Raw genomic sequence first — 40,850 nt, forward strand, 5'->3', positions numbered from 1 at the left:
GCGCCGTGCGGCGCCGCCCCCCACGGCCGTCACATGTCCGGCTTCCCGGCCGTTTCGGCCGGGCCCGGTCCGCCGGTCGAGGCGGTGTGAGCGGCGCGGCGGCGGAGGGCGTCCTCGTCCGTCAGCGCGTCGTAGGTGAGCAGTCTCGGCAGCGCGACGGCGAGCAGACCCACCGAGGCCACGCAGGCGAGACCGCCGGTCCAGAAGGCGGGACGGGTGCCGGTCCAGCCGGCCATCGCGCCCGCCCTGACCTGTCCCAGCTGCGGGCCGACGCTGTACGACAGCACCTCGATGCCCGCGAGCCGGCCGCGCAGTTCGTCGGGGATGGTCTGGTTCCAGATGGTCGAGCGGCCCAGCCCGCTCAGCATGTCGCCGGCCCCGGCCACTGCCAGACAGCCCAGCACCAGCCAGATGTTCGACAACCAGCCTGCCGCCGCGATGGCCAGGCCCCAGCCGGTCGCGCCGCACACCACCAGGAGACCGTGCCGCCGCACCCGGGACACCCAGCCGCTGGTCAGGCTCACCACCACCGAGCCGACGGAACCCGCCGCGTACATCAGCCCCAGCGACCAGTCGGCGTCCAGTTCGTCGGCGAGGAACGGGAAGATCGTGTTCGGGAAGGCGAAGAACATCGCCGCCATGTCCACCGCGTACGTGCCCAGGAGCACCGGCCGTGACCAGGCGTACCGTGCTCCCTCGGCGATGCCCCGCAGCGACGGCTTCCCGGCGTTCTCGGCCGCCGGCATGGGCGCGAGCCGCAGGCACAACAGCAGCGAGACGGCGAAGCCGGCCGCCGTCGTCGCGTAGGCCGGGGCGTTGCCCGCGTACGCCACGACCAGGCCGGCCAGGGCGGGTCCGGCGATCGCGCCGATCTGCCAGCGCAGCGCGTTCAGGGCGGCCGCCGCCGGGAGTTGGTCGTGCGGCACGATCCGGGCCATCAGCGAGTCCAGCGCGGGCCGTTGGAGCCCCACCAGGGCCGCCACCCCGGCCGCGACCACGTACAGCGGCCACAGCATCGGTTGCGGCAGCGTCGCGTTGACCAGGAGGACGACCGCGAGCACGCCCAGACCCGCCTCGGTGAGCAGGATGACCCTGCGCCGGTCCACGGCGTCGGCGAGTGCGCCGCCGTACAGCCCGAAGACCACCAGGGGCACCAGTTCGACCGCGCCCATGGCGCCCACGGCGAGGGGTGATCCGGTCAGCTCCTTGATCTGCAGCGGCAGGGCGACCAGGGCCATGAAGCTGCCGAAGGTCGTGACCAGCCCCTGCACCCACAGGAGCCGGAAGTCGCGGGAGGACCGCCAGGGCGAGAGGTCGGGCAGGACGGCGGAGAGTGCGGAGGTCACCTCTCGCTCCGTGCCACCGGCTCGTAGGAGGACACGGCGGCCGCGGTGAGCAGGCGCCGGCGGGTTGGGTGCATGGTCGGACTCCACGGTCGCGGATGACGGAGGCGCCGGTCCACCCACGCCCGGGGCCCGGATGCCGTCATGGAGTGTGTGCACCGCACCAGAAGCAGGACTTAGGTAAGCCTTGTCTTGCGTCCAGCACGGTAAGCGTACGACCTCGGTGGTCGCAAACGATCGCCGGGGACACCGGTACGGCGGTCCTCGAGGGCGCCACCGCCCCTGGCACTGCCCGCCGTCCCGCCGATGGTTCGGACGCGCATACCGGCCGCCGGCGCCGTGAACGCCGACCAGGCATGGCGGGAAGCGGAGACTTCCGGGGCATGGCCATCGGTACGGGCTACGTTCACGTCGACGTACAGACGGGGAGATCCCGCCTTCCGGGAGCAGTCGAGTCCGCCGAGCCCGACCTGTTCCGACCTGACCGGGCCCTGTGCGCCGCCGTAGGGGCGCCCTGCGCACCGTCCCTGCTCATGGCCTTGTCAGTGTCCCGGACACGGATGTATAACGTTGTAAAATCAAGACCGGCGGCTCGGCGCCCGGCTCACGCCGACGGCGTCCGTATCTGCACCGGTTCCCGGTCCGGGCCGCTCACGAAGGGATTGTCGTGCGGGTCAGCCTCAAGGACGTCGCCGCGCACGCGGGGGTCTCCATCAAGACCGTCTCCAACGTGGTGAACAACTACCAGCACGTCACCCCCGCCATGCGCGAGCGCGTCCAGAGGTCCATCGACGCTCTGGGCTACCGGCCCAACCTGGCCGCCCGGCACCTGCGCAAGGGGCGTACGGGCATCATCGCGCTCGCGCTGCCCGAACTGGGCAACCCCTACTTCGCCGAACTCGCCGCCGCCGTCATCGACACCGCGGCCGAGCACGACTACATCGTGCTCCTCGACCACACCGGGGGCCGGCGCGAGCAGGAGATGCTGGTCAGCCAGGGGTTCCGGGCCAGGGTCATCGACGGACTCATCCTCAGCCCGCTCGAGCTGGAGGCCAAGGACCTGCGCGACCGCGCGGAGCACGTGCCGCTGGTCCTGCTCGGCGAACGGGACTACGACCTGCCGTACGACCACATCGCCATCGACAATGTGGCCGCCGCCCGTGCCGCCGTCCGGCACCTGGTCTCCCTGGGCCGCCGGAAGGTGGCGTTCATCGGAGCGCGGCGGGGACACAGTCAGCCCGCCCAGCTGCGTGTGCGGGGCTGGCGCGAGGAACTCACCGCCGCCGGACTCCCGGCCGACGGGAGGCTGGTCGCCGCCGTCGACGGCTGGGGACACGCCGACGGCGCTGCGGCGATGGCCCACATCCTGGACAGCGGAGGGCGCCCCGACGCGGTGTTCGCCTACAACGACCCGATGGCCATCGGGGCGATGCGGGTCCTCCACGAGCGGGGCCTGCGGGTCCCCGGGGACATCGCGGTCGTCGGGTTCGACGACGTGCTCGAAGGGCGCTTCAGCGCGGTGACGCTCACCTCCGTGTCACCGGACAAGGCCGCCATCGGCCGGCTCGCGGTCGAGTCGGTGCTCGCCCGGCTCCACGACGCGGCTCCCGAGCCGCGCCGTGTCTGGGCGGACTACCGGCTGGTCGAACGGGAGAGCACGCTGGGCCGGGCCTCGGGCGTCGACGGCACGGGCACCTGATTCCCGCTCACCCGCCCCCTCCTTCCCCCGCATTCCTCCCGTCCCGCCTTGTGCGCAAGGGGTTTACAGCATTCTTCCAACGATGTCGGACCTGATGGCGGCGAACCGGACGCCGCCTCGCACACAGGGAGCACCACCAGTTCCGCGCGCCCTACAGCTCCCCAGTTCCCTTTCAGCGTCACCTGGATCGGGGTCACCATGCAGCGCACCACTCACCGCTCTCAGCTCCTCGCCCGTCCTGTGATCACGGCCATGGCCGCCATGGTGGCCCTCACCGCCACCTCCTGCGCGAAGTCGGAGGACGACGCGTCGGACAGCAAGAAGTCCCCGGCCGCCGCGGCCGACGCCGGCCAGAAGGTCGCCTCGCCGAAGCCGGGCAGCAAGACCTGCGCCATCGACGCGTACGGCGGCGAGAAACTCGACCTCAAGGGCGCGACCGTCGGCTTCTCCCAGTCGGAGAAGGAGGCCAACCCGTTCCGCATCGCCGAGACGCAGTCCATCAAGGACGAGGCGGCCGAGCGGGGTGTCGAGCTGTTGACGGCCAACGCGCAGTCTCAGTTCTCCAAGCAGATCAGCGACGTCCAGGACCTGCTCGCCAAGGGCGCCGACCTGCTGGTCATCGCGCCGCTCAACTCCGACGGCTGGGACCCGGTGCTGCAGGCCGCCGCCGCCAGGAGGGTCCCGATCGTCACGATCGACCGCAAGATCAACGCGACGGCCTGCAAGGACTATGTCTCCTTCATCGCCTCGGACTTCGTCGAGCAGGGCCGGCGGGCCGCCGACCGGACGATCGAGGCGACGGGCGGCAGGGGCGAGGTCGCGATCCTGCTGGGCGCGGCCGGGAACAATGTCACCACCGAACGCACCAAGGGCTTCAAGGACCGCGTGGCCGAGAAGGCCCCGGACCTGGAGGTCGTCTTCGAGCAGACCGGCGACTTCGCCCGGGAGAAGGGCCAGCAGGTCACCGAGCAGCTCATCCAGTCCAAGCCCGGTATCAAGGGCATCTACGCGGAGAACGACGAGATGGGCCTGGGCGCGGTGGCCGCGCTCAAGGGTGCGGGCAAGAAGGCCGGCGACGTCGAGATCGTCACGGTCGACGGCACGCGCAACGCCGTGCAGGGCATCGTCGACGGCTGGATCACCGGCGTGATCGAGTCCAACCCGCGGTTCGGCCCGCTGGCGTTCGAGACGCTGGACACCTTCACGCAGGGCAAGGAAGTGGCCCAGGACATCATCATCGAGGACGGCGCCTACGACACCTCGAACGCCGAGCAGGACCTCGGCAAGGCCTACTGATCCCCTGCGGGGCCCGGCCTGTCCGGCGGGCCCCGCCGACCGTGTGGGTCAACGACCGGCAGGCCGGCGCACCGCACAGCGGCGGCTTCGACGCGTTCTCCCACGACATCACCGACCTTCTCGGCAGTGGCACCAACACCGTCGTCGTCTCCGTGTGGGACCCCACCCAGACCGGCGGCCAGGCCGTCGGCAAGCAGCGGATCAACGACGTGACACCGCATCCGGGCGGCGGCATCTTCTACACCGCCGCGTCCGGCATCTGGCAGACGGTGTGGCTCGAACCCACGGCGCCCGCCCACATCACCCGCCTGGACATGGTTCCCGACCCGGCGAACAACCGGCTCGAGGTCACGGTGCGGGGCACCGGGGCGAACGGCCACCGGGCCAGGGTCACGGTCTCCGTCGGCGGTAGCCCGGTGGGCACCGCCGCCGGCCCCGTCGGCGGCGAGTTCACCGTGCAGGTGCCCTCCGCACGACGGTGGACCCGGACGATCCCTTCCTCTACGACGTAGGGGCGGATCTGCTCTCCGGCGGCACGACGGCCGACTCCGTCGGCAGCTACACCGGGATGCGCTCCGTCGGCGTCGCCCGCGTCGGCGGGGTCCTGCGCCCCGTCCTCAACGGCGAGTTCGTCTTCCAGACCGGCACCCTGGACCAGGGCTACTGGCCGGACGGCATCTACACGGCGCCCAGCGACGCCGCCCTCCGGTACGACCTGCAGAAGCACAAGGACCTCGGCTTCAACATGGTCCGCAAGCACATCAAGGTGGAGCCGCAGCGATGGTTCTACCATGCGGACCGGCTCGGTCTGCTGGTGTGGCAGGACATGCCGTCCATGGACCTGCGCACACCGGACGCGGCCGCCCGCACCCAGGGGGAGGCCGAGTACGACCGCGTCATCGACCAGCACCGCAGCTCGCCCTCGGTGGTGATGTGGGTCAACCAGAACGAGGGCTGGGGCCAGTACGACCAGGCCCGCATCGCGAACGAGGTCAAGGCGTACGACCCGTCCCGTCCGGTGAACAACATGAGCGGTGTCAACTGCTGCGGCTCCGTCGACGGCGGCAACGGGGACGTCGTGGACCACCATGTCTACGTGGGGCCCGGCACCACGGTGCCCGACGCCACCCGGGCGGCCGTCCTCGGCGAGTACGGCGGCCTGGGCCTGAAGGTGTCCGGTCACGAGTGGTATCCCGGCGGCGGATTCAGCTACGAGGACCAGCCGGACGCGGCCCACCTCGACGACCGGTTCGTCGGCCTGCTGGACGCGATCCGCGAGGTGCGGCCGGGGCGGGGCCTGTCCGGCGCGGTCCACACCGAGATCACCGACGTGGAGAACGAGGCCAACGGCCTGCTCACCTACGACCGTCAGGTCGTGAAGGTGGACGAGGCGCGGATCAGGGCCGCCAACCGGGCCCTGATCGAGGCGTCCCGCTCGCCGGCGGCACCCGTCACCCTGCCGGCCGGTCGGTACCGGTCTCTCGGCGTGACGACACCGGGGCTGACGGACCGGTATGTGCGGCACCAGGACGGCGCGGTGTTCACCGAGGCCGTGGACGGCGGCAGCAGCGCGCTTCTGAAGAACGACGCCACCTGGAGGATCGTCACCGGCCTCGCCGACGGCTCCTGCTGCTCCTTCGAGTCGCGGAACCATCCCGGCGAGTATCTGCGCCACCGCGATTACCGCGTGTACAAGGAGTCCGGCAGCGGCGGCCTCTTCCGGGCGGACGCCACCTTCTGTCCGGTGCGCGGCGCGAACGGGGCGGTGCGGCTGTCCGCCTGCAACTTCCCCGAACAGTATCTGCGCCACTACGAGGCCCAGTTGTGGCTGGCCACTCCGGGCGGTACGCACACCTGGGACAGTCCCGCCCTGTTCGCGCAGGACACCACCTGGACCGTGGCGGCGCCCTGGGCACCGTGAGCGGTGTGCGGCACCCGGGGGTGACGGACGGTGGCGGTCCTCGGGCCGCCGCCGGCAGGCACGGTGTCCGTGCCTGCCGGCGGGCCGGTTACGGCTTCTGCCCGTCGTGCAGGGCGCTCACCTCCTCGGCGGTGAGCGCCCTGTCGTACGCGTGGACCTCGTCCACTGCGCCGTCCCAGAAGTCGGTGTCCGCGCCGTTCCACTGGGCACGCCCCACGGCGAGCGGTCCGGAGCCGACGTAGGCGGGGCCGGCGGTGGTGGTCTCCGCCAGTTCGCCGTCGACGTAGAGGTCGATCTCGCCCCGGGCGTCGTCACGGACACCGACGAGGTGGTACCAGCGGCCGGTCTCCGGCCGCGTCTCCAGCCGTGCGCGCCGGCCGTCGGGAGTACTGAAGGCGAAGGCGCCCTGCCCGTACTGGAGGTAGAAGGGGCTGGCCTGGCGTCGCCCGTCCTGGCTGATCGCGGTGGCGTAGTTGCCGGGGAGCGAGTCGAGCCTGACCCAGCCGGCGATCGAGTAGCTGCCGGTGGTGTCGAGCACGGGTCCGGCGGTCTCGGCGTGCTGTCCCTGTCCGTCGAACTCGAGCGCGCTGCCGCTGACGCCGGGGGTCCAGCTGGCGCCCCCGGTGAGTGTCAGGGGCCTGCTGTTGGGGCCGTCGTCCTTCGCGGTCGTGCCGGTGCCCTCGTCGAGGCTCCAGTGCCCGCCGCCCTTGAGCTGTTCCCGGTCGCCCGCGGCGGCGCCGGCCGCGATGACCTCCCGGTTGATCTCGCGCACCTGGGCCGGGTCGACCTTGGTCTCCCGCCGGTCGTAGGTGTAGAGGCCGTTCAGCTCGTTCTCCAGGTCGGTGATCTGTGTGTACACCGAACCGGAGAGTTCTGCGGCGGCCTGGTCGAGGTAGAACTGCTCGGTGTTCTCCACGTACTTGCGGGTCAGCGCCTCCTTGTCGGCGACCCCGCTGTAGATCACCGTCGGCGTGCCGGGCCACATGTGGCCCGGGGTGCGCAGGGTGAAGCCGCCGTGCTCGCCGTCCATGGCCGCCCGGTGGTCGGGGAACGGCGGGTCCTCGTTGGTGTAGTCGTGGTGGTCGATGATGTCGCCCTTGCCCGAGTCACCCTTGGAGTTGCAGCAGTTGACACCGCTGTGGGCGTTGACGACGCGGGAGGGGTCGGCGGCCTTCACCGATTCGGCGATGCGGCCGCTCTCCTCGCGGTTCCACTCTCCCCAGCCCTCGTTGAAGACGATCCAGCCGATGGTCGAGGGCGAGTTGTGGTGCTGGCGCATCATCTCGCGGCCCTGGTCGACGAAGGCCTTCTGTCCGGTCTCGTTGGTGATGTTCCCGGAGACGAAGTCCTGCCAGACCAGCAGGCCGAGCTTGTCCGCGTGGTAGAACCAGCGTGCCGGCTCCACCTTGATGTGCTTGCGGACGGCGTTGAAGCCGAGCTTCTTGTGCGCCTCGAGGTCGAAGGCGAGCGCCTTGTCGCTGGGGGCGGTGTAGAGGCCGTCGGGCCAGAAGCCCTGGTCGAGGGTGGCGAGGGAGAAGACGGGCTTTCCGTTGAGGACCAGCTTCTGGTAGCCGCCGACCTCCTCGATCCCGATCTCGCGCATACCGAAGTAGCTGGTGACCCTGTCGGCGGACCGGCCGTCGGTCAGCCTGACGTCGAGGTCGTAGAGGTAGGGGTCGTCGGGGCTCCACAGGTGCTGCTTCGCCACGGGGAGCCGGAGCTCACGGCCCGCCGGGCCGCTGACCCTGCCGACGATCTTGCCGCGGGCGTCGCGTGCGACGGCCTGAACGCGCGCCTTCGAGGAGGCGCCCTCGGACTCGACGGTCACCGCCAGGCTGCTGGTGTCGATGTCCGGCGTGGTGACGACGTTGTCAATGGCCGTGTCGGCGACGGGTTCCATCCAGACCGTCTGCCAGATGCCGGACGACTGGGTGTAGAAGATCCCGCTGGGGGCCGTGTGCTGCTTTCCCGTGGGCTGGTCGGCGCCGCCGGTGTCGGTGACCGCGACCACGACCTCCTGCGCTCCCCTGCCCTTGAGCGCGTCGGTGATGTCGGCGCCGAAGGCGGTGTAGCCGCCGGTGTGTTCGGCGACCTTCCTGCCGTTGACCCACACGCGGGCCTGGTAGTCCACGGCGCCGAAGTTGAGCTTCAGCCGCTTGCCCTTGCCGACCTCCCAGTCCTTCGGCACCTCGACGAGCTTGCGGTAGAACATGTGGTCCTCGTGCCGCTCGAGCCCGGACAGCTGGGACTCGACGGGGAACGGCACGGTGATCCTCTCGTCCAGGTTCTTGCCGAAGACCGGCTGCTCGCCCGCCTCGGCACCGCTGAACTGCCAGGTTCCGTTGAGGTTCTTCCACTGGGACCGCACCTGCTGCGGACGGGGGTACTCCGGCAGCGGGTTCTTCTTGTCCAGCTTGTCACCCCACTCCGTGGTGAGACGGTGAGTGGAGGCGTTCGCCGCGTAGCGGACGATCCGGGGCACGGTCTCGTCGCCGGCCGTCAGGCCGCCCTCGCCGTCGTAGGTGAACCGGACCTGCTGGCTCTTCTGGATCGGCTTCGCGAGCGTGACGAGGAGGGAACTGTGGTCGCCGGGGGCCGCCTTCACCGAGGTGACCGGCATGGCAGTCGTGTCGGCCTCGATCTTCAGGTGCTCGGCGACCTCGTCGAGGTCGCCGAGCCGGTCCTCGAAGCGGGCGCGCAGCCGCTTCCCGTCCTCGGCGACCGACAGGTCCACCGGAAAGACCTCGAAGCCGGCGGGCGGCGTGAACGCCGACTCGGGGACGAGTTGCTTGGACATCGTCGGGCTCGACCAGCGCAGGAACATGTTCGACCCGCCGAGGTCCTGGAACATCTCCAGCCGGAAGGTGTGCTGCTCACCGGCGGCCAGCCTGATCGGCTCGCTGGTCTGTTCCCTGTCCCAGTCCGGCTCCCAGTGGTCGATGACCGGCTTGTCGTCGATGAAGAGGCGGAATCCGTTGTCGCCGACGGCGTGGAACGTGTAGTCGCCGGTCGCCGGCGCCTCGATCTGCCCCGTCCATCGGGCGGTCGTGTGCTCCGTCCTCCCGGTCAGTTCCTCGAACGTGCCGGTCAGGCCCGAGAAGTTGATCTGCGGTTCCAGGAGGGTGCCGCCGAGCTCGGCGAAGTCCCGGGCTCCCGGCGCCGACATGCTGAAGTACTCGCCCTTCAGGCCGTGCTGCTCGATGGCGGCATCGGCTGCCGCGCCGGCGGTACGCGCGGGCGTGCTGCTGCTCGCGGGGTGCGCGGCCGCCGCGGCGGGAACCGCGGCGCCGGTGGGCAGGATCAGGGCCGCGGCGGTCAGCAGAGCCCACCATCGGGCTCTCGGGCGGGTGTGTTGTCTTGTCATCGAACCTTTCCTCGCGCAGGGGGCATGGAGACAGGACGAAACAGAACTGCGTCAGGTGAACGGCCTTGCCGACGGGGCGTGTTCACCGGTGGCCGACGCGGGACCGCCGGTACGGCACGGCACCGGCGCTGCGATGGCCAGAAACTCTTTCAACGTTGGAAATTCACCGTGCAGCGGAATGACAACACGTCACCGAACGGCTGTCCAGACTTCGCGCACAGCTGGTTGACCGTCAGGAGACCCCGCCGCCGGGGCGGGCCGGCGGTCTTCGCGGGCGCGCGACGGGGCATCCCACGGGGGATGCCCAGGGCGGGCTGCTCTGCCGCACCGGCCCGGACGGGGCGAAAGAGGGCGAGGCAGGCGGGGTGCCGCGGCCGGGCCACGGAGGACCGTGGCGGGCCGAGGTGGCACGGACCTCAGGGAACGCGGGCGACTCCGACGTACAACGGGATCCGCTCACTTTGGCTGTGCTGCTCCCCGGACTTCGGGTGCCAGCGCTCCCACAGCGAAGTTGTGCACCGTGCAAAGTGACGGGTTGCCAGAGCACGGACCGGGCACTCATAGTGACGGGGTGACCAGGTCGATCCGGGCCCGACGGCAGGCTCGGGCCACGCGTGGCCACGTGGACACCTGTCATGACCGCCCCCACAGCGCACGGCATCCGGTGCTCCCCCACGTCAGGAATCGTTCGTGGCCTTGACCGACGCCACCCCCACGGCCGGTGGCACCCCTCCCCCCGACCTCGGCTGCGCCGCCTGCCGGGCCGCCTACTTCCTGCCCGCCGACCGCAGAACCGTCGGCAGGGCCCGTCGCCTCGTGACGGAGCAGCTCGGATCCTGGGGCGTGGACCCGGACGGGTGCGACACGGCGGCTCTCGTGGTGAGTGAGCTCCTCACCAACGCCGTGCTCCACACGAGCAGCCGGCGGATCTCCTGCACCGTGGAGGCCACGCCGGAACTGGTACTGATCCAGGTCACGGACGACGGCAGCGGGCCGTCCGTGCCCCGGCCGCGACGGGCCGGTTACCGGGACGAGGTCGGACGCGGGCTGCTGCCGGTCAAGACCGTCTCGGAGCGCTGGGGAGTGAGCTGCGCCGAGTACGGGGACGGCCGGACCGTCTGGGCGGCGCTGCGCACGACCCGGTCCTGAGCCCGTCGCCGGTCCGTCCGGCCGGCTGTCGCCGCCGGACCCCCGCTCTGACATCATGGACCAAACGGAACTCCGCTCCGGAACGAGGGTACGGAACCATGTTCCGTACGACAGGTCCGGCAGCGCAGGGAGCGGTGTGGTGAGCGGCAGCGGCAGCGGCAGCGGCAGCGGCAGCGGCAGCGGCAGCGGCAGCAAGGATGCGGGGCGCGCGGGCCGGCCCAAACGGACGGATGCCCGGCGCAACGAGAAGACCCTGCTCGACGCGGCGGCCACCGTCTTCGTCAGGTCGGGCGTGGACGCGCCGGTGCGCGACATCGCGACCGAGGCCGGTGTCGGGGTGGGCACGATCTACCGCCACTTCCCGACCCGGGCGGATCTCATCATCGCCGTCTACCGGCACCAGGTCGAGGCCTGCGCCGAGGCCGGTCCGGTCCTGCTGGAGAGCAGTGCGACGCCGCACGCGGCACTGCGGGAGTGGATCGGTCTCTTCGTCGACTTCCTCGTCACCAAGCACGGACTCGCCGGTGTCCTGCAGTCCGACAACACCGGCTTCGATACGCTGCACGCCTACTTCCTCGACCGGCTCGTGCCCGTGTGCGCCGAACTCCTCGCCGCGGCGGCCGCGTCCGGTGAGATCCGCAGCGACGTGGAGGCCTACGCGCTCATGCGCGGCGTCGGGAACCTCTGCATCGGCGCGGACAGCGATCCCCGCTACGACGCACGCCTGCTGGCCGGCCTCCTCGTCACCGGACTGCGTCAGCCGCGCTGAGGCCTTCGGGCACCCCCTCTCACCGCTGCGTGCCGGATGGGTCCGTGCCGTGCGCGTGTCGGCCGGGCTCGGACACAGACCGCTGGCCGCGGCCTCCCCCCGTCGCGGGAGACTGCCGGGATGATCGACCGAGTCGGCGGGAGGGGACCGGGACAAGGACACCCTGGAGGCCGCCCTGCGCTGTACCCCGTACGAGGACGACGAGGAACCGGCCGGCGAGCCGGACGGCGCTGCGGCCCGCGCGGTGCTGGAAGGGTTCCGTCCGGCGCTGCGGCGTGCCCGGGATCGGCGGGACGCCGCGGCCGACTGGAACGACGGGTACGGCGGCTACGAACCGGCGCCGCTGGAGGGCTACGCGGTCCTGTGCAGAGACGTGTTCGATCCGTCCCACGTGCGCGGCCGCGACAGCAAGGCCGGCCTCCGCGAGGCCGAGCGCGTCATGGCCGCGGGTGATGCCGAGGGCCGCCGGGCCGATTGTGCCGAAATCGTCATCGATCCGGAGCGGGGCGGCAATGCACTGTTCTTCCCCGTCGCGGCGGAGGAGAGGGAGGGGTACGAGGCGACCGAGCCGGACGGGACCGTGGTGCGCCTCGCCTTCGCCGCCCACGACTTCGACCAGGTCCTGTCGTCACCTTCCCGTCACAGCGCGCCGTGACAGCACCCGTCGGACTTCGCGGCCCGCCGGGGCCGGTCAGCGGCTGTCGGCCTCCCTTGCCGCCTGCTCCAGCCGGCGGCGGTGGGCCTCCCACCAGGCCGCGTCACCGGACGGCAGGCCGCTCGCCCCCTTCCCACAGCCGACGGTCCCGTCGATGAGCTCCCGCACGATGTCCGCCTGGCCGGCGTGCCGGTGGGTGTCGGCGATCACGCGCACCAGGAGGTGGTGCAGTGTGGTCGCCCTCCGCTCCGCCGGCCACCACGGAACGTGGCCGACGGTGTCGAGCGAGAGTGCGGCGAACGTCCTGTCGGCGTGCTCCCACGCCCGGTGGTAGAGCATGACGATCTCCTCGCGCGACTCGTCCGCGGTGGCCCACATGTCCGCGTTGGGTTCGGCATCCTCCGTGTACCACCAGGACGGCGGATCCTCCCGGAAGAAGGGCCGGCCGAACACGTCGCCGAAGTACCCCAGTTCCACTCCGGCGGCGTGCTTGACCAGCCCCAGCAGGTTGGTGCCGGTGGGTGTCAGCGGGCGGCGGACGTCGTACTCCGAGAGCCCTTCGAGCTTCCACACCAGGGCTTCCCTGGCATCCTGCAGATAGCGGGTCAGGTCCGTTTCGGGATTCGGGTCGGTCATGCCGCGCAGTCTCGCATTGGGCACTGACAGCCGGATGTCACCGTCCGAGGACGGAGGAGAACGCGTTGCGGATGTCGGACTTCGAGGAAGTGACCTACTTGTTCGAGGGGATGTCACCGTAGGTGAAGAAGAGCGACGGGCAGGTGGAGCCGCTGATCCGGACCGTGCGGCCGGCCACGCGCTCGCCGGTCCGCAGGGCGTACACCTGCACCGGGAGCGAGACCTTGCGGAACGTGACGTTGCTGATCTGCCCGCTGGTCTCGCTCCGGTAGGGGCAGGCGCGCACGGCACCTCCGAAGCCCTGCCGGCCCGCGCACACCACCAGTGCCGCCTTTGCCACGTCGGTGGTCCGCCACGCGCCGGGAAGTTCGCCCGAGTGCTCGCTGTCTCCCACGAACAGGGCCCGGCCGGAACCTGCGCGGCGCGCGGGAGCCCTCTCGTACTTCGCCGGCGCCCCGCAGTAGCGGTTCTCGCGCACCACCTGCTGGATCTCGTCCAGTTGCAGGGCCGGCACGGCCTTCCTGATCGCCTTGCGGGCCCGGCCCCCATGGCGGTCGCCGGGGTAGTCGTCCAGCAGCCGCTGGTAGCGGGACTCCGCCCGCGACCACTCCTGAGTACCCGTCGGAGCGTCGCCGCAGCCCATCAGCGCGGCCGGAGCGAGCCGGCCGGCGGTCGGTTCCCGGCGGGGCAGTGCCACGGTCATTGCTCTTTGGGCCAGCCGGTGTAGGCCTCGGCGAGGTAGGTCGAGCCCGCGGTCGAGCCGGTCACCGCGGCCAGTTCGCCCTCCTGGCGCCGTACGTCGAACGGGGTGGCCTCCGGCAGGGTGTGCAGCATGGTGGTCATCCAGTACGAGAAGTGCTGGGCCTTCCAGACCCGGGCGAGCGCGCGCTCGCTGTAGGTCTCCAGCGGGGCGGTGTCGCCGCTCGCGACGGCCCGCTCGAGTTCCTCGGCCAGGACCCGTACATCGGCGAGGGCCAGGTTGAGGCCCTTGGCACCGGTCGGCGGCACCGTGTGCGCGGCGTCACCGGCGAGCACGAGCCGCCCGTGGTGCATCGGCTCCTGGACGAAACTGCGGAACGGGAGCACGGTCTTGGAGGTGATCGGCCCCTCCTTGAGCGTGTGCCCGTTGGCCCCTACACGGGACTGGAGTTCCTCCCATACCCGGTCGTCGGACCAGGCGGCGGCGTCCTCCGCGGGGTCGCACTGGAAGTACATCCGCTGGACGGTCTCGGTGCGCCGGCTGATCAGCGCGAAGCCGCGCGGCGAGTGGTTGTAGATCAGTTCCGGAGCGCTGGGCGGCGCCTCGGCGAGGATGCCGAACCAGGCGAACGGATACTCGCGGAAGTACTGCGTGCGCCGGGCCTCGGGCACCTCGCGGCGGCACAGGCCGCGCGACCCGTCGGCGCCCACCAGGAAGTCGGCGCGTATCTCGTGGGCGGTGCCGTCGGCATCGGTGAACCGCATGGCCGGGGCGCTGGAGGTGAGGCCCTCGACCGACACGTCGGTGACGCCGAACCGGACGTCGCCTCCGTCGCGCTCGCGGGCGTCGGCGAGGTCGATGAAGACGTCCGTCTGGGGGTAGAGCCGGGTCGAGGCGCCGACCAGGGCCCGGAAGTCGATCCGGTGGGCGCCCCCGCCGAAGGCCAGTTCCATCCCGTCGTGACGGTAGCCGTCGCGGTGCACCCGGCCACCGACGCCGGTGCCGGCCAGCAGGTCGACGGAGCCCTGTTCGAGGATTCCGGCGCGGTGGGTCTCCTCGATCTCACGACGGCTGCGCAGGTCGACCACGACGGAGTCGATCCCGGCACGGGCGAGCAGGTGGGAGAGCATGAGCCCGGCGGGACCGGCACCGACGATGCCGATCTGCGTACGGCTGTGGACGCGCGAGGATGACATGGCCGCCATTCTGCGTCCGTCCGGGCCGCCCGGCCAGGGACCGCTTCCGTCCAGTGGAAACTGGATCGGCCGCGGGTTCGGCCCATAATGGCCGGCCGGGGACGATCCGTGTTCCCATGGCTGATCGAGTGAGGCGATGAGGCAGATGTGGCCACGAGTCGGCGGTATGCGCGCACTGGAACTCGGCACCCCCGACGGGCTGCGCGACGAGCTGAACTCTCTCGTTCTGGCCGGACGGAAGACCGCCACGACCGGCCTGCTGGCCGAGTACGTCGAGGAGACCGAAGGGCTGGAGTTCCCCGGTGAGCGGCTGGCCCTCCTGGACAACGACGGCCGCGCTGTCGCCACGGTCGAGATCACCGGCGTGGAAATGACGTCCTTCGCGGAGGTCACGTGGGAACACGCTGCCGCCGAAGGCGAGGGCGACGCTTCCCTGGAGGACTGGCGGGCCGGCCACCGTCGCTTCTGGCAGCGCGAGGGCATCCCGGTCGAGGACGGCACTCCCCTCGTGTGCCTCACCTTCCGCGTGGTGCGCACCGGCTGACCCGCCTGGCGCCCCTCGCCCGGCGGGTCGGCGGCGGTACACGACGCGCCGGCCGCCGGATCCCGGGTCACCGTGTCCTGGCCGAAGGGCTCCCCGCGTGTGGAGCGGTTCGCTCCCAAGTCCGTGGAGCGCACCGCTCCCGACCCGCCGTTCCAGGTGGAGTTCGCCGAGTCCGGTACGGTCGTCGAGACCGGCGCGGAGTTCAGCGCCGGCGGCACGTCCGTCTTCGCCGCCACCGGCTCCGTGGGCCCCGTCCGCGACGAGCAGGGCGCTCCGCCGACCGGCCGTGCGCGCTCCATCGCCAACAGTCCGCACCCCCTGGAGAACCCGGGTGCGATCATCGAATACCGCTGGGAGCGCCGACCCGGTGCCCCCCGGGCCCGCTCCGGTACACCGAGGAGCGCACGAAGCCGTCCTCACCCCGCCGTCCGGCCGGTGCCCCGCACACGTCCGGGCACCCGGGGACGAGGACGTCTGCCGTACCCGTGCGGGCCGGGCAGTCGCACGGGACCACCGGTGCGCAACCCCTACATGTCGGCGCCGTACGTCCCGTACTCGGGTCGTCCCGTCGTCTCGTAGGTGTGGACGGCCAGGCCGCGCGGGGTCGTCTCGTGGCGGACGAGGCGCAGGCCGGTCGGGGCGACGCCGGCCGGGAAGAGACGGCGGCCGGTGCCGACCAGCACGGGGGCGATCACGAGGCGCAGTTCGTCGATCAGGCCTGCGGCCAGAAGGGACTGGGAGAGCCGGGCGCTGCCGTGGAGCTGCAGTTCACGGCCGGGCCGCCGCTTCAGGTCGGCGACCTGGGCGGGGACGTCGCCGGAGAGGATCGTGCTCGGGCTCCATTCGGCCTCGGTCAGGGTGTGGGAGGCCACGTACTTCGGCAGGCCGTTCATGAGGGGGCCGAAAGGCGGTTCGGTCATCCTCGGCCAGTCCCGTGCGAAGCTCACGTACGTGCGGCGCCCCAGCAGGAGGGCGTCCGCCTGGCCGAGCCAGGTGGCGGCCAACTGTTCGAAAGCCGCGTCCAGGTACGGTACGAACCAGCCGCCCCGGGTGAACTCGTCGCTGGTGTCCTCGTCCGGGGACCCCGGGCCCTGGTAGACGCCGTCCAGCGTCAGGAACTGCGTCAGCGCCAGCTTCATCGCGCACCATTCCTCTCCTCGACGGGGGCGGCGTCCGTTCCGCGCCGCTCCCCGCTGTTCCTCCTTCTTGGACGGTGTGACGTGCGAGAACTCATCGGTCCGGCCGCGCGCCGGTGGCGTGTGTGCAGGTCGTGCACGATGTGCGCCGATAACGCGAGTGACGCGTGAACTTTGCGATACACCCCACACTGTTTGCCGGAGCGTCACAGCAAAGTATTGCCCCTCAAACCGGATCATCCCCGCAGATATCGGGGCTCCTCCGGTGGCTTGTGCGGTACGGTCCGACGATCGCGCCGGCATCCGGAGCAGCGGATCCACCCCCTCGTCGGCTTTAGGATCGTCACCGGCCTCCCCCTCGTACCGACGTCCCGTTTCCCGGGCCTCTTGGCAGCCGCGAACGCGTCTGCCGTGCAGGGTCGCGTGACAGCGACGCGTGTGAAGAAAGGTGAACTCCATGGTCCTCGGACTGCTGCGACGCCGGCGCTCCCACGGCGCCCACGGCGCCGCGTCGGCCCTCTCCGTTCCCCTGCCGCCCGGCGCGGGGGTATTCGGCTGCGAGGTCGTCGACACGCTGGCGCAGCCGCTGGGCGGAGCCGAGGTCACGGTGACCGGGCTGAGCAGCCACCGGGTCGCGGCCCGCGGCACCACCGACCCGTACGGCTATTTCATGGCGACCCTGCCCCCTGGCACCTACAGCGTGATGACCGTGTCGGAGGGCCTGTCACCGGTCCGTGAGACCGTCGAGATAGCCGCAGGCGTGGTGCTCCCTCCGCGGCGCGTCGTGCTCGAGCCCGCACGTCAGCTGGAGCTCCCGCCGTCCGGCACCTGGCTGTTCGACCCGCCGCACACCGCGATCCGGTTCATCGCCAAGCACGTGGGCATGGCCCATGTGCACGGCCGCTTCACGCGGTTCGAGGGCGGCATCCGTGTCGCGCAGAACATGGCCGACTCCCAGGTCCAGGTGCGGATCGACGCGTCCAGCATCACCACGGGCAACCAGACCCGCGACAACCACCTGCGGTCCGGGGACTTCCTCGACGTCGAGCACTACCCGTACATCGACTTCACCAGTACCAGGTTCGCCTATCGCGGCGGCTCCAAGTGGACCGTGCACGGCACCCTCACCATGCACGGCACCAGCCGCTCCGTGGGCCTCGACACCGAGTACCTCGGCACCGTGAACGGCGGCTACGAGCAGGAACTGCGCTGCGCCGCTCTCGCGAAGGCCGAACTGCACCGCGAGGACTTCACCCTCAACTGGCGCTCGATGCTCGCCCGCGGCATCGCCGTGGTGGGGCCCACCGTCCAGCTGGAGCTCGACGTACAGGCCATGTACCGGACCCACGACACGCCGACACCGCCCCAATGAACGCCGTCAACCGGGTCTCCGTGCCGAGCGGTCACCCGGTGCGCGGCCGCACCGGGTGACCCGGCACTCATGCCGGGCGGCAGCGGCGGCGGAGCAGTTCCACACCGGGGCCCGCGAGGTCGTCGCAGCACACCGCGCGTCCTGTCATCGCCGTCACCAGGGCCACGGTGGGGCCGGTCACCAGGGGGCCGGAGCCGGTGGCGAAGGGGCCGTCGGCCGGGTGGTCGCGGCGAGTACACGCGGGACGGTGTCCATGAGGAGGTCCGCACCCCGACCACAGCTCACCGCGGCTGCCCGGCGAGGCGGACTTCCAGGAGATGGCCGGGGCGCGCACGCGGCGAGCGCGCCGCATCCCGAGCGCTTCGGGGACCTTCTCGCCAGGTGCTCCGCGGCGGGCACGCCCCGCTGCCCCGGGCCGCCGGCGACCTGCGCGGGCCGGCGACTCCCACGCCGGTGGTCATCGGCGACACCGACTCCGTGCGGGCCGAGCACGCCGCCGGGATGCGGCGGCTGATTCCGCGGTCGCGGCCGGACGTACCGCTACCGCCCCCCGCCACGCGCACGGCCCCGATGTGCCGACCCGTCCCCCTGCTCCCGCCGCCGCTGGGCGAGTTCCTCGACTGGGCACCGGCGGGGAGCGGGACGGGTCGGCGGGCGGTGGTCGGCTCAGGCGAGTTCCACGAGGAGGTCGCCGCCCTCCACCTGCTGGATGCGGTTGATGGCCAGCCGGGTCACCGTGCCGGACTTCGGAGCGGTGATCGCGGCCTCCATCTTCATCGCCTCGATGGTGGCCACCGTGGCACCGGCCGCCACCTCGTCGCCCTCGGCGACCGTGAGGGTCACCACTCCGGCGAACGGCGCCGCGACATGGCCGGGGTCGTTCCGGTCGGCTTTCTCGGTGACCGGGGCGTCGGAGGCGGCGGCCCGGTCGCGGACCTGGATCGGCCGCATCTGGCCGTTCAGGGTGGACATCACGGTGCGCATGCCGCGCTCGTCGGCATCGCCCACGGCCTGGAGTTCGATGAGCAGCCGCACCCCGGGGTCGAGGTCGACGGTGTACTCCTTGTCGGGGCGCAGCCCGTAGAAGAAGGCCTTGCTGTCCAGGACGCTGGTGTCGCCGAAGGTCTGCCGGTGCGTCTCGAACTCGCGGGCCGGACCGGCGAACAGCAGCCGGTTGAGCGTGGCGCGGCGGTCCTTCGCCAGCCCGGCGCGGTCGTCGGCGGTCAGTTCCTGCACGGGCTTGGCGTCGGCGCGGCCGCGCAGTGCCTTGGTCCGGAACGGTTCGGGCCAGCCGCCGGGCGGGGTGCCGAGTTCGCCGCGCAGGAAGCCGATGACGGAGTCGGGGATGTCGAACCGGTCGGGGTCCTGCTCGAAGTCCTGGGGGGACACCCCGGCGCCCACCAGGTGCAGGGCCAGGTCGCCGACCACCTTCGAAGACGGGGTGACCTTGACGAGTCGGCCGAGGATCCGGTCGGCGGCGGCGTACATCGCCTCGATGTCCTCGAAGCGGTCGCCGAGGCCGAGGGCGATGGCCTGGGTGCGCAGGTTGGAGAGCTGCCCGCCGGGGATCTCGTGGTGGTAGACGCGGCCGGTGGGAGAGGCGAGGCCCGCTTCGAAGGGGGCGTAGACCTTGCGGACGCTCTCCCAGTACGGCTCCAGGTCTCCGACGGCCTGGAGGTCGAGGCCGGTGGACCGCTCGGAGTGGTCGGTCGCCGCGACGATCGCCGACAGGCTGGGCTGCGAGGTGGTGCCCGCCATGGACGCCACCGCTCCGTCGACCGCGTCCGCTCCGGCCTGGATCGCGGCGAGGTAGGTGGCGAGCTGTCCGCCGGAGGTGTCGTGGGTGTGCAGGTGGACCGGCAGGTCGAACTCCCGGCGCAGGGCGGACACCAGGGTCGCCGCCGCGGGCGCCCTCAGCAGGCCGGCCATGTCCTTGACGGCCAGGACGTGCGCACCGGCGTCCACGATCTGCTCGGCCAGGCGCAGGTAGTAGTCCAGGGTGTAGAGCCGCTCGGACGGGTCGGACAGGTCGGAGGTGTAGCACAGGGCGACCTCCGCGACGGCCGTCCCGGTCTCCCGTACGGCGTCGATGGCGGGCCGCATCTGGGCGACGTCGTTCAGCGCGTCGAAGATGCGGAAGACGTCGATGCCGGTGGCCGCCGCCTCCTCGACGAAGGCGTCGGTCACCTCGGTCGGGTACGGCGTGTAGCCCACGGTGTTGCGGCCCCGCAGCAGCATCTGCAGGCAGATGTTGGGGACGGCTTCCCGCAGGGCGGCCAGGCGTTCCCACGGGTCCTCGGCGAGGAAGCGCAGGGCGACGTCGTAGGTGGCGCCGCCCCAGCATTCCAGGGAGAGCAGCTCGGGCAGGGTGCGCGCCACCACGGGGGCGACGGCGAGCAGGTCCTTGGTGCGGACCCGGGTGGCGAGCAGCGACTGGTGGGCGTCGCGGAAGGTGGTGTCGGTGACGCCGACGGTGGGTGACGCGCGCAGCCGGCTCGCGAATCCCTCGGGGCCGAGTTCGGCGAGGAGCTGCCGGGAGCCGGCGGGCGGTTCGGCGGTGGCCCGCTGGGACAGGTGGGGCAGCTTGGTCGTCGGGTCGATCAGCGCGGGGCGCTCGCCGTGCGGCTTGTTCACCGTGACGTCGGCGAGGTAGGTCAGCAGCTTCGTGCCGCGGTCGGCGGAGTGGCGCGCGGTGAGCAGGTGCGGGCGCTGCTCGATGAACGACGTGGTGACCTGTCCGGCCCGGAACTCCGGGTCGTCGAGCACGGCCTGGAGGAAGGGGATGTTGGTGGAGACGCCGCGGATGCGGAACTCGGCCACGGCGCGCCGGGCCCGGCCCACGGCGGTGGCGAAGTCCCGGCCCCGGCAGGTCAGTTTGACCAGCATGGAGTCGAAGTGTGCGCTGATCTCCGTACCGGCGTGGGTGGTGCCGCCGTCCAGGCGGATGCCGGAGCCGCCGGGCGAGCGGTAGGCGCTGATCCGGCCGGTGTCGGGGCGGAAACCGTTCGCCGGGTCCTCGGTGGTGATGCGGCACTGCAGCGCGGCGCCGCGCAGGGTGATGTTCTCCTGGGCGAGTCCGAGGTCGGCGAGTGTCTCACCGGCGGCGATGCGCAGCTGCGCCTGGACGAGGTCGACGTCGGTGACCTCCTCGGTCACCGTGTGCTCGACCTGGATGCGCGGGTTCATCTCGATGAAGACGTGGTTCCCGTCGCGGTCGACGAGGAATTCCACGGTTCCGGCGTTGCGGTAGCCGATCTCGCGGGCGAAGCGCACGGCGTCGGCGCAGATGCGGTCGCGCAGCTTGGGGTCGAGGTTCGGCGCGGGCGCGAGTTCGATCACCTTCTGGTGGCGGCGCTGCACCGAGCAGTCGCGCTCGAACAGGTGAATGACGTTGCCCTGGCCGTCGGCGAGGATCTGCACCTCGATGTGGCGGGGATCGACGACGGCCCGCTCCAGGAAGACCGTGGGGTCGCCGAACGCGGACGCGGCCTCCCGCGAGGCCGCCTCGATGGACTCCCGCAGCTGGGCGGGGTCCTCGACCCGCCGCATCCCGCGCCCGCCGCCGCCGGCGACCGCCTTGACGAACACGGGGAAGCCGACGGCATCGGCGGCGCGGACCAGTTCCTCCACGTCGGTGGAGGGTTCCGAGGAGCCCAGCACCGGCACGTCCGCCGCGCGGGCCGCGGCGACGGCACGCGCCTTGTTCCCGGTCAGCTCCAGGATGCGGGCACTCGGTCCGACGAAGGTGATGCCCGCCTCTTCGCACGCCAGGGCCAGCTCGGGATTCTCGGAGAGGAATCCGTAGCCCGGGTAGACGGCGTCGGCACCCGCCCGGCGTGCCGCGTCGACGATCTCCTCGACCGAGAGATAGGCGCGCACCGGATGCCCGACCTGACCGATCTGGTACGCCTCGTCCGCCTTGAGCCGGTGGAGCGAGTTGCGGTCCTCGTGCGGGAAGACCGCGACCGTTCGGGCGCCCAGCTCGTAGCCCGCGCGGAACGCCCGAATCGCGATCTCACCACGGTTGGCTACCAGCACCTTGCGGAACATGTTGATCCCTTCAGCCTGCCGGTGACGAAGACCATCGTGTCGGTGGCGGGCCCGGTGCGCCATGTGAGCCGGACCACTCGTCCCACGCCGGGCGGGGAATCCGTTTCGGTGCCGTGGGCACGTCAGTGTGCGGGGGCGGCGTCCTGACGGGCGGGGTGGCCGAGCCAGTAGCCGAAGCCCCGGCGGGTGCGGATCAGCGCGGGGTGTTCCTGGTCGACCTTGAGTCTCAGGCGGGAGACGAGCTTCTCGATGGCCGAGTTGGCCCGGTACTCGCCCCACACGTGCCGGCTGATCTGTTCCTTCGACAGCACGCGTTCGGCGTTGGCCAGCAGGTGGCTCAGGAGCCGGTACTCGGCGGGGGTGAGGTCGAGCTGTCTGGACCCGCGCCACGCCTGGCAGGTGGCGTCGTCCAGGACCAGTTCGCCGTAGCAGTGCATCCCCTGCTGCTCGGGGGTGCGGCCGCGCAGCAGGACCTGGGCCCTGGCCAGGCCTGGTCCTGGACGGCACCGCGGTACCCGAGGAGGCCCGGAGGGTCAGCGGTGAACTGGCCGCCCATCTGGACGACCTGATCAAGCGGAAGACAGACGACCCGGGCGAGGACGTGCTCTCCGAGATGGCCGGCCGGGTCCGCGACGGGGAGATGTCGCACACCGAGGCCGTCCACATGGGCGTGGCGATGCTGATCGCCGGCCACGAGACGACCGCGACGATGATCAGCCTCGGCACCCTGGCACTGTTCGAGCACCCCGGCCAGCTCGCCCTGTTGCGGGAGACCGACGACCCGAAGCTGATCGCGAACGCGGTGGACGAGCTGCTGCGCTACCTGAGCATCGTCCAGACCGGTGTGCGCCGGGCCGCCAAGGAGGACATCGAGATCGGCTCGGTGGTCATCCGCAAGGGCGAGGGCCTCGTCTTCGACCTGCACGCGGCGAACTGGGACCCGGAGGCGTTCCCCGAAGCCGAACGGCTGGACCTCACCCGCCCCGCCCGGATCCACCAGGCGTTCGGCTACGGACCCCACCAGTGCCTGGGCCAGAACCTGGCCCGGCTGGAACTCCAGGTCGCCTACGGCACCCTCTACCGCCGCATCCCCACCCTGCGCGCGGCCGCCCCGATCGAGGACCTCTCCTTCGACCACACCGGGACGACGTACGGCGTCCACAGCCTGCCCGTCACCTGGTGACCGGCCCCGCCCTCGCCCCCGCACACAGCACGACCGGCAGAACCGGAAGGACCGACCGAGTGACAACGACACGTGTGGAACTGGACGAACCGAAGTGCGTGGCGTCGGGACAGTGCGTTCTGGCCGCCCCCGACGTCTTCGACCAGCGGGACGACGACGGAGTGGCGGTCCTGCTGGAGGAGTACCCCGGTGAGGAACTGCTCCATGGCGCGCGCGAGGCCGAGGCGGTCCGCCCGGCCGCGGCGATCCGCCTGGTGCAACGGTGAGCCGCGTCGTGGTCGTCGGTGCCTCGGCCGCCGGACTCGCGGCGGCCGAGGCATTGCGCCGGGCGGGCCACGACGGCCCGCTCGCCCTCATCGGTGACGAGCCGCGCGCCCCGTACGACCGCCCTCCGCTGTCCAAGCAGATCCTCTCCGGCGCGTGGCCGGCCGGACGGCTGCCGTTGCGCCGGGACGAGGACCTCGACGCCCTGGATTTGGACCTGCGGTTGGGGACGGCGGCGACCGGTCCCGCCGCGAGCCGCCGTACGGTCGCCCTGATCACCCAGGAGACCCATGTCTTCGCGGGCCCGCTCGCCGACGGCCTCCGTCCCGCCGAGCTCGACGCCACCGGCTGCGTGCCCCCGCGGGACCCCCGACAGCCTCGGTGAGACCGCCGGGCTGTGCCTGCGCGACGAGGAGGACCGGATCGGCGTCGGCCGCGACCACCGCGTCCGCACCGCCCCGGACGTCACCGCGGACGTCTGTCTCCAGGGCGGCACCGGGCGCTCCCCCGGTCTCACCTCGACGCTGCTGTCCATCACGGCCGTCCGCGTCGGCGGACAGGCCCGCCGTCATCGGCGCGTCCGCCCACGGGCGGACGCGGGTGCCGGCCTCCGGTACCCCGCCCGGGTTCGGGGTACCGGGCGTCGCGGTGGGCCCTGTCCCGCGTGGTCGGAGTCGGCCGGTGGTGCGACGCTGGGGTGGAGAGGTGTCCGCGGACGGGAGGCCGGGAGGGAATCCGATGGGACGCGATGTCCCGGCGCTGGTGTTCACCCGTGAGGACCGCCGCCGGTACCGGATCAAGATGCAGGAGTGCCTCGACACGTTCGCGAAGATGCTGCGGGAGGCGCGCTTCGAGGCCGAGCGGCCCCAGGTGGGACTGGAGATCGAGCTGAATCTGGTCGATGACCGGGCGGAGCCCGCGATGCGCAACAGCGACGCGCTCGAAGTGATCGCGGATCCCGCCTGGTCCACGGAACTGGGCCGGTTCAACCTCGAGGTCAACGTTCCGCCGCGCCGGCTGACGGCGGGCGGCCCCGACTCGTGGGAGTCCGAGATCCGTGCCGCGCTGAACCACGCCGAGGACCGCGCGAAGTCGGTCGGCACGCATCTGATCATGACCGGCATCCTGCCGACGCTGCGGCAGGAGGACGTGGGTGAGTCGGCGCTGTCGGAGAACCCGCGCTACCGGCTGCTCAACGACCAGATCTTCGCGGCCCGGGGCGAGGACCTGCACATCGAGGTCGACGGAGTCGACCGGCTGCGCACCTACGCGGACACGATCACTCCCGAGGCCGCCTGCACCAGCACCCAGTTCCACCTCCAGGTGTTCCCGGAGCAGTTCGCCGACTACTGGAACGCGGCACAGTCGATCGCCGGGGTCCAGATCGCCCTGGCCGCCAACTCGCCGTTCCTGTTCGGAAAGGAGCTGTGGCACGAGACCCGCGTCCCGCTGTTCGAGCAGGCCACCGACACCCGCCCGCAGGAGATCAAGGTGCAGGGGGTACGGCCCCGGGTGTGGTTCGGGGAGCGGTGGATCAACAGTGTCTTCGACCTTTTCGAGGAGAACCTGCGGTACTTCCCGGCGCTGCTCCCGCTGTGCGACGAAGAGAATCCCGCCGAGACGCTGGACCGGGGCGACATTCCCGAACTGGGCGAACTGACCCTGCACAACGGCACCATCTACCGCTGGAACCGGCCGGTCTACGCCATCGCGCACGACAAGCCGCACGTGCGGGTGGAGAACCGGGTGCTGCCGGCCGGCCCCACCGTCGCCGACACCCTGGCCAACGGCGCCTTCTACTACGGGCTCACCCGCGCCCTGGTGGAGGAGGAACGGCCGGTGTGGTCCCGGATGTCCTTCTCGGCCGCCGAGGAGAACCTGCACACGGCGGCACGGCACGGCATCGAGGCCCGGCTGTACTGGCCCGGGATGGGCGAGGTGCCGGTGCCCGAACTGGTGCTGCGGCGTCTGCTGCCCCTGGCGCACCGCGGGCTGGAACTCTCCGGAATGGACGAGGCCTGGCGGGAGCCGCTGCTCGGCATCATCGAGCAGCGCTGCGTCACCGGGCGCAACGGGGCGGTGTGGCAGAAGGAGATGTTCCACCACATCGACGCCACGGCCCACTGCGGCCGCCATGAGGCCCTGCGCCGGATGACGCAGCAGTACATCGACTACATGCACCTCAACGCCCCGGTGCACACCTGGCCCGTCGACTGACGCGGTCGATTGCCGGAGCAGTTGCCGGGCCTGTCCCCATCCCGTTCGCCGCTCCGCCCGGCGCCGTCACGGTCGAGGCGTGGACGGACGACGGGACGCGGCCCCTCCTTCCGGAGATCGACGAGGTCCACCTGCACTGCCCGCAGTCGCCGCGCCGGTCCGGGGCCCGGGACCCCACGGCCTGGCACGCCCAGGCGGCCGGCTGAGCCGTACCGGGGGCGGTGACGCCTCCGCCGGCCGGGGCCGTCGCGACGGCCGGCCCGCACGAACGGCAGCCGTAGCGGTCAGCCGTCGGTGGTCCGGCCGAGGACCCCGGACACCTCCCTGCGCATCACGTCGCCGATCTCCGGGGGGAGCGAACCGAGGTCCGTGGTGTCCAGGGCCCGCAGTGTCTCGTCCGCACCGGCCGCGCAGTCCGCACTCCCGCCGATCACCTCGTAGCCGTCACGGACCGCGACGCGGACCCTGCGTCGTCCGTCCTCCTTTGCGTGCACGGCGGTGGCGACGACGAGGGGCGGCGGTCCGCCCGCTTCGGCGGGCGCCTTGTGGTATCCGCTGGTCATCGGGGCGCGCCAGCGCAGGCTGAGGAGCAGATGGCGCTTGGCCACCACCTCGGCCAGATCGGTCTCGAAGGCTCCGTCCCGGTCCAGCACGGTGGCGCGTGCGTCCAGGACGAGCGCCGCCGGCAGCAGACACCGCAGGGTGCTGCCCACGATGTTGCCGCCGACCGTCGCCGTCCGGCGCACCGCTCCGGTGCCCACGGTGGAGGCCGCGCCGCGCAGGACCTCCGGTACCCGGTCGTCGATGCGGTGCAGCAGAACGGCAGCACCCAGCGCCTCGCGCCCGATCACGTTGGCCTCCGGCAGGCTGCGCAGGGACATCGCCTGCTCGGGAAAGCCGTCCCGCTGCCAGAGCGCCCACACGAGGGTGGCTCCGCCGATGGGCACCGCTCCCTCGGCCATGCAGTTCTGCGCTTCGGTCAGGGATGTGGGCAGACGCAAGAGCATGGCGGTCGACCTGCTTTCCTGGGCTTCGGCCGACGGAACCGGCCACTCCGCTGCATGATCATGGACACCGCATTCTCCGCACGGGCGAGGGGGCGCGTACAGGGCTCACACGAACCCCGTGTGAGCCTGTCGTACGCCCGGGGGCCGGTGTCCGGCCCCCGGGAACTCCTCCGGGCCCCTCGCCCGCGAGGGACCCCGGGCACCTCAGAGCAACCGGCGGATGTCACCGCGAACCCGGTAGAAGCCACCGGCCGCCGGATGCAGGGCGTCCACGACATAGCGGGCTCCGGGCTCGCGTATCGCGCGCGGGAACTGCACGTTCCACGACGAGTCGTACCCCTCGGACACCACGTGCACGCGCAGACGGCCGGAGTCCTGAACGCACTGGACGACGATCGCCCCGGTCGGGGCCTGGGCCACCGCGGTCACCGCGCTCGCTGTCGTGGCCGGCGCGTAGGTCGGCAGCGCCTCGGCGAGCTTGACGTCCCGCGCGACCGGCACCGTGCCCTGCTGGGCGGCGGAGACGGCCGCCTCGCTCGCGTCGACACAGACCAGCGAACCGTCGGTGGTGACCAGGTACAGCCGCTCGTCCCGGTACTGCATCGACAGGGCCGAGCCGCCGCCCGTGCCGAGCTTCCACAGCCGGGTGCCGTCCTGGTCGAAGCAGTAGACGGACGACGCCGCGTCACCGGCGAACACGAACCGGCCGCCGGGCGAGGTCGCGCACGAGTACACGGCGCTGTCGCAGGCATAGGTGGCCTCGATGGCCCCGCTCGCCTTCGACAGCCGCTGCACCACGCGGTGCGCGGTGCCCGCGTACACGGTGTCGTCCTCCTGCCAGCCGAACAGCACGCCGCCACGGGTGGGCGTGTGCCACAACTCGCCGCCGCCGTCGGGCGCGTAGGCGGTGACGCCACGCTGATGACCGTGGTAGACGGCCCGGTCGTCGGCGCGCACCATCCAGGCGTGGTCGCCCTGGCTGCGGCGGGACCACTGGTGCTCGTCCTCGTGGTCGATGACGGTGAGCTTGCCGTCGCGGTCCGAGACGTCCAGCACGCCCTCGTGGATGTCCAGCCAGAAGATGTCGACGTCCGCGGCGATGTCGTACGCCGCGAACGGCAGCTTGGAGGACAGGTCGTAGACCTTGCCGTCGTCACAGCCCGCGTAGATCCAGAAGTCGTCGGCCACCAGGCACTTCACGCCGTCCGGCAGGTTGAAGCGGGCCAGCACCCGGCCGTCGTGGCCCAGCGTGTAGACGTCGCCCGCCTGGTTGCCGACCCAGCAGTGCTCGTCGTCGACGTGGATGCCGAACGCCGCGGAGCCGGTGCCGAACCGCCACAGCACGGGAGCCACGGCACGCGCGGTGGACGGGGCGGACGCCACCTGACGCCGGGTCACCGCACGCGGCGCGCGCTGCCCGGCAACGGCGGGGGCGTACCCCTTGCGGACCTTCTCCCCGACCTTCTTCGCGGCGGCGGCCCGCGCCTTGTCCGCCGAGGGGAAGGTGGTGATCTGGGTCTGCCCCGAGGCACCGATCCGTCCGTAACGAACGGTCACCACCAGGCCGTCGACGGTCACCTCGTAGAACTTGTGCGCGGCGCCGTCATCCTGCGACAGCTCCAGATACGTCGTCGACACCGACCCGCCAGACATGACAGAACCCTCCCCGGAGCGGGCCCCCGGCCGTTCCGGCAGGTCCCACTGATCGAACCGTAGGCGACGCCACTGACAATGGGCCGCCGGTGATCAATGCACGGAAGCAACCTGTCCCGGTTCCGGCGAGTCCCCTGTATCGCCTGCCTCTGCGCCGCCGCGCGTCCCCGGCTGCGGGCACACCACGAACGAACGACGAACGGACCCATGAACACCGTGACCCTGCTGGACGTCCTGCTGGACGCCGCCCGCCAGTCCCCCGAGCAGCTGATCGTCCATGTCAGGGGCGACGGCGGCGAGACGGCCGTCACCTTCCGGGAACTCATGGCCGAGTCGCTGCGCGTCGCGGGCGGTCTCCGTGCCGCGGGCGTCCCGCCGGGCACCTGCGTTCCGGTGCTCGCGGAGCACGGCGCCGACTTCCAGCCCATGTTCTGGGGCGCGCTCGCGGCCGGTCTGGTGCCCGTGCCGCTGGCGCCGGACGTACGGCGGGTCCGGCCGGTGTGGGAGCACCTCGGCCGTCCCCCGGTCGTGGTGGACGCGGCCTGTGCGCCGGTGGCCGCCGAACTCCCGGACGGTGCGCGGGTCCTGCGGACGGAGGTACTGCGGGAGGGTCCGGCCCTGGACTCCCCCGCCGCGCCGGATCCGGACGGACTGGCCTTCCTGCAGTTCTCGTCCGGCAGCACCGGGGCGCCCAAGGGCGTGGAGCTGACCCACGCGGCCGTGCTGGCGAACCTGCGGCAGCTGACGGAGGCCTCCGCCCTCACGGAGCACGACGTGGTGGTCAGCTGGATGCCGTACTTCCACGACATGGGGCTCATCGGTACGCACCTGGCACCGCTGGCCGTGCGGGCCAAGCAGGTGAAGATCGGTCCCCTGTCGTTCGCGAAGAACCCCCGGCTGTGGTTCGACGTGGCCGCCGCGCATCGGGCCACCGTCCTCTCGGCCGCCAACTTCGCGCTGGCGCTGACCCTTCGCCGGGTTCCCGAGGAGGTGTTCGCCGGGCTGGACCTGAGCGCGGTGCGGCTGATCCTGGTGGGAGCCGAACCGATATCGGCGACGGTGTGGCGGGACTTCGCCGCCAGGACCCGGGCGTCGGGGCTGGATCCGCGGGCGGCGACACCCGTGTACGGCCTGGCCGAGGCGACGCTTGCCGTGGCGTTCCCGCCGCTGGGCGAGGTGGCCGTGCCGGTGGCCGTGGAGCGGTCCGCTCTCGGCCGGGGCCGCGTGGTGGAGGGGGAACCCGGTGGTGACGCCACCGGGTGGGTGGAGCTGATGGACGTCGGGGTGCCGGTTCCGGGCTGCTCGGTGCGGATCACCGACGACGCGGGCCGGCCCCTGGGCGACCGGCGGGTGGGGCACATCGAGGTGAGCGGTCCGCAGGTCGCCCGCGGTTACCACGGCCTGCCGGACGCGACGGCACTGTCCTTCACCGACGGCTGGCTGCGCACCGGCGACCTGGGTTTCCTCCGGGACGGCCGACTGTGTGTCAGCGGCCGCTTCAAGGACGTCCTGTTCGTCAACGGCCGTACGTTCCATGCCCCGGACCTGGAGGAGGTGGCGTCCGGCACGCCGGGGGTGCCGGCCGGGACGACGGTGGTGGTCGGGTCGACCGATCCGGTGACCGGTGGGGAGCGGGTGGCGGTGTTCGTCGCCTGGGCGCGACCGCCGCGCACCGCGTCCGGGGTGCTGGACCTGGTCGCCCGGCGGGTCCGTGCGGCGCTGGGCCACGACGACGTGCGGGTGTTCGCGCTGCCGCCGTCGGCGTTCCCCCGGACGACGAGCGGCAAGGTGCAGCGGCAGCGGATGCGGTCCCGGTTCGAGGCGGACGGATACCGGCCGTCGGCCCGTTCCGGGGCGATGGCGGGCTCGGGTGCGGTGGCGGGTGGTCCGGTGGAACGGCTTCGGCGGCCGTCGCCGTCCGGGGGCCGGCGTGCGGTGCCCCGTTCGCGTGGGGACGTGCGGCGCGTGGTGCGGGACGTGTGGGCCGCGGTCCTGGGGGTGCCCGAGGCGTCCTTCGGGGACCGGGAACGGTTCGCCGAACTCGGCGGCACCTCGCTCCGGGCCATGGAGGCGCTCGGCGCCCTGGAACGTTCCCTCGGTGTCTCGCTGGGTCCGGCGGTGATGCGCAGCGACACGGTCGCCACACTCACCGACCATCTCATGGATGTCGTCGAGGCGGACGGCGCAGGGACGGACAGCATCTCGGCGGACGACGCGGGCACGGGCGGGCAGGGGAGCGCGTCCGCCGCGGGCGGGGCGTCCCCGACCGCCGTGGTGGGCCTGGCCTGCCGGTTCCCGGGGGCCGACACGCCGGAGGAGTTCTGGGACCTGCTCACCGCCGGCCGCGACGCCGTGTCCGTGGTGCCCCCGGGCCGCTGGGGCGCGGAAGGCCGGGCCACGGACGGCTCCGGAGGGTCCGGGGCGGCGGGACGCTGGGGATCCTTCCTGGACGACCCCACCGTCTTCGACGCCGGTCACTTCGGTATCGGCGACGAGGAGGCGCGCGCGCTGGACCCGCAGGCGCGCGTCTTCCTCGAGCTCGCCCACGAGGCGCTGGAACGCGCCGGGTACGCCGGGCCCCGTCGCCGGTCCCTGCGGGCCGGAGTCTTCGCCGCCGTCGGCGACAGCGGCTACCGGCAGCTCCTGGCCGGCGCGAACACCGTCGGCATGCCGCCGACCGCGACGGCCCTGACCGGCAATCTTCCCGGTCTGGTCGCCGCGCGGCTGTCCCACTGCCTCGATCTGGACGGCCCGGCGCTCGCCGTGGACACCGCGTGCTCCTCGGGTCTGGTGGCGCTGCATCTGGCCCGGCGCAGTCTCGCGGACGGCGAGTGCGACATCGCGGTCGTCGGCGGGGTCAACCTGCATCTCACCGCGTCGGCGCACCAGGCCCTGGAGGCGGCCAAAGCCCTGTCGCCGACCGGGCGCAGCCGTGCCTTCAGCGCGTCGGCCGACGGGTTCGTGCCCGGTGAGGGCGGCGCGGTTCTCGTCCTGCGGCGACTCGACGAGGCCCGGCGGGACGGTGACGAGGTCCTGGCCGTCGTACGCGGCACCGCAGTCAACAACGACGGTACGTCGCTGAGCCTGATGGCACCCAACCCGCTGCGCCAGCGCGAGGTGATCGGCCGTGCGTACGAGCAGTGCGGGGTCGACCCGGCGTCGGTCTCGTACGTCGAGGCCCACGGCACGGGTACGGCCGTCGGCGATCCGATCGAACTGCGGTCCCTCGCGCATGCGTTCCCGGCCCGTCCGGACGGCCGGCCCCGGCTGCTCGGCTCGGTGAAGACCAACATCGGGCACCTGCTGAACGCGGCGGCGCTGCCCTCGCTCGTGAAGGTGGTCCTGGCCCTCGGGCACGGGCGGCTTCCGGCCTCGCTGCATCACACCCCGGTCTCCCCCGCCGTCGAGCGGTCCGGGTTCGCCCTGGTGACGGAGGTGACGGCCTGGGAGTCGGCCGGGCCGCGCAGGGCGGGGATCAACGCCTTCGGCTTCGGCGGCACCAACGCGCACGCGGTTCTGGAAGAGGCGCCGCCGCGCGGGAACGGCCGCGGGGCGCTCCGGGACAGTCACGGCCCGAACCTGCTCACCCTCTCGGCGGGCAGCTCGGCCGGACTCGACGCGTGGACGGCGCGCCTCTCGGACCGCCTGGGCGACCACCCGGAGTTCGAGGAGGGTGACGTCTGTCTGACGGCGGCCGCCGCTCGCGACGAACGGCCGTACCGTCTCGCCGTCGTGGCCGCCGGCGACCTGCGCGACCGGCTCGCCTCGGTGCGCGCCGCCGACGGCTCGCCCGTGCCGGGTGTGGCCGCCGGGACGGTGACGGGGCGGCCGCGGACCGTCTACGTGTTCCCCGGCCAGGGCGGCCTGTGGCCGGGGCAGGGACGGGAGTTGTACGCCACGGCACCTGTGTACCGTGCGACGCTGGACGAGGCGTCGGCGCTGGTGGGAGCGGTGCGCGGGCGGGACTTGACGGCCTGGTGCGTGGACGGCGACGTGGACGGCGACGTTCTCGCCGCGACCGAGGTGGCGCAACCCCTGCTGGTGGCGCACGGTGTCGCGCTCGCCCGGCAGTTGACGGCCTGGGGGATGCGGCCCGACGCGCTGGTCGGACACAGCGTCGGCGAACTGGCGGCCGCCTGCGTCGGCGGCATGCTGTCGCTGTCCGAGACGCTGCTGTTCGCGGCGGAACGCGGGCGGCTCATGGGCGGGTCGACCGCACCGGGTGCCATGGCGGCGGTGCGGGGCGCCGAGGAACGGGAGATGGAGGCGCTGGTGGCCGCCTCCCCGGGCGACCTGGCGGTGGCGGCGTACAACGGTCCCGGCCGGCTGGTGCTGTCCGGGACCCCGGACGCGGTCCGGCGGGCGTCGGAGCGGCTCACCGCGCGCGGCGCGACGGTCCGTGCGCTGCGGGTGCCGCGCGCCTTCCACTCGCCTCTGATGGAGCCGGTCGCGCACGCCCTGAGCGACGCGGCGCGCAGGTTGACGGTGTCAGCGCCCACGCTCGCGGTGATGAGCACGCTCACCGCCGAGTGGCAGCCTCGGATGGATCCGGACCATCTGCGGGAACACGCCCTGCGACCGGTGCTGTTCGGCCGGGCCGTGGAGCGGCTGCTGGACGAGGGCTACGACACGTTCGTGGAACTCGGCGCGGGTGAGAACCTCGCGGGTCCGATCCGCGCGGTGGCCGCCCGGCAGCGGGCCGACGGCACGGACGCCACGACGGACGGCGCGGTGCACGGCTCGGCGCAGGAGGCCCTTGTGGTGTCCGCCCCCGTGGCAGCGTCCGGCGGCGGAGGAGCGCCGGGCGGGGCCCGGGAGTTGATGGAGACGGTGGCGCGGCTGTGGGCGCGCGGGGTGCCCCTCGACCGTACGGCGCTCGACGCGGGGCACCGCAGGGTGCAGTTGCCGCCGTACCCGTACCAGCGGCGCAGGTACTGGCCCGAGCCCGATGCGCGCGGACTGCTGCACCGTGTCGAGTGGCGCCCCGCGCCCCTCTCCGGCGACGGTCTCCCCCGCACCGGCCTTCCCGGCCCGGTGCTGGTGGCCGGAGCGGACGCCTCGGCGGTACGCCGGTTGGTGGACGGGTTCGCGGCCCTCGGCGTACGGGCGGTCACGGCAGGCCACGTCGACGTCCGTCCGCAGGCCGTGGTCCTTCTCGGCGGCCCGGTCCGACGGAACTCGACGGACCGGACGGGCACGGCGGACCCTGCGGGCCCGGCGGGCGTCCTCGACGAGGAGCTGCGGCAGGCGGTCGGGGCGTTCCGGGACGCCCTCGCGCTGCTGGACCGGACCGGGGCCCGCCGTCTCCTGGTCGTGACCGAGGACGCGCACGTCACGGGTCACGGCGTGGAGCAGCCGGTGCCGGCGCAGGCGGTTCTGGGTGGTCTGGCCCTGGCCGTACCGGAGGAGTCGGCCGGCGTGGTCGCGAACTGGGTCGACCTCGCGTCCCACGACGTTCCTGGCACTTCCTACGACGAGGGGTGGCCGCGTTGCCTGGCCGCTGAGTTGACGGCGCCGCAGGCGAAGGGAGCGATCGCCTGGCGGACCGGACAGCGTCTCGTGCGTTCCGTCGTACCGGGAGCAGGGGAAGGGCGGGGCCCGGTGGGAGAACCGGGCAGGCCGTACGACCAGGAGCGGCTGCCGGCCGACGGTACGTTCCTGATCACGGGCGGCGCAGGCGGCATCGGGTCCGCGCTGGCCCGGGACCTGGCGGGCCGGGGCCGGCCTGTCCTGGTGCTGGCGGGACGTGCCCCGCACCCGCCCGCGGGCCTGCTGAGGGAGCTCGCCGGTCTCGGTGCCGAGGCACGCTACGTCGCGGCCGACCTCACGGTGCCCGCCGACGTGGAGCGGCTCGTCCGCGAACTGCCTTCGCTGGACGCCGTGTTCCACGCGGCGGGTGTCGTACGGCCCGGCAGTCTGCGAGGGACGGACGTGCCGGAGACCGTGGAGGCGCTGGGGGCGAAGACCCTCGGGACGGTCCTGCTGGCCGGGGCGCTGCACCGGCACGGGCAGCGCCCGGGGGTGTGTGTCGCGTTCTCCTCGGTGTCGTCGGTGCTGCACGGCCTGGCGGGTGCGCTGGGCGCCTACGCCGCGGCAAACGCCTTCCTCGACTCCTTCGCCGGAGCCGAGCGCCTGGCGGGCCGTCCCTGGCTGTCGGTGAACCTGGGTCCGTTCGCCGAGACGGGTCTCGCGGTCACCGCGGGTGCCGGAGCGGGCGGCGGGGGACGACCGCTGGCGACGGCGCCCGCGCTGGCCGCGCTGCGAGCGGCGTGCGTCACCGGTGCGACGCAGTTGGTCGTCGCCGACCTGGCGTCCGGGGCACAGCCGGTCACTGCCCCGGCGCGTCCGGTGCGGACCACAAACGTCGAGGACGCCGCCTCCGTGCCCCCTGACACCGACCGGCATCGGCACCGGCCCGTGGTGTCGTCCGACACCGCTGTCGTCCTGCGGGAACTGCTGGCCCAGTCACTCGGCATCCCGGCATCGGGCGTCGACGACGACACGCCGTTCCTGCGGCTCGGGCTGGACTCGCTGGGCGCCGTCGACCTCGTCAGGCGGCTGGAGCGGAAGCTGGGACGGCAGCTGCCCACCACGCTCTTCTTCGAACACCGGACGGTGCGTGAACTCTCCGCCCACCTGGACCTGGAGGGGCACACCGGTGTGCCGGCACAGGCGACTGCGAAGGACCGGGGAGCGGGTGCGGGGAGCGGATTCGAAGACGTGCCGGGTCCTGTACCCGGGGACGGGAGGGGGGCCGAGGACGGGAGGGGGGCCGGGTGCGGGGACGGACGGGCCTTCGCCCTGACTCCCGTACAACTGGCGCTGTACACCAGCAGCCGGCTGCATCCGGACGTTCCGGCGCGGGGGCATCTGCGGTTGGCCGTCCGGGGCCCGCTCGACACGGAGCTGCTGGGCCGGGCGCTGGCGGCGCTGGCCGAACGGCACGGCGTGCTCCGGCTGCGGGTGGACGACCCGGACGGGCTGCCCGCGCAGCGTGTGGCGCCTCCGGTGCCGCTGCGGGACTGGTTCGAGGTGCGTGACTGCGCTGCCGACGAGGTGGCCGATGCCGAGACGGCCGTGTGCAACCGGCCGTTCGACCTGGCGGCGCTGCCGCCGGTCCGGGCCGTGCTGCTCCGCCAGGCCCCGGAGCTCGCCCATCTGGTGCTGGTGGTGCACCACGCGGCGGCGGACGGCTACAGCCTGAACATTCTCGCCGAGGAGCTGTGGAACACGTACACCGATCTGTACCACGGACGGCGTCCGCAACAGGCACTTCCCACACCGGACTTCGCACGGTACGCGGCGAGTCTGCCGTCCTCCGGCTCCGCCGGGCGGCACGCCGACCGGCGGTACTGGGCCGAGCGGTTCGCCACGCTCGGCGAACCGCTCCGGCTGCCTTACGACGGCGATCCCGACGCGCTCGCGCCCGGCCCGATCGCGCAGTACTACGGCGAGCTCGGCGCCGATCTCACCACCGGCCTGGAACGACTGGCCGCCGCGCACGGTGTCTCCCTGTTCCACCTGCTGCTCGCCACGTATGTGCGCTGTCTGGCACGGTGGTCGGGGCGCCCGGACGTGGTGGTCAACGTGGCCAGGGCGCGTCGTGAGGACCGCTTCGAGGGCGTGGAGCGGCTGGTCGGCCCACTCGCCGACGTCCTTCCCCTGCTCTGTGAGACGGCGGACGGCGAGTCGGTTCCTGCCCTGGCGGGGCGATTGCGCGGGATGTGGCTGCGGAGCGAGCGGCACGCCGGACTGAGCAGCCTGGACCTGGCCGCACTGCTCCCCGGCGCACGTCCCGCTGCCGGCACTGGTGCCGGTGCAGGTTTCGGCAGCCGCACAGTGAGTCCGGTGGGCTTCAGCTTCGCCCGCTTCCCTGCGGAGCCCGCCGCCGGCTGTCCGGTGGAGGTACGGGCCAGCGCCGCCGGCACCGGGTCGGCGGCGACCCGGCTGAGTCTGCTGTGCTGGGCGGACGGTCCGCAGCTACGGCTGTCGTGGAACTATCCGGAGCCGCTGTTCCGGCGGGCCACCGTGGCGCGCCTGGACCGGGAGTTCCGCGCCGAGCTGGCCGCGCTGCGCACACCGCGGTCGCCGCAGCCGCCGCCGGACGCCGTCCCCTCCCTCGTCGTGCCGTCCTCGTCCGTGCGGGACGACGGAAGCGTCCCGCTGGCCGCTCGGCTGCTCGACCGGTTCCGGACGGCACCCGGCGCGCTTGCCGTGGACTCCGTCGATGCCGTGGACGCGGTGGACGCGGCGGACACGTCTCTCACGTACGGGGCGCTCGACCGTGCCTCCGCCCGGCTCGCCGCACGCCTGCACGCCCGCGGCGTACGCCCCGGTGATCTGGTGGGACTGTTCACCGAGCCGGGCGCCGACACCGTCGTCGGTCTCGTGGGCATCCTGCGCGCCGGGGCCGGCTGGGTCCCGCTCGACCCGGAGCACCCCACCGCGCGGCTGGCCGACCAGCTGGCCCGCACCGGCGCGACCACCGTGGTGTGCCACGCCCCCACCCGGCGCACCGTCGACGCTCTGACGGCCGTACGGGCGGTGCCCGTCACCGACGACGGCCTGCCGGACACGGACGTGTACAGAGGCACGGAGGCCGACCCCGACGTGACCGCACCTGCGACGGCGGCCGTCCTTGCCTCGCCGTCCGACGCCGAGGGGATCGCGTACGTCATCTTCACCTCCGGTTCCACGGGACGTCCGAAGGCGGTGCCGATCACTCACCGGGCGATGGAGAACTATCTCGACTGGGCCGTCGCCACCTTCGGCTACGGTCCCGACGACCGCCTCGCGCAGACCGCTTCGCCCTGCTTCGACGCCTCGGTACGCCAGTTGCTCGCACCGCTCCTGGTCGGCGGCACCGTCGTGACCGTGCCACGTGGCCTACTGCGGGATCCCGAGCTGCTGCTCACGCGGGTGGAGCGGGCACGGGTCAGTGTGTGGAGCTCGGTGCCGACGCTCTGGGAACAGTTGCTGTCGGCCGCCGAGGAAAGGGCGCGGAGCGGAGCAGGCCTCCCGGATCTGACGGCGCTGCGGTGGGTGCACGTCGGCGGTGAGGCACTGCCCGTGGACCATGTGCGCCGCTGGTTCGACCTGTTCGGAAACGGCGCGCGGATCGCCAACCTGTACGGACCCACCGAGACGACCGTCAACGCCACCTGCCGGGTCCTCGACGCCCGTCCCGGCGACGAGGTGCGGCAGGTGCCGGTCGGACATCCCGTGGCCGGTACGGACCTGGAAGTGGTCCGTGCCGACGGCACCGCCTGCGAGCCGGACGAACCGGGCGAGCTGCTCATCTCGGGCGTCGGTCTGACCCCCGGTTACCTGGGCGAACCGGAGCTGACCGCGCGGGCGTTCACCATGCGGGCGGGGCGACGCTGGTACCGCAGCGGGGACCGGGTCCGCCGGTCGGCCGACGGCACCGTGGAATTCCTCGGCCGGGTCGACGACCAGGTGAAGATCCGCGGGAACCGGGTGGAGCCGGGAGAGGTCGAGGCGACGCTCCAGGAGTATCCCGGGGTCGCGCGGGCGGCGGTGACGGCGCACGAGGGGCAGCTGCTCGCCTTCGTCACCCTCCGGTCCTCGGCCCACCGGCCGGACACCCGGGAGCTGCGCCGTCACCTGGCCGGCGTTCTGCCGTCGTACATGATCCCGGCCCGGATCACCTGCGTCGACGCGCTGCCCCTGACGGGCACCGGGAAGGTCGACCGCCTGGCACTGGTGGGCACGTCCTCCCGGTCCGGTCCGGCGGCACCGGACGACGTGGAGACGTCCTCCCCAGCCACGGCGACCGAACGACGCGTGGCGGCCGTCTGGTCGGACCTGCTCCGGGTGGACGTCGAATCGGTCCGCCGGGAGGACGACTTCTTCGACCTGGGTGGTGACTCGCTGCTCGTCCTGCGGGTGTTCGCCCGGCTCGCGGACCACGGGGTGCCGCTGCCCCGGCCGACGGTGATCTACCGTCATCGCACCCTCGCGGCGCTGTCCGCGGCCATCGACGCCGCCGCGTCGGAACCGCGCTCCGCCACCGCCACCGCAGCCTCGGCTTCCGTCTCCGCACCCCCGGCCGGGCGGTCCCTTCCGGCCGGCGACGACCGGACATCTCCGTTCCCCGTCACGGCCGGCCAGCGCGGGTTCCTGCTCGCGGAGGCTCTCGCGCCGGGCGGCGGGACCTGGCTGGCCCGGATTCGGCTGTCCGGACCGCTGGATCCCGACGTCTTCCAGTCGACGGTCGACATGCTGGTGGAGCGGCACGGCATGCTCCGCACCGTCTTCCCCGCCGGTGCCCGTCCGCCCGTCCAGCAGGAACTGCCGCCGTCCCTGCGTCTGCCGGTCGTCTTCGAGACGGTCGCGTCCACCGCCGAGGTGGACGAACGGGCCGCGGCCGAGGCGGAACGGCACCTCGAGACCTGGGCCTGGCCGCTGGTGCGCCTTCAGGTGCTCAGCCTCACTCCGGAGGAGCACACCCTGCTGGTGCACGCCCATCACGTCATCGGCGACGGATACAGCGCGGCCTTGCTCATGCAGGAACTGACCGAGGTGTACGACTGGTCGGCAGCCGGCGGCACCGCGCCCCGCCTCCCGCTGTTGCGCAGTGACTTCCGTGACCACGTCCGGTGGTCGGCGGAGACCGGCCGCCGGCCCGGCGTCGCCGGGTCGGCGGCGGAACGCCGGGCCCGGATGTACGCCCCGTACCGGCCGCCGGTGCTGCGCACCACGGCGGTGGCCGGTGACGGCGGCGCGACGAACCGTGCCGGGGCCGCCCAGGGCGATGCCCGGTTCGAGTCCTCGGAGTTCACGCTCGGCACCTCCCTGACGGCGGCGTTGCGTACACTCGCGTCCCACGCGCGAACCACCCTGTACGCGCCCCTGCTGGCCGCCTACTACCAGGAGCTCGCGGCGCTGACCCGCCGGTCCGATCTGATCGTGGGGCTGGCGGTGAGCGGCCGGGACAACGCGCTGCCCGGCTCACACCGGATCTTCGGCCCGTTCGCCTCGGCCGTCCCCGTCCGGCCCGCCCCGGCCGGCACCAACACCTCTCACGCCGCCAGCGGGTGGGACTTCGACCGTGCCCTGCGCCGCACAGCCGCCGAGGCGGAGGAGGCACGCGCCCACGAGGACGTGGCCCCACTGCGTGCCGACGGGCTTCCCCTGACCTCCCAGTTCTTCTTCACCTTCCTCGACTTCTCCGCGCTGGCACCCGCGGACGACGCCGGCCCTTTGCGGTTGTCGTGGGAGGCGGGAGACAGTACGTTCCTGCCGCCGTCCTCCGCGACGGACGTGTTCATGGCGGTGCGGCCCGACGGGGGCGGGCTGCGGGTGACGGTCCGGGGCGCGAGCCCGGCGTTCGCACCCGGCGCACTCGGTCGTTTCACCGACGCGTTGCGCCGACGTCTCGAACGGGCCGCGGCGGGTGACAGCGGCGTGTCGAGCCGTCCGACGACGAACCCTCCCGAAACGGACCGTCCCGTGGCGCGCCGGTCCGCAGCGAGGGGCCACGGACCGCGGGACACGATGGACGCTGCCCTGATCGGCTACCTGCCCGCGCCGGGGCATCTTGCGCGCCTGGCGGGTCTGCCCGCGTCGGCGCTGCCCCGGGCCGAGGTGCGCGCGCTGCTGTTCCCCGAGAGCGTCCCACGCTTGGTGGAGACGGTGGATACGCCACTGGGCCGGTCGGGCTTCTTCTCCCTCCCGCTCTTCGCCGACGAACTCGCGACGGACACCGGGCTGGTGGAGCACACCGCCCGTGCGGTGTCGCTCGCCGCCGCCCGGGGTGCGCGATGTGTGTCCCTGGCGGGGATGATTCCGTCGCTGACCGGATACGGCTTCGACGTGCTGCGGTCCGGACGCCATCCGGCGGCCGTGACGACGGGCCACGCGGCGACGGTCGTGTCCGTGGTGAAAACGGTGCACGCGGCGCTGGAGGCCACCGGCCGGGACCTCCCGGATCTCGACGTGGCGTTCGCCGGCCTGGGTTCGATCGGTGCCTCCTCACTGGAGCTGCTGCTGTCACTGGCCGCCCGGCCTCCCCGGCGACTGCTCCTGTGCGATGTGCGGGGCAGCGGGCCGCGGCTGACCGCCCTGGGACGGCGGTTGCAGAAGCGGGGGCTGGTCGGTCCGGCCGGGTTCGAGGTCGTGGAGTCGGAGCGGGTGCTGCCGGACGCGGTCCACGGTGCGGACCTTCTGGTGACAGCGGTGAGCGGCGCCGCCGCGGTGCTCGACATCGACCGGCTCCGGCCCGGGGCCGTCGTGGTCGACGACTCCTTCCCGCACTGCTTCGACACCGAGCGGGCCCTTACGCGCATGCGGGAGCGGAAGGACATACTGGTGCTGGGCGGCGGGCTGCTGCACGTCGGCCCCACCGACCGGGAGGTCGCCGGGGACCTGCCGGACGCGGCGGCAGCCGGTTATCTCGCGCAGCCCTGGATCGAGGAGACCCTGGCCTCCTGCCGGTCCGAGTCCCTGCTGCACGCCGCCGGCCACGAACTGCCGCTGGTGCACGGTCTGGTGGACACCGGAGTGGCTCTGGCCTACTGGGACGCGGTGGAGCGGGCCGGAGTGTCGGCCGCCCCGCTGCACCTGCTCGGCCACACCCTCGATGCCGCTTCCCTCGGCGGGACGGCCGCCAGGAACTGAAGGAGGCCCCTCACACCGCTCCTGCCGCTTGCCCGCTCCGGGGCTCGCGGCAGGAGC

At 72.5% G+C, this 40,850-nt stretch carries 23 protein-coding genes and 2 pseudogenes; 14 read left to right on the forward strand and 11 right to left on the reverse strand.

The window, feature by feature from the left end:
• Positions 1-29: 29 nt before the first annotated feature.
• Entirely contained in the window at positions 30-1,346 is a 1,317-nt protein-coding gene (locus ACFWVE_RS12035) for an MFS transporter (protein WP_384011439.1), read from the reverse strand.
• Between the two features lie 664 nt (positions 1,347-2,010).
• Here ACFWVE_RS12035 and ACFWVE_RS12040 point away from each other — a divergent pair.
• The 3 genes and pseudogenes from ACFWVE_RS12040 to ACFWVE_RS12050 all read left to right on the forward strand — a co-directional run.
• Entirely contained in the window at positions 2,011-3,042 is a 1,032-nt protein-coding gene (locus ACFWVE_RS12040; protein WP_384011442.1) for a LacI family DNA-binding transcriptional regulator, read from the forward strand.
• A gap of 198 nt (positions 3,043-3,240) precedes the next feature.
• The gene (locus tag ACFWVE_RS12045; RefSeq protein ID WP_384011444.1) at positions 3,241-4,338 is read left to right on the forward strand and encodes an ABC transporter substrate-binding protein; all 1,098 of its coding nucleotides are present in this window, start codon (positions 3,241-3,243) and stop codon (positions 4,336-4,338) included.
• A gap of 38 nt (positions 4,339-4,376) precedes the next feature.
• Positions 4,377-6,259, forward strand: a pseudogene (locus ACFWVE_RS12050) (AbfB domain-containing protein); the annotation flags it as partial.
• An 88-nt stretch (positions 6,260-6,347) separates the two neighbouring features.
• Here ACFWVE_RS12050 and ACFWVE_RS12055 read toward each other — a convergent pair.
• Positions 6,348-9,623 carry a LamG-like jellyroll fold domain-containing protein gene (locus ACFWVE_RS12055; RefSeq protein ID WP_384011448.1) on the reverse strand — a complete coding sequence of 1,092 codons (3,276 nt, stop codon included), beginning with the start codon at positions 9,621-9,623 and terminating at the stop codon, positions 6,348-6,350.
• 690 nt (positions 9,624-10,313) lie between these two features.
• Here ACFWVE_RS12055 and ACFWVE_RS12060 point away from each other — a divergent pair.
• From ACFWVE_RS12060 to ACFWVE_RS12070, 3 genes are all read left to right on the forward strand, one after another.
• Entirely contained in the window at positions 10,314-10,772 is a 459-nt protein-coding gene (locus tag ACFWVE_RS12060) for an ATP-binding protein (RefSeq protein WP_384011451.1), read from the forward strand.
• A 253-nt stretch (positions 10,773-11,025) separates the two neighbouring features.
• Complete coding sequence (locus tag ACFWVE_RS12065) at positions 11,026-11,541, forward strand: TetR/AcrR family transcriptional regulator (RefSeq protein ID WP_384011518.1); 516 nt, start codon at positions 11,026-11,028, stop codon at positions 11,539-11,541.
• A 244-nt stretch (positions 11,542-11,785) separates the two neighbouring features.
• Complete coding sequence (locus ACFWVE_RS12070) at positions 11,786-12,196, forward strand: hypothetical protein (protein ID WP_384011453.1); 411 nt, start codon at positions 11,786-11,788, stop codon at positions 12,194-12,196.
• Between the two features lie 36 nt (positions 12,197-12,232).
• Here ACFWVE_RS12070 and ACFWVE_RS12075 read toward each other — a convergent pair whose 3' ends face one another.
• The 3 genes from ACFWVE_RS12075 to ACFWVE_RS12085 all read right to left on the reverse strand — a co-directional run bounded on the left by ACFWVE_RS12075 (position 12,233) and on the right by ACFWVE_RS12085 (position 14,728).
• Complete coding sequence (locus tag ACFWVE_RS12075; protein WP_384011457.1) at positions 12,233-12,832, reverse strand: DinB family protein; 600 nt, start codon at positions 12,830-12,832, stop codon at positions 12,233-12,235.
• A gap of 94 nt (positions 12,833-12,926) precedes the next feature.
• Positions 12,927-13,529: a hypothetical protein gene (locus tag ACFWVE_RS12080; protein ID WP_384011462.1), complete on the reverse strand. Its 603-nt coding sequence runs from the start codon at positions 13,527-13,529 to the stop codon at positions 12,927-12,929.
• Positions 13,530-13,531: 2 nt separating this feature from the next.
• The gene (locus ACFWVE_RS12085; RefSeq protein WP_384011465.1) at positions 13,532-14,728 is read right to left on the reverse strand and encodes a 4-hydroxybenzoate 3-monooxygenase; all 1,197 of its coding nucleotides are present in this window, start codon (positions 14,726-14,728) and stop codon (positions 13,532-13,534) included.
• A 166-nt stretch (positions 14,729-14,894) separates the two neighbouring features.
• Here ACFWVE_RS12085 and ACFWVE_RS12090 point away from each other — a divergent pair, with 166 nt between their 5' ends.
• Together ACFWVE_RS12090 and ACFWVE_RS12095 are read left to right on the forward strand one after the other, a co-directional pair.
• Entirely contained in the window at positions 14,895-15,272 is a 378-nt protein-coding gene (locus ACFWVE_RS12090; RefSeq protein WP_384011469.1) for an ASCH domain-containing protein, read from the forward strand.
• 72 nt (positions 15,273-15,344) lie between these two features.
• Positions 15,345-15,851 carry a hypothetical protein gene (locus tag ACFWVE_RS12095; RefSeq protein WP_384011472.1) on the forward strand — a complete coding sequence of 169 codons (507 nt, stop codon included), beginning with the start codon at positions 15,345-15,347 and terminating at the stop codon, positions 15,849-15,851.
• On the opposite strand, the gene ACFWVE_RS12100 is transcribed toward ACFWVE_RS12095, so the two are convergent.
• On the reverse strand, positions 15,800-16,411 hold the full coding sequence (locus ACFWVE_RS12100) for a dihydrofolate reductase family protein (RefSeq protein ID WP_384011476.1): 612 nt from the start codon (positions 16,409-16,411) through the stop codon (positions 15,800-15,802). The genes ACFWVE_RS12095 and ACFWVE_RS12100 overlap by 52 nt on opposite strands.
• 454 nt (positions 16,412-16,865) lie before the next feature.
• On the opposite strand from ACFWVE_RS12100, the gene ACFWVE_RS12105 reads away from it, so the two are divergent.
• Positions 16,866-17,780, forward strand: coding sequence for a YceI family protein (locus tag ACFWVE_RS12105; protein WP_384011479.1), 915 nt, complete (start codon positions 16,866-16,868; stop codon positions 17,778-17,780).
• Positions 17,781-17,847: 67 nt separating this feature from the next.
• On the opposite strand, the gene ACFWVE_RS12110 is transcribed toward ACFWVE_RS12105, so the two are convergent.
• The 3 genes and pseudogenes from ACFWVE_RS12110 to ACFWVE_RS12120 form a co-directional block, all read right to left on the reverse strand.
• Complete coding sequence (locus ACFWVE_RS12110) at positions 17,848-18,114, reverse strand: hypothetical protein (RefSeq protein ID WP_384011530.1); 267 nt, start codon at positions 18,112-18,114, stop codon at positions 17,848-17,850.
• Between the two features lie 332 nt (positions 18,115-18,446).
• On the reverse strand, positions 18,447-21,830 hold the full coding sequence (locus tag ACFWVE_RS12115) for a pyruvate carboxylase (RefSeq protein WP_384011481.1): 3,384 nt from the start codon (positions 21,828-21,830) through the stop codon (positions 18,447-18,449).
• 122 nt (positions 21,831-21,952) lie between these two features.
• Positions 21,953-22,318: pseudogene (locus tag ACFWVE_RS12120) on the reverse strand (winged helix-turn-helix domain-containing protein); the annotation flags it as partial.
• A gap of 113 nt (positions 22,319-22,431) precedes the next feature.
• On the opposite strand from ACFWVE_RS12120, the gene ACFWVE_RS12125 reads away from it, so the two are divergent.
• From ACFWVE_RS12125 to ACFWVE_RS12140, 4 genes are all read left to right on the forward strand, one after another.
• On the forward strand, positions 22,432-23,013 hold the full coding sequence (locus ACFWVE_RS12125; protein WP_384011484.1) for a cytochrome P450: 582 nt from the start codon (positions 22,432-22,434) through the stop codon (positions 23,011-23,013).
• Between the two features lie 59 nt (positions 23,014-23,072).
• Positions 23,073-23,279 carry a ferredoxin gene (locus tag ACFWVE_RS12130; protein WP_384011488.1) on the forward strand — a complete coding sequence of 69 codons (207 nt, stop codon included), beginning with the start codon at positions 23,073-23,075 and terminating at the stop codon, positions 23,277-23,279.
• A complete protein-coding gene (locus ACFWVE_RS12135) occupies positions 23,276-23,662 on the forward strand; it encodes an FAD-dependent oxidoreductase (protein ID WP_384011490.1) in 387 nt (128 codons plus the stop codon). The genes ACFWVE_RS12130 and ACFWVE_RS12135 overlap by 4 nt, the downstream gene beginning before the upstream one ends.
• A 353-nt stretch (positions 23,663-24,015) precedes the next feature.
• Positions 24,016-25,494, forward strand: coding sequence for a glutamate--cysteine ligase (locus ACFWVE_RS12140; RefSeq protein ID WP_384011494.1), 1,479 nt, complete (start codon positions 24,016-24,018; stop codon positions 25,492-25,494).
• A gap of 284 nt (positions 25,495-25,778) precedes the next feature.
• On the opposite strand, the gene ACFWVE_RS12145 is transcribed toward ACFWVE_RS12140, so the two are convergent.
• Together ACFWVE_RS12145 and ACFWVE_RS12150 are read right to left on the reverse strand one after the other, a co-directional pair.
• On the reverse strand, positions 25,779-26,501 hold the full coding sequence (locus ACFWVE_RS12145; protein WP_384011498.1) for an FAD binding domain-containing protein: 723 nt from the start codon (positions 26,499-26,501) through the stop codon (positions 25,779-25,781).
• Between the two features lie 204 nt (positions 26,502-26,705).
• Entirely contained in the window at positions 26,706-28,154 is a 1,449-nt protein-coding gene (locus ACFWVE_RS12150) for a WGR domain-containing protein (RefSeq protein ID WP_384011501.1), read from the reverse strand.
• Between the two features lie 207 nt (positions 28,155-28,361).
• Between ACFWVE_RS12150 and ACFWVE_RS12155 the strand changes: the two genes are divergently transcribed.
• Positions 28,362-40,793, forward strand: coding sequence for an amino acid adenylation domain-containing protein (locus ACFWVE_RS12155; RefSeq protein ID WP_384011506.1), 12,432 nt, complete (start codon positions 28,362-28,364; stop codon positions 40,791-40,793).
• The last annotated feature ends 57 nt before the right edge of the window (positions 40,794-40,850 follow it).

The sequence above is a fragment of the Streptomyces sp. NPDC058632 genome, from assembly GCF_042717095.1.
Taxonomy (GTDB): domain Bacteria; phylum Actinomycetota; class Actinomycetes; order Streptomycetales; family Streptomycetaceae; genus Streptomyces.

Bases quoted from the DNA above. Each gene is read 5' to 3' on its own strand.
- ACFWVE_RS12045 (WP_384011444.1), top strand. From the start codon at position 3,241: ATGCAGCGCACCACTCACCGCTCTCAGCTCCTCGCCCGTCCTGTGATC.
- ACFWVE_RS12055 (WP_384011448.1), bottom strand. From the start codon at position 9,623: ATGACAAGACAACACACCCGCCCGAGAGCCCGATGGTGGGCTCTGCTG.
- ACFWVE_RS12075 (WP_384011457.1), bottom strand. From the start codon at position 12,832: ATGACCGACCCGAATCCCGAAACGGACCTGACCCGCTATCTGCAGGAT.
- ACFWVE_RS12085 (WP_384011465.1), bottom strand. From the start codon at position 14,728: ATGTCATCCTCGCGCGTCCACAGCCGTACGCAGATCGGCATCGTCGGT.
- ACFWVE_RS12090 (WP_384011469.1), top strand. From the start codon at position 14,895: ATGCGCGCACTGGAACTCGGCACCCCCGACGGGCTGCGCGACGAGCTG.
- ACFWVE_RS12100 (WP_384011476.1), bottom strand. From the start codon at position 16,411: ATGAAGCTGGCGCTGACGCAGTTCCTGACGCTGGACGGCGTCTACCAG.
- ACFWVE_RS12105 (WP_384011479.1), top strand. From the start codon at position 16,866: ATGGTCCTCGGACTGCTGCGACGCCGGCGCTCCCACGGCGCCCACGGC.
- ACFWVE_RS12115 (WP_384011481.1), bottom strand. From the start codon at position 21,830: ATGTTCCGCAAGGTGCTGGTAGCCAACCGTGGTGAGATCGCGATTCGG.
- ACFWVE_RS12140 (WP_384011494.1), top strand. From the start codon at position 24,016: ATGGGACGCGATGTCCCGGCGCTGGTGTTCACCCGTGAGGACCGCCGC.
- ACFWVE_RS12145 (WP_384011498.1), bottom strand. From the start codon at position 26,501: ATGCTCTTGCGTCTGCCCACATCCCTGACCGAAGCGCAGAACTGCATG.
- ACFWVE_RS12150 (WP_384011501.1), bottom strand. From the start codon at position 28,154: ATGTCTGGCGGGTCGGTGTCGACGACGTATCTGGAGCTGTCGCAGGAT.
- ACFWVE_RS12155 (WP_384011506.1), top strand. From the start codon at position 28,362: ATGAACACCGTGACCCTGCTGGACGTCCTGCTGGACGCCGCCCGCCAG.